General features: G+C 53.2%; 38 protein-coding genes (1 of these 38 only partly in view). 20 read left to right on the top strand and 18 right to left on the bottom strand.

What is annotated here, in order from left to right:
- From AC2FNV_RS07250 to pepN, 5 genes are all read right to left on the bottom strand, one after another.
- The coding region (locus tag AC2FNV_RS07250) for a zinc-binding metallopeptidase family protein (RefSeq protein ID WP_496772839.1) at positions 1–584 on the bottom strand (584 nt) is incomplete at its 3' end.
- Between the two features lie 95 nt (positions 585–679).
- Positions 680–2,191, bottom strand: coding sequence for an Asp-tRNA(Asn)/Glu-tRNA(Gln) amidotransferase subunit GatB (gene gatB / locus AC2FNV_RS07245; protein WP_170478874.1), 1,512 nt, complete (start codon positions 2,189–2,191; stop codon positions 680–682).
- A 113-nt stretch (positions 2,192–2,304) separates the two neighbouring features.
- On the bottom strand, positions 2,305–3,552 hold the full coding sequence (locus AC2FNV_RS07240; protein WP_170608055.1) for a hypothetical protein: 1,248 nt from the start codon (positions 3,550–3,552) through the stop codon (positions 2,305–2,307).
- A gap of 126 nt (positions 3,553–3,678) precedes the next feature.
- Complete coding sequence (locus AC2FNV_RS07235; RefSeq protein WP_170478878.1) at positions 3,679–4,119, bottom strand: hypothetical protein; 441 nt, start codon at positions 4,117–4,119, stop codon at positions 3,679–3,681.
- A complete protein-coding gene (pepN, locus tag AC2FNV_RS07230) occupies positions 4,116–6,668 on the bottom strand; it encodes an aminopeptidase N (protein ID WP_170608054.1) in 2,553 nt (850 codons plus the stop codon). Before pepN ends, AC2FNV_RS07235 begins: the two co-directional genes overlap by 4 nt.
- A 217-nt stretch (positions 6,669–6,885) precedes the next feature.
- Between pepN and AC2FNV_RS07225 the strand changes: the two genes are divergently transcribed.
- Together AC2FNV_RS07225 and AC2FNV_RS07220 are read left to right on the top strand one after the other, a co-directional pair.
- On the top strand, positions 6,886–9,021 hold the full coding sequence (locus AC2FNV_RS07225; protein ID WP_170608052.1) for a malate synthase G: 2,136 nt from the start codon (positions 6,886–6,888) through the stop codon (positions 9,019–9,021).
- A gap of 66 nt (positions 9,022–9,087) precedes the next feature.
- A complete protein-coding gene (locus AC2FNV_RS07220) occupies positions 9,088–9,513 on the top strand; it encodes a GlcG/HbpS family heme-binding protein (protein ID WP_170478884.1) in 426 nt (141 codons plus the stop codon).
- Between the two features lies 1 nt (position 9,514).
- On the opposite strand, the gene AC2FNV_RS07215 is transcribed toward AC2FNV_RS07220, so the two are convergent.
- The gene (locus AC2FNV_RS07215) at positions 9,515–10,462 is read right to left on the bottom strand and encodes a phosphatase PAP2 family protein (protein WP_170478886.1); all 948 of its coding nucleotides are present in this window, start codon (positions 10,460–10,462) and stop codon (positions 9,515–9,517) included.
- 176 nt (positions 10,463–10,638) lie between these two features.
- Between AC2FNV_RS07215 and AC2FNV_RS07210 the strand changes: the two genes are divergently transcribed.
- Complete coding sequence (locus AC2FNV_RS07210) at positions 10,639–11,418, top strand: gamma-glutamyl-gamma-aminobutyrate hydrolase family protein (protein WP_170608049.1); 780 nt, start codon at positions 10,639–10,641, stop codon at positions 11,416–11,418.
- 48 nt (positions 11,419–11,466) lie between these two features.
- Here AC2FNV_RS07210 and AC2FNV_RS07205 read toward each other — a convergent pair whose 3' ends face one another.
- Both AC2FNV_RS07205 and AC2FNV_RS07200 read right to left on the bottom strand, forming a co-directional pair.
- Complete coding sequence (locus AC2FNV_RS07205; RefSeq protein WP_496772835.1) at positions 11,467–13,707, bottom strand: xanthine dehydrogenase family protein molybdopterin-binding subunit; 2,241 nt, start codon at positions 13,705–13,707, stop codon at positions 11,467–11,469.
- Between the two features lie 3 nt (positions 13,708–13,710).
- A complete protein-coding gene (locus AC2FNV_RS07200; RefSeq protein WP_170478891.1) occupies positions 13,711–14,175 on the bottom strand; it encodes a (2Fe-2S)-binding protein in 465 nt (154 codons plus the stop codon).
- Positions 14,176–14,273: 98 nt separating this feature from the next.
- On the opposite strand from AC2FNV_RS07200, the gene AC2FNV_RS07195 reads away from it, so the two are divergent.
- A complete protein-coding gene (locus AC2FNV_RS07195) occupies positions 14,274–14,852 on the top strand; it encodes a TetR/AcrR family transcriptional regulator (RefSeq protein ID WP_170478893.1) in 579 nt (192 codons plus the stop codon).
- On the opposite strand, the gene kynU is transcribed toward AC2FNV_RS07195, so the two are convergent.
- Complete coding sequence (gene kynU, locus AC2FNV_RS07190; RefSeq protein ID WP_170608045.1) at positions 14,845–16,038, bottom strand: kynureninase; 1,194 nt, start codon at positions 16,036–16,038, stop codon at positions 14,845–14,847. The genes AC2FNV_RS07195 and kynU overlap by 8 nt on opposite strands.
- Before the next feature lie 207 nt (positions 16,039–16,245).
- Between kynU and AC2FNV_RS07185 the strand changes: the two genes are divergently transcribed.
- The 6 genes from AC2FNV_RS07185 (at position 16,246) to AC2FNV_RS07160 (ending at position 22,908) form a co-directional block, all read left to right on the top strand.
- On the top strand, positions 16,246–16,695 hold the full coding sequence (locus AC2FNV_RS07185; protein WP_170478896.1) for a methyltransferase family protein: 450 nt from the start codon (positions 16,246–16,248) through the stop codon (positions 16,693–16,695).
- 131 nt (positions 16,696–16,826) lie between these two features.
- Positions 16,827–18,398 (top strand): Re/Si-specific NAD(P)(+) transhydrogenase subunit alpha, encoded by a 1,572-nt coding sequence (locus AC2FNV_RS07180; protein ID WP_170608043.1) that lies wholly within the window; start codon positions 16,827–16,829, stop codon positions 18,396–18,398.
- 13 nt (positions 18,399–18,411) lie between these two features.
- On the top strand, positions 18,412–19,866 hold the full coding sequence (locus tag AC2FNV_RS07175) for an NAD(P)(+) transhydrogenase (Re/Si-specific) subunit beta (protein ID WP_170608041.1): 1,455 nt from the start codon (positions 18,412–18,414) through the stop codon (positions 19,864–19,866).
- A 96-nt stretch (positions 19,867–19,962) separates the two neighbouring features.
- Positions 19,963–20,319, top strand: a complete 357-nt coding sequence (locus AC2FNV_RS07170) for a VOC family protein (protein ID WP_170608039.1) — start codon at positions 19,963–19,965, stop codon at positions 20,317–20,319.
- A gap of 107 nt (positions 20,320–20,426) precedes the next feature.
- Entirely contained in the window at positions 20,427–21,704 is a 1,278-nt protein-coding gene (locus tag AC2FNV_RS07165) for a DUF3422 family protein (RefSeq protein ID WP_170608038.1), read from the top strand.
- Positions 21,670–22,908 carry an MFS transporter gene (locus AC2FNV_RS07160; RefSeq protein ID WP_254442629.1) on the top strand — a complete coding sequence of 413 codons (1,239 nt, stop codon included), beginning with the start codon at positions 21,670–21,672 and terminating at the stop codon, positions 22,906–22,908. The genes AC2FNV_RS07165 and AC2FNV_RS07160 overlap by 35 nt, the downstream gene beginning before the upstream one ends.
- Positions 22,909–22,911: 3 nt before the next feature.
- Here the strand turns inward: AC2FNV_RS07160 and AC2FNV_RS07155 are convergent, their stop codons facing one another.
- The 3 genes from AC2FNV_RS07155 to AC2FNV_RS07145 form a co-directional block, all read right to left on the bottom strand.
- The gene (locus tag AC2FNV_RS07155) at positions 22,912–23,892 is read right to left on the bottom strand and encodes an ABC transporter permease (protein ID WP_170478905.1); all 981 of its coding nucleotides are present in this window, start codon (positions 23,890–23,892) and stop codon (positions 22,912–22,914) included.
- Positions 23,885–24,892 carry an ABC transporter permease gene (locus AC2FNV_RS07150; protein ID WP_170478907.1) on the bottom strand — a complete coding sequence of 336 codons (1,008 nt, stop codon included), beginning with the start codon at positions 24,890–24,892 and terminating at the stop codon, positions 23,885–23,887. The genes AC2FNV_RS07155 and AC2FNV_RS07150 overlap by 8 nt, the downstream gene beginning before the upstream one ends.
- A 94-nt stretch (positions 24,893–24,986) precedes the next feature.
- Positions 24,987–26,693 carry a peptide ABC transporter substrate-binding protein gene (locus tag AC2FNV_RS07145; RefSeq protein WP_170608036.1) on the bottom strand — a complete coding sequence of 569 codons (1,707 nt, stop codon included), beginning with the start codon at positions 26,691–26,693 and terminating at the stop codon, positions 24,987–24,989.
- Positions 26,694–26,976: 283 nt separating this feature from the next.
- On the opposite strand from AC2FNV_RS07145, the gene AC2FNV_RS07140 reads away from it, so the two are divergent.
- The 6 genes from AC2FNV_RS07140 to AC2FNV_RS07115 are packed head-to-tail and all read left to right on the top strand — an operon-like array spanning position 26,977 to position 34,358.
- Positions 26,977–28,797 (top strand): ABC transporter ATP-binding protein, encoded by a 1,821-nt coding sequence (locus tag AC2FNV_RS07140; RefSeq protein WP_170478911.1) that lies wholly within the window; start codon positions 26,977–26,979, stop codon positions 28,795–28,797.
- Positions 28,798–28,803: 6 nt separating this feature from the next.
- On the top strand, positions 28,804–29,613 hold the full coding sequence (locus AC2FNV_RS07135) for a glycosyl transferase (protein ID WP_170608034.1): 810 nt from the start codon (positions 28,804–28,806) through the stop codon (positions 29,611–29,613).
- Positions 29,614–29,621: 8 nt separating this feature from the next.
- Positions 29,622–30,791, top strand: coding sequence for an acetylornithine deacetylase (gene argE / locus AC2FNV_RS07130; protein ID WP_170608032.1), 1,170 nt, complete (start codon positions 29,622–29,624; stop codon positions 30,789–30,791).
- 34 nt (positions 30,792–30,825) lie between these two features.
- Positions 30,826–31,992, top strand: coding sequence for a M20 aminoacylase family protein (locus AC2FNV_RS07125; protein WP_170608031.1), 1,167 nt, complete (start codon positions 30,826–30,828; stop codon positions 31,990–31,992).
- 19 nt (positions 31,993–32,011) lie between these two features.
- Complete coding sequence (locus AC2FNV_RS07120) at positions 32,012–33,175, top strand: M20 aminoacylase family protein (protein ID WP_170608029.1); 1,164 nt, start codon at positions 32,012–32,014, stop codon at positions 33,173–33,175.
- Between the two features lie 19 nt (positions 33,176–33,194).
- Positions 33,195–34,358: a M20 aminoacylase family protein gene (locus AC2FNV_RS07115; RefSeq protein WP_170608028.1), complete on the top strand. Its 1,164-nt coding sequence runs from the start codon at positions 33,195–33,197 to the stop codon at positions 34,356–34,358.
- Positions 34,359–34,377: 19 nt separating this feature from the next.
- Here AC2FNV_RS07115 and AC2FNV_RS07110 read toward each other — a convergent pair whose 3' ends face one another.
- Together AC2FNV_RS07110 and moaA are read right to left on the bottom strand one after the other, a co-directional pair.
- Positions 34,378–35,730 (bottom strand): 3-deoxy-D-manno-octulosonic acid transferase, encoded by a 1,353-nt coding sequence (locus tag AC2FNV_RS07110; RefSeq protein WP_170608026.1) that lies wholly within the window; start codon positions 35,728–35,730, stop codon positions 34,378–34,380.
- A gap of 1 nt (position 35,731) precedes the next feature.
- Positions 35,732–36,739 carry a GTP 3',8-cyclase MoaA gene (moaA, locus tag AC2FNV_RS07105; protein ID WP_170608024.1) on the bottom strand — a complete coding sequence of 336 codons (1,008 nt, stop codon included), beginning with the start codon at positions 36,737–36,739 and terminating at the stop codon, positions 35,732–35,734.
- A gap of 90 nt (positions 36,740–36,829) precedes the next feature.
- Between moaA and AC2FNV_RS07100 the strand changes: the two genes are divergently transcribed.
- Positions 36,830–37,246, top strand: a complete 417-nt coding sequence (locus tag AC2FNV_RS07100; RefSeq protein WP_170608023.1) for a hypothetical protein — start codon at positions 36,830–36,832, stop codon at positions 37,244–37,246.
- Here AC2FNV_RS07100 and AC2FNV_RS07095 read toward each other — a convergent pair.
- Genes AC2FNV_RS07095 through glmU form a run of 3 tightly spaced genes read right to left on the bottom strand, consistent with a single transcriptional unit; the run spans position 37,243 to position 41,114 of the window.
- Positions 37,243–37,935 carry a DNA alkylation repair protein gene (locus AC2FNV_RS07095; RefSeq protein ID WP_170608021.1) on the bottom strand — a complete coding sequence of 231 codons (693 nt, stop codon included), beginning with the start codon at positions 37,933–37,935 and terminating at the stop codon, positions 37,243–37,245. The two genes, AC2FNV_RS07100 and AC2FNV_RS07095, sit on opposite strands and share 4 nt — an antisense overlap.
- The gene (gene glmS / locus AC2FNV_RS07090; protein ID WP_170608019.1) at positions 37,932–39,755 is read right to left on the bottom strand and encodes a glutamine--fructose-6-phosphate transaminase (isomerizing); all 1,824 of its coding nucleotides are present in this window, start codon (positions 39,753–39,755) and stop codon (positions 37,932–37,934) included. The genes AC2FNV_RS07095 and glmS overlap by 4 nt, the downstream gene beginning before the upstream one ends.
- 3 nt (positions 39,756–39,758) lie before the next feature.
- Positions 39,759–41,114, bottom strand: a complete 1,356-nt coding sequence (gene glmU / locus AC2FNV_RS07085; protein WP_170608017.1) for a bifunctional UDP-N-acetylglucosamine diphosphorylase/glucosamine-1-phosphate N-acetyltransferase GlmU — start codon at positions 41,112–41,114, stop codon at positions 39,759–39,761.
- Between the two features lie 133 nt (positions 41,115–41,247).
- Here glmU and AC2FNV_RS07080 point away from each other — a divergent pair, with 133 nt between their 5' ends.
- The 3 genes from AC2FNV_RS07080 to AC2FNV_RS07070 all read left to right on the top strand — a co-directional run bounded on the left by AC2FNV_RS07080 (position 41,248) and on the right by AC2FNV_RS07070 (position 44,479).
- Positions 41,248–41,919 carry an HAD-IA family hydrolase gene (locus tag AC2FNV_RS07080; RefSeq protein ID WP_170608015.1) on the top strand — a complete coding sequence of 224 codons (672 nt, stop codon included), beginning with the start codon at positions 41,248–41,250 and terminating at the stop codon, positions 41,917–41,919.
- A 39-nt stretch (positions 41,920–41,958) separates the two neighbouring features.
- Positions 41,959–43,149, top strand: coding sequence for a DegT/DnrJ/EryC1/StrS family aminotransferase (locus AC2FNV_RS07075; protein ID WP_170608013.1), 1,191 nt, complete (start codon positions 41,959–41,961; stop codon positions 43,147–43,149).
- A gap of 166 nt (positions 43,150–43,315) precedes the next feature.
- Positions 43,316–44,479 carry an isovaleryl-CoA dehydrogenase gene (locus AC2FNV_RS07070; RefSeq protein ID WP_170608011.1) on the top strand — a complete coding sequence of 388 codons (1,164 nt, stop codon included), beginning with the start codon at positions 43,316–43,318 and terminating at the stop codon, positions 44,477–44,479.
- Positions 44,480–44,525: 46 nt separating this feature from the next.
- Here the strand turns inward: AC2FNV_RS07070 and AC2FNV_RS07065 are convergent, their stop codons facing one another.
- Positions 44,526–44,534, bottom strand: partial view of an OmpW/AlkL family protein gene (locus AC2FNV_RS07065; protein WP_170608145.1) — the 3' end only. 597 nt of this gene lie beyond the right edge of the window; only the last 9 of its 606 coding nucleotides appear in the window; its start codon lies beyond the right edge, outside the window; its stop codon occupies positions 44,526–44,528.

Below are 44,534 nucleotides of genomic sequence, written 5' to 3'. Positions count from 1 at the left end.
TCAGCCCCCAGATCCTTGGGCAGTCGTTCTGTCACGCCACGTCCGATTTCTTCGTCCGGAGTAAAGGCGAGGCGGATCGGGCCATGAGAGATATCTTTGTTTTCAAGCAAGTGCCGCGCCATGGTCATCAGAATCGACACTCCGGCTTTGTCGTCCGCACCAAGCAGAGTTGTGCCAGACGCGGTTATAAGATCATGCCCGATTTTCTCGGCCAAGTATGGGTGTTCATCGGGCGATAGCACTAGGTCTGGATCGTCAGGAAATGTAATGTCACCGCCGTTGTATCCTTTGATCACGCGTGGCTTAACACCTGTCGCGTTGAACTGCGGTGCGGTGTCGACATGTGCTAAAAAACCGATGGTCGGTCCCGGAGCGGTTCCCGGAATAGTTGCCACAACAACGCTGTCATCAGTTACTTCAACGTTCTGTGCACCAATTTCCGTAAGCTCTTGTTGCAACAGGTTCAGCATGTCGAGCTGAGTTTTTGTGCTTGGGGTTGAGGCAGATGTCTCGTCGCTTTGGCTGTCAACCGCCGCATAGCGCACAAGACGGGCTTGAAGTTCCTGATCAAATCTTTTTTGCATGACACCTTACCTCTCTGGCGCCAAAGAAAGGGTCCAAACAGTAAAGGAGTCAAGTCGATGACCTGACACTTAAATTGTTGCCTGAACAGAAGAAGCTACAGTCCCAGCTTTTGACTCACCAGTTCGTTTACGGCTTTAGGATTGGCCTTGCCTCCGGTGGCTTTCATGACCTGACCAACGAACCAGCCCGCCAATTTCGGGTTAATCTTGGCCTTTTCTACCTGAGCCGGATTGGCTGCGATAATCTCGACCAGAGCGGCCTCGATAGCGCCGGTGTCGGTTACCTGCTTCATACCGCGTTCTTCTACGATCTGTGCTGGGTCGCCACCTTCGGTATAGACGATTTCGAACAGGTCCTTGGCGATCTTACCGGAAATAGCATCCGAGGCGATCAGATCAATGATACCTCCCAGCTGGGCCGGAGATACGGGAGAGTCAGTGATATCGTGGTCTTCTTTCTTCAGCCGGCCAAAAAGCTCGTTGATGACCCAATTGGCGGCTAGTTTACCATTGCGGTTTTGGGCGACCTCTTCAAAATAAGCGGCTGACTCCACCTCGGCTGTTAAAACCGACGCGTCATAGTCTGTAAGGCCAAACTCTGTGACAAAGCGTGCTTTCTTGTCGTCCGGCAGTTCTGGCAACTTGGACGCGATATCATCCACCCATGTCTGTTCAATTTCCAACGGAAGCAGATCTGGGTCGGGGAAGTAACGATAATCATGCGCTTCTTCCTTTGACCTCATGGAACGGGTCTCGCCCTTGTCTGGGTCATAAAGGCGAGTTTCCTGCTCGATTTCTCCACCGCCTTCCACGATAGCAATCTGACGACGGGCTTCTACTTCTATCGCTTGCTGGATAAAGCGCATAGAGTTCATGTTCTTGATCTCGCAACGCGTTCCAAGATGCGAGAAATCCTGTGTTTCCTGGTACTTCTCGTAAGCGCCCGGTAGGCAGATGGAAACGTTCACGTCCGCGCGCAGGTTGCCGTTTTGCATATTTCCGTCGCAGGTACCCAAATAACGCATGATCTGCCGCAATTTAGCGATATATGCAGCGGCTTCTTCCGGGCCACGTATGTCTGGACGACTGACAATCTCCATCAGGCAAACACCGGTGCGGTTCAGGTCGACAAAGGACATGTTCGGGTCCATGTCATGAATTGATTTACCTGCGTCCTGTTCCATGTGGATGCGTTCGATCCGAACCACGCGGGCAGTGCCATCGCCCATTTCGACCAGCACTTCGCCTTCGCCTACGATGGGGTGATAAAGCTGAGAAATCTGGTAGCCTTGCGGTAGGTCGGGGTAGAAATAGTTCTTGCGATCAAAGGCTGACTTTAGGTTGATTTCCGCCTTTAACCCCAGTCCGGTGCGCACGGCCTGTTCGACGCAGTACTCGTTAATAACTGGAAGCATGCCAGGCATTGCCGCGTCCACAAAGGCCACATTGGCGTTCGGTTCTGCCCCGAATTTGGTGGATGCCCCTGAAAACAGCTTTGCATTTGACGAGACCTGCGCATGTACTTCCATCCCGATCACCAGTTCCCAATCGTGCTTGGCCCCGGCAATGGTCTTTGGTTTGGGCATATCATAAGTCAGGTCGAGCATGGCGCGCCTCGTATCCGAAGAAATCTAGACCAGCGTATTATGCCTGCCGTGGCTTAGGGGCAAGGGGGAATGGGTCTTATGCGGTGAATCCGGGCAATGCGCCTGGGACTTCTTCAATTGTTCTTAAATTGAAGACCACTTGGCGTGAAGGTTACGCTTGTTCCGCTAAGCAATTCGTCGCGAAACAAGTTGCCAATCGCCCGCAGTGCGTCGCGGTGCCCGCCGGCCGCGAAACGCTCAGCTGAATTGATGCGCAGGCTGTCATCGAAACCATTCGCAGCGTGCGCCCAGATCAGCGGGTGCAATTCTGTCAGATGATCTCTGATCAGCCAATCTGCTGCGTCACAAATCTGTTGGCGTACTTCATCCGCTTCTGCGTGACGTCCCATTTGGTTTTTCAGAGTGATCGCGCAATAAGCCGCTAACAGGTTTATCATGTCCTGATTTGGCCTACGCGTTACGATATCCCGCAGGCCGTCCAGAAAATATTCGACGTCGACTCGAGCGCAGGCTTCGTCATCATGTGCTATGGCGTCAAACTGCACCCAAGTATATCCGCCTGCGCCCCAGATCGCCTGAGTGCTTGCAGCCACCCGCAACGCCAAGTTTTCAAGTGTTTCGTAGCTGCCAAACCACCGAGGCAGTAGGTGTGTACCCAAAGCGCGCATGTGCCGGTGATTGTAAGGATCCAGTTCGATCAGTTTTTCAAATTTGTAGCCGGTCCTGACTTCATCGGTTCGATGACCGGCCAGCAAAGCGCAGTCTGCGGCTGCAATGGCTGGGCTGTTGCTGGCCTGCTCACGGCATTTTTTTAAGATTGCCGCCGCTCGGTCGAAATGTGCGGTACAGCGCGACAGATGCAACTTTGGCAATTTCGCTTCAGGAACGTTTCCGCGCCATGCCCATGCCAGATCAATATGTGCCCGAGCAACAACCAGACCGATCATGGGATCATCGGGATGATCATTCATTTCGCCTTCAAGTTCCGAAATTCCGCACAGCAGATCGTAGTCAGCTATTTCTGCGCCTCCGGATAGCGCGTGTTCGACAGCAAGTACCACGTCGGATCTGGCGCCAAAAGCTAGTAGTTCAGTAAGAGGATAGGTTTCGCCAGCTTTGTCCGTCGCCCGCATCTCGGACGACAATTGTGACCAAAAACCCTGACGCGCCAGATGGCGACCGCGTTCAATTGCCCGGTGACCGATTTGTTCCTCTTCATTCATATTCGCAATTGGAATATTGAGTTTGCCCGAAGCGTCATCTTCAACTCGACTGACGGACGTCGCCGCAAATGGCTGCGGTTCAGGCTGACGGTTTGAAGTTGTTAAACGGGCGAACAGAGACCCAATTGACCGGACCATGGCAAAACTCGTACTGGAACAAACGTGTAACAATAACAGTGTGTCCAGACGGTTATTTTAAATCAAGAAATGGGCAAATGATCAGGCAATTTTGAGATCAATCCCATGTTTTTTAGGGTGATCGTTTCAAAATACTCTAAAATGATGGCGCTCTACTGCAAACCCAGCGCCCTTTAACACCATTTCAAGGTCTCGATGAGGTGGCAGCGACTCATCCGGCAAGCGCACTCGCTTATCTGAGTTCAGAATTGCCGATACACGAACGGAGAAATCCCAACGGGTGTCGAACCGGAACCGATCTATCTGGGTAAGCGACAACTGTCCTTTCCGGTTGCCTGTGTGCCAATAAAGTTTTTGACCGTCCAGTTGCATTCCGGCACTTGTGTTTTTCATCACGTCCCACACAGCTGGCAGCGTCGCCAAGGCCAGAATTCCCATCAGCCACCAGACAGCGTCGAACAGGATCACCATTCCGATCAGCACGGTGTAAACAACGATGAGTATCACAACCGTTCGCTGGGAACGGTTGTGACGAACGAACGTAAAGGGCGGTGCCTTCGTGGTCATGCGTCCAAGATACGTGAGACCATTTCAGTTGTATCCCGTGACAGGTTAGGAGTTTCGGAAATTCGCGTCAGTTGCGCGCGCATCAGGGCTTGGCGCTTGTCGTCGTATCGCTTCCAAGTTTGAAAGGCGGTGCACATCCGCGCTGTTGTTTGCGGATTTACCGGGTCGAGGCGGATCAACCAATCCGCCAAAAGTTGATAACCCGAGCCGTCAGCGTGGTGGAACCCGGCGTGGTTTGTCGCCAAGGATCCCAGCAAAGCTCTGAACCGGTTGGGGTTCTTCCAGTTGAACTCGGGGTGTTGGGTCAGACCCAGAGCTACCGCAGGCGTTGCATCCGGAGAGGCCAGCGAAATCTGTAACCCAAACCACTTGTCCAGAACCAGCCGGTCATGCTGCCATTGATCGTAGAAAGAAGATAATTGTGTCTCACCCTTGCCCGCGCGCAGCAGGCACGCAAGCGAAGCAAGCTGCTGGGTCATATTGTTTGCGCGGTCATATTCAGCCGCTGCCTGCGTTCCACTGTCCAGCCGGGTCGTCAGCGCCAAAGCAGCGTTACCCAAAGCACGCTTGCCCGACTGTTCCGCATCTGGTTGATAGGGTGCGTCAACCAACGACTCGCTATGCAACCGCGGTAACAGGTCCTGCACATGCTGAGCAGTGGCCTGTTTTAAAGTTTCGATCGCAGTCCATATTGCCAAGGGGTCTGGCGTGTGACCAGAGTCATAAAGGGTTGAGGCCAATTCTGATTGCGAGGGCAATTGCAACATCAGCGCACGATAAGCTGGGTCCAGATCCCCGTCGCGCAGCACAGCCAAGAGCCCATCCAGGAATTGCCCATCAGGTGCGCTATCCTGCGTGATCATGCGAAATAAATTGTCTTCGGCCAGAGAACGACCTGCCTGCCAACGGTTAAATGGATCGGTGTCGTGCGCCAGTAGGAAAGCGCGGTCTGCATTAGAGTGACCATGGTCAAGTATAACTGGGGCCGAAAAATCCCGCAAAATCGAAGGATTAGGTTTTGCGGCAAGCCCGGTGAATTGAAAACTCTGCGTCGCTTCGGTTAGTTCCAGAACCTGAGTTCCGCGAACTTCGTCTCCGTTTGGCCCGAGCAATCCGAAAGCGACCGGAATGACTTGCGGAAGTTTTTCGGTTTGTCCCGGTGTCGGGTGCGTTTCCTGGCTTAAAGTCAGAGTATAGGTACCACTATCCCAACTTTCCGAGACAGATATGCGCGGCGTTCCCGATTGGCTGTACCACCTCTTAAACTGAGTCAGGTCCCGACCCGTAGTGTCCTCGAAAACCTTAAGCCAATCCTCGATGGTGCAGGCTTGTCCGTCGTGGCGGTCGAAATACAGGTTCAGTGCCTTGGAATAGGCTTCGTCCCCAACGAGACGTTTAAGCATGCCAATGACTTCAGCGCCTTTTTCATAGACAGTTGAAGTGTAGAAGTTGTTGATTTCCTGAAAGCTCTCGGGCCGGACTGGGTGAGACAATGGGCCGTTATCCTCAGGAAACTGCCGCGCGCGCAGGTCAATTGCATCATGGATGCGTTTGACTGGGGCGGAACGCATGTCCGAAGTGAACTGCGCATCTCGGAACACTGTCAGGCCCTCCTTCAGGCAAAGCTGAAACCAATCGCGGCAGGTAATACGATTTCCAGTCCAATTGTGGAAATATTCATGGGCGATTATCGCTTCGATCCGTTCAAAGTTGGCATCGGTCGAGGTTTCTGGGCTGGCAAGAACGGCGGAAGAGTTGAAGATGTTCAGTCCTTTGTTCTCCATCGCGCCCATGTTGAAATCGTCGACGGCCACAATGTTGAAAACGTCAAGATCGTATTCACGACCATAAACCTCTTCATCCCATTTCATCGATTTTTTTAAGGCTTCCATACCAAAGGCACATTTGCCTTCGTCTCCGGGGCGAACCCATAAATTCAGTTCGACGCCGCGACCCGATTTGGTCGTAAACTGGTCTGGATAGGCGATCAGATCACCTGCTACCAGCGCGAATAAATAGGCGGGTTTGGGCCAAGGATCAGTCCACTCAGCCCAGCCTTGGCCCGAAGCGGTTGGGTTGCCGTTCGACAGCAGTACAGGCAGATCGCCATTAATACGAACCGTAAAAGTGGACATCACATCTGGTCTGTCCGGGTAAAAGGTGATTTTGCGAAACCCTTCGGCTTCGCATTGGGTGCAATACATGCCGTTCGACATATACAGCCCTTCGAGCGCTGTGTTGTTACCCGGATCAATTTCCACCTCGGTTTCCCAAACAAAAGGCGCGTTGGGCACATTGGCAGTCAGACCCTCGTCGGTTACCTCTGGCGCGATTTCAGCACCATCAATTGCGGCGCGTATAAGCCTTAGTTGTTCTCCATGCAGAAAGAACTTGCGGTCACGGGCATCTGGGTTAGGGCGAAACGCAATGCGAGAAGTAACACGTGTGGCATGAGCAGCCAGATCGAAAGTTAAATGCACGCTGTCAATCAAATAGCCAAATGGGGTGTAATCTTTCAGATAGATCGTGGTGGGGGCGGCGTCGCTCATCTTGGCCTCGCTGGTTTGATTTTGGCGTGACGTTATGGTTATCGCGTCAATGTCGCAAGACAGTCCACAGTTCGGCGCCGGGATCATTGGGAAGTTTTTGAAACATCTGTAGACTGCTAAATTCCGCGAACTTGAAGAGGCGAGTTGCCTATCGGAAACATTCGCCCTACTTGATGGAAGTTGGACGGAAGAGAATACAAGGCGGGAGACGACGAAAATGAGTGGGAGAGTGAACCGGAGCGGGCTGCAGGTTGATCAATTTCTGGTGGATTTCATCGAAAAACGCGCGTTGCCCGGTACGGAAATTGAGCCTCAGGGCTTCTGGAACGGTCTTGCGCGACTCGTGAGTGAACTGGGACCAAAGAACCGCGATCTACTGGCAAAACGGCAAGATCTGCAAAGCCGAATAGATAGCTGGCACGCGGCTCGAAAGGGGCAGGAACACGATGCTTCTGCATATGAATCATTTTTACGCGAAATCGGTTATCTGGTCGAAGAAGGGCCCGATTTTCAGATCGAAACCACCAACGTCGATCCCGAAATAGCGTTCACTCCCGGGCCTCAGTTGGTTGTGCCCATTACTAATGCTCGTTTTGCGCTGAATGCTGCCAACGCTCGTTGGGGAAGTCTGTATGATGCCTTATACGGCACAGACGCCATGGGTGATCTGCCAGATGCCGCAGGTTACAACGCTGTGCGCGGCGCGCGAGTAATCGCTTGGGCCAAGTCTTTTTTAGATGAAGTCGCGCCGTTGTCCGACGGGTCATGGTCGAACGCTGCAGGATTGCGTGTCGCAGACGGCACCCTTGTGCCGGCCTTGTCCGACCCTGCTAAATTTGTTGGCTTTGGGGGAGCGGCAGACAGTCCCGATTTCATACTGCTCAAAAACAACGGTCTACATCTTCAGATTATGATCGACCCGTCGAGTGCGATCGGGGCGTCAGATCCTGCTGGCATTTCAGATATTCGCCTTGAGTCTGCCTTGACTACGATCATGGATTGCGAGGACTCGGTCGCTTGTGTTGATGCCGAGGATAAAGTGGTTGCCTACGGCAATTGGCTGGGCCTAATGAAAGGTGACCTCGTCGAACTGGTCACTAAAGGTGGTAAAACGTTTGCCCGTAAACTGTCGGATGATGTTACCTACACCCAAGCTGGTGGCGGATCAGCAACGCTAAAAGGTCGTTCGCTGATGCTTGTCCGCAATGTCGGGCACCTTATGACCAATCCCGCGATTCTGGACGCTGAGGGTCGCGAGATTGGCGAAGGTTTGATGGACGCGCTCTGTACTACGCTGATCGCTATGCACGACCTGAAGAGAGAGGGTGGCAACTCGGTCGAAGGTTCTGTTTATGTGGTCAAGCCCAAGATGCACGGGCCGGAAGAAGTTGCGTTTTCGGTGGAAATTTTCGACATGGTCGAAGACATCCTCGGTCTGCCCCGCAATACTGTGAAGCTTGGCATTATGGATGAAGAGCGCCGAACCTCGGCGAACCTAAAAGAATGTATTCGGGCAGCAAAATCCCGAGTAGCGTTCATTAATACCGGGTTTTTGGACCGAACCGGAGACGAAATTCATACGTCAATGGAAGCCGGCCCAATGTTGCCCAAAGGCGATATCAAGGACACGCCTTGGATTACATCGTACGAGGATCGCAACGTTGATATCGGGCTGGCATGTGGCCTAAAGGGAAAGGCTCAGATCGGTAAAGGCATGTGGGCTATGCCGGACCGGATGGGTGACATGCTTGCCGCCAAAATCGTTCATCCAATGGCAGGGGCTACTTGTGCCTGGGTGCCGTCACCAACGGCCGCAACCTTGCATGCGACGCACTATCACAAGGTGGATGTTTTGGCGCGGCAGGATGAAATCGCGGCTGGTGGAGCACGCGGCACATTGGACGATCTGCTGACTATTCCGTTGCTGGGTGGTCGCAATTTGAGCAACGAAGAAATTGCCCGCGAGATCGAAAACAATGCGCAAGGCATACTTGGGTATGTCGTGCGTTGGATCGATCAGGGCGTTGGTTGTTCAAAGGTACCTGACATTAACGACATTGGCCTGATGGAAGATCGGGCAACGTGTCGTATTTCGTCCCAAGCATTGGCCAATTGGCTGTATCACGATGTGGTAAGCCAATCAGAGACGATGTCGGCCATGCAAAAGATGGCTGCCGTTGTGGACCGTCAAAACGCGGATGACCCGGTTTACACCCCAATGGCTCCGGGTTTTGATGGCATAGCTTTTCAGGCGGCTTGTGACCTTGTGTTTAAAGGGCGTGTTCAGCCTTCAGGTTATACCGAGCCCGTCTTGCATGCTCGACGTTTGGAACTGAAAGCACAGAATAATTAGGTATTTTATGGCAAGAGTGCCTGTTCTTGCATTTTAACAAAAAGCCATCACGCGAAAGGGCTGGAAATGTCGATTTCACTACGCAAGGCACGAACGATCGTGCGCAAGACGTTGGAACATGGCCGCGAGGTCGGAATGAAGCCCTTATCGGTGGTTGTGCTGGATGCTGGTGGTCATGTGATCGCATTTGAACGTGAAGACGGAGCGGCTCCGGGTCGCTTTGCGATAGCTCAGGGCAAGGCCTACGGTTCGGTTATGTTGGGAATGGCGGGTACTGCGCAGATGCAAAGGGCCGAAGCGCAAGCCTACTTCATGGCCTGTGTGAATGGCGTCTATGGCGGACAAGTTATCCCAGTACCCGGAGGTGTATTATTACGCGACCGAAAGGGCGCTGTAATCGGTGCAGTAGGAGTTACAGGTGATACTTCGGATAATGACGCCGCCGCCGCGATTAAAGGTATCGAAGCAGCAGGTCTGATCGGAGAGGTTTGAACTAGCCTTTTGCGTGGTGCATCCATGATCGCGTTGCAAACCAAGCTGCGACTGCGAAAACTAACATTCCCCCGGCCAAGTCAACCAAGTGGTGCCCACCGTGAGACAGTATTGCGGGTATCATCATGATGTTGAGCATTAACGCTGGAATTATTAGTGGTGTGCCACGCAAATACCAAACCACTAAAAGCGACATAACGGTATGGTAGGACGGAAAGGCAATTGTTCCTACAATGTCCGACGGTCTGATCACCTCCAGCCCCTGATGGGCCAAGCTGCGTAGAATTTCGGCGTAGTTACTGTTTGTGACAAGACCTATCTGGCTTTCTAGTCCGGCGGGCAGACTGTGAAATGCCGATGGCCCGACACTTGGTGCGATCCACCAGATTAAGGTTGTCAGCAAAAGGCTGAGGGTTCCGGCCAGCAAAGCTTGGTTCAGTGTTTCGGCCCTGCCGGTCAACGCTAGGTAAGCTACCATAATGAAAAGTTGCGGCAGTGAGCTGAGATAAACAAAGCGCAGCACGTACCCATAATCCGGATTAGCTGCGACTGTCTTTATTATATTGGGCCACGAATATCCGATTGCTGCGTCGGCCTGCATCAGCCATTGGTCATACACCAACTCTGAAATTGGGAAGCGCAGGTAAATCAGCAACGTCGTGATGCCCATAAATCCTAAAAACAGGCTGTTCGCGATGGCAAGCTGTGCAATGCGCGGCTGGTTTTTAAACTGTCGAATATAAACCCCCACAGCGAACAGACCCAATGTGGGCGTCAAACCAAGCCCGAAACCAGCCCAGGCGATGGGCTGGGCCTTGATCATGGATAACGCAACGCAAAGAGCGATGATCAAAGCCAACAGGCAGGCAAGAATGAATTCAGGTCGGCATAGACATTCTGACACGGCGAGCAGCCGAGTCTTACTTTGATTGGTAACAGTTGTTGTCATCGCCAGCGACCCAGTACCATTGGTTTAGGCTTGATTGACCTAAAACTGCGGCTTATCTGTGGCAACGGCGTGTAGATGTTGAGAAATTCACAGTGCAAACTGCAACTTCGCACATTGAAAGTCCGGATATTTTTGGCATGAATGTTCGAACGGTTCTAAAATGCAGCGAGGAATGAATGGTGCGTCCGGTCGTCGGTATTATCGGCAACTCTTATCTGATGAATGATCAATATCCGACCCATGCGGGCGGGACGATGAACTCGGATGCGGTTTCAAATGTTTCGGATTGCGTACCATTGCTTATCCCCGCTGACCCACGTTTTGTCTCTGTAGAAGAATTGCTGGAAGTCTGCGACGGTTTTTTGCTGACAGGTGGGCGGCCAAATGTGCACCCAGAAGAATATGGCGAATCCGCTACTGCCGCACATGGTGATTTTGATCGGGCGAGGGACGCCATTACGCTGCCTTTAGTGCGGGCTTGTGTTGAGCGTGGGCAACCTTTCTTTGGAATTTGCCGGGGATTTCAGGAGGTCAACGTCGCACTGGGCGGAACACTCTATCCTGAAATCCGCGACCTGCCGGGGCGCCAGAACCACAGAATGCCCCCAGACGGATCGCTGGAAGAGAAATTTGCGTTACGCCATGTTGTAACGCTTGCCGAAGGCGGAGTGTTTCACGACCTCTTCGGAGCAACCGAAGTAATGACCAATACGCTGCATGGTCAGGGCATAAAAACGATCGGACGCGGTGTTGTGATCGATGGTCATGCTCCTGACGGAACACCCGAAGCGATGTATGTAAAAGATGCGCCGGGTTTCACTTTGTCCGTGCAGTGGCATCCAGAGTGGGATGCTGCAAATGATCCGGTCTCCCGCCCTTTGTTCGAGGCGTTTGGCGCAGCTGTTCGCAACTGGTCGGCGAGCCGAAAGGCGACGCATTTGAAAAAGTCCGCTTAAGTTAACTAGCTGATACAGCCCGGTGGATGACCGGGCTGAATGATTAAATTACACGAGTAAATCGAACTGCTTGTTAAGCGGAAGGCTACGTGCACGTTGCCCTGTAAGATCGAATAGAGCGTTACCTAGTGCTGGCATGGATGGCGGTGTTCCGGGCTCTCCCACACCGCCCAAATGTTTATTTGTCTCTAGAATACGAACCTCTGTTTTCGGAGCGTTGTGCATACGCAGCGCGTCATAATCTGGAAAGTTGTATTGTTCGACTTCGCCGTCAGCGAATGTAATTTCGCCCTGAACAGCCGCGGAAAGGCCATAGATCATGCCGCCAATCATTTGTGCCTGTACCGTTGCAGGATCAAGTGCGAGACCTACGTCGCAGGCGATCCATGCCTTTTTGATCCTGATCGTTCCGTCTTCGTCGACGACTTCGATCACCTGAGCGACCGGGGTGCCAAAGCTATAGGTCAGGGCAACGCCGCGCCCAACCCCCGAAGGGGTCTTTCCTGTCCAGCCAGACATTTCCTTTACGGCTTGTAGGCAACCAGCCGATGGGGCGTGTTCGGATTTGGTTAGTTCCAACCGAAACTCCAAAGGGTCTTGCCCCGCGGCGTGAGCCATTTCGTCCATAAAGGTTTCATGGAAGAATCCATTGTGACTGTTGCCTACTGACCGCCAGAAACCTACAGGAACCGCAAGATCGGCAACGTGACCGCTCATGCGGTAGTTTGGAACTGCGTATGGCTGATTGAAAAAACCTTCTACCAAAACCTTGTCAGGTCCACCCCCAGCAAAGCCTGTTACCCGTTGCACAGCTTGATGAGTACAGGACTGCGATGCAACTTTGCCGTCGATCACAACAGCTTTGCCATCCTTTACCGCGCCCCGCATCCGCGCCATTGCGGCGGGGCGGTAAAAGTCGTGGCGCATGTCCTCTTCTCGGCTCCAGGTGGTCTGGATCGGTGTGCCCGGCATCGCCATGGCAACCTTCGTGGCGATTTCGCCAAAATCCAGCTCGCCGCGTCGCCCGAAACCTCCACCCAAATAGGTTGTGTGAATTTCAACGTTTTCGGTATCAAGGCCGGCAATATTGGCCACACGCATTCGAATCAGAGTTGGGGCTTGATTCCCGCACCAAAGTTCCAGTTTGCCGCCGGAATAAAGAGCGGTGGCGTTCATTGGCTCCATAGTGGAATGAGCCAAGTAAGGCGCTGAATATTCGGCAGTAATTTCAGTGACACCTTCACGAACTGCGTCGACATCCCCATCGTCGCGCATAGTCGAATTTGGTCGATCGTCGAACGCCGCGGCAATCTGTGCGAACAACTGGTCATTTTCGGGTGGATAAGGAGCATCGCCCCAGTCCACTTCAATCGCTTCGACTGCCTGAATAGCCAACCAAGTATTGGTGGCAATAACCGCGACACCTGTGCCCAAATCGACAACCTTTTCTACGCCAGGCATAGATTTGGCTACACCGGCGTCGAAGTTGTTCATCGCACCGCCCAATTTGGGGTTCATGCGCACGGAGGCAAACATTATTCCTTCGGGCCGAACATCGATCCCGAATTCAGCCGTACCAGTGGATTTTCCCGGCGTATCCAGACGTTGCTGTGGCTGACCCAATAGGCGCCATTCAGACGGATCGCGAAGGGTAACCTTGGGCGGATCGATCTGACCCGCTGCTTCTGCGAGTTCGGTATATGGGATACGCGTCCCATCTGGTGCAACTACCGCTCCATTTTCTGTAGTCAATTGATCTCGGTCGATGTTCTGCCTTTCGGCTGCAGCCTGCTTCAGCGTCTCTCGCGCTGTTGCACCCGCCATTCGCATCCGCCCGAACCCGTCTTTCATCGAGGTTGAGCCGCCCGTGACCTGCAGGCTGAGCGTCCTGCCAAGCACACCTAGGGCTTCGCCTAGATTGTGTTGGAAGTTCGAGATGTCATAGCCTTTGTTTGGCAAGCCCTCACCAACCAGTGCTGAGTTGTAATAAGCTGCAGCCGCAGGACCGTGCAGCACACGGATTTGGTCCAATTCAACATCTAGTTCTTCGGCAATCAGCGCAGCCCAGGTGGTCATGACACTCTGGCCCATCTCAGCGCGCGGAGCGAAAAGAGTAACGCCTTCTTGGTCGATCATGACGAACGGGCTCAATACCGTTTCGCCTTCGCCTGGCTTCAGTGGATTTGCGGCGGGGCGAGAAACGTAATACGCGCCGAAAGCGACACCGCCAACTACAGCGGCAGATCCAATTAGAAAGGTACGGCGCAGGATTTTACCTATGCTTGCCATCGTCTAGGCCTCCCTCAATTTGGCTGCGGCATCGTGGATGGCCGCGCGGATACGCGGATAGGTTCCGCAACGGCACAGATTGCCCTGCATCGCATCATCGATCTCGGAGTCTGTAGGGGTCGGGTTTTCCGACAACAATGCTGCTGCCTGCATGATTTGACCTGACTGGCAATAACCGCATTGGGCAACTTGGTGATCCACCCATGATTTCTGAATCGTAGCCATCGCCTCTGGCGTTCCCAGTCCTTCGATTGTGGTCACATCTCCCCATACGTCAGAAAGGGCAACCTGACATGATCGAACTGCCTCACCATCGATATGGACAGTACACGCGCCACAAGCGGCTACACCGCATCCAAATTTGGTACCGGTCAGGCCAACTTCGTCTCGCAGAACCCACAAGAGTGGAACATCATCAGGCAAATTAACCTGATGGGGTGTACCGTTGATCTTTAAGGTGGTCGCCATTGCGTGCCTCATTTTCCGTGGCAGATTTATGACATAGTTGTCGTAAAATGTCAGGATGTCAATTGACAAAATAAACAAAAACTGTCAGGGCTTGGTTTATGATAGACGTAATCGACGATCCGAAGCAGGCGGCGATCCTAAGTTCCGCGTTTCAAGCCTTTGCAACCTACGGGTTCCGAAAAACTTCGATGGATGACATTGCAAAAGGGGCGGGAATGTCCCGACCTGCCGTTTATTTGCATTACAAAAACAAACAAGACATCGTTCGCAAACTCACCCAGTTGCATTACGAAGAAAAGATTTCTTCCGTTTTCAAGGCCTTACAATCGAAAGGGGCCGTATCGCAAATAGTAAGCCGGGCTATTCTTGCTCAGTCAGATGGAATGGCTGCAATTCTGGCTTCTCCCCATGGGGTCGAGATGTTGGACGCCACAAAATCGATGTCCACGGATATTGTCGAACAAGGCGAGGCAAAGCTGACCCAGCTGTACGCAGATTGGTTAGCGCGTGAAGATACTGCTGGGCGTGTTTGCCTGCCGGACAAAGCTGAAGAGACAGCCAGGACAATCACTGCCACCTTAAAAGGTATCAAACTGACCGCTTCAAGCGCCAGCGAATTTGAAAAAAGAATTGCACAGGTGGCAGCCTTGTTTGGAGCCGGACTCGAAGTCAAGTAACCCGCTGACGAATCTTGTATTCAGGATTGTCCCACAACATATCTTTCATGATTTTCGACATAATTTCAACGGCCTGCTCGACATCTGCAGTATCGATAAAGAGAGGGGTGAAACCGAACCGCATTATGTCAGGAGCTCGAAAGTCCCCGATCACACCACGGGCGATCAGCGCCTGCATAGCAGCATACCCTTCTTTGAAGCGGAATGAAATCTGGCTTCCTCGTTCGTTCGGATCGCGGGGGCTGGCGAGCTCTAAGTCGGGGCACGTGGCCTCGACCCGTTTAAGGAATAATTCCGTCAACTCGATAGATCTTGATCGAACATCTGTCATGTCGACTGTGTCCCAAATATCAAGAGCAGAGGCCAATGCCGCCATTTGGATGACTGGTGGCGTGCCTACCCGCATCCGCTCAATACCAGTGCCGGGGCGGTAATCCAAATTAAACGCGAATGGAGCTTCGTGCCCCAACCAGCCGGATAGCGCTGGCCGCACTTTCTCCGCCAAACGCGGTGCAACGTAGATAAAAGCCGGCGCACCAGGCCCGCCATTCAAGTATTTGTAAGTGCACCCGACGGCAAAGTCGGCATTGCACTCGGCCAAGTGTACTGGGATTGCGCCCGCGGAATGGGCAAGATCCCATACTGTCACCGTACCATTTGAATGTGCGAGTTCAGTTAGTGTCTTCATGTCATGCATACGACCGGTTCGATAATCAACTTCGGTCAGAAGCAATACGGCAACGTCGTCGGAGATGTGTTCTGCAATCACTTCTGGGTCGACCACACGCAGTTCGTAGTCTGGCCCAAGTGAACGTAGTAGGCCGTCCGCCATATAAAGATCCGAGGGGAAGTTTCCACTGTCTGAAAGCACGACCTTGCGATCTGGGCGCAACTCCAGCGCCGAAGCCACCGCTTGGTAAACTTTGATCGAAAGAGTGTCGCCGACCACAACACTGCCCGGTTCTGCCCCTATCAAGCGGCCGATCCTGTCGCCCAATCCAGTAGGCATGCCCATCCATCCGGCTTTGTTCCAGCCGGTTATCAACATCTGCCCCCATTCGTCAGTAATCATGCTGTGAACTCGCGCGTTCGCTTCCTTGGGCATTGGTCCAAGCGAATTGCCGTCCAGATAGATCATGCCGTGCGGCAGGTAAAATTTGGCTTTCGTGGCGGCAAAGTCTGTCATTGAGTTTCCGTCAGGTTTGTTTTCGGTTCAGATGCCAAGTGGCTAGATGATACGGCTGGTCGTGTCCATCGCTCATAGGTCCATGTTTGAAGGTGTATTTTAGATACCTGCGACCATCTGTGTTTTTGCCAATAGCACCGGAAAACGATACATCTTTGCTGGAAAACGACATGTATCCGGGTTTCTGGAAATACGGAATTTCAAAGCATGCGCAATATTGATGTCCCCCCGGTTTGGTTACTGGGTGTTGCAATCCTCGCTTGGTTGCAGTCGCGTTACTTCTCATTCGGTTTATCGCTTGAGGGTTGGTTTACCGACCTTATCAGTGGGTTGCTGATCGGTGGAGGCGTCATTTTGATCCTAATGGCAATTGTGGAGTTTCGGCGTTTCAAGACCACAGTGATACCGCACCAGACGCCGACATCGTTGATCCGGACAGGTATTTTCAAACGCAGCCGAAATCCAATTTACCTTGGCGATGTATTGATCCTGACCGGACTGATCATCAGGTTCGATGCGGTTTTGTCTCTGGCTTTGGTCCCATTGTTTGTATGGGTGCTGGAGCACCGCTTCATATTGGCGGAGGAAGATCGCCTGCGACGGACTTTTCGGTCGGAATTTGCCCGCTATGAGCGCCAAACACGCCGATGGATCTGAGCATTTGAGGGTTTTTATACGGCGTAAAAAATGCTGCGCTTGCGAAATAATCTTTCGCGAGATACATCAGAGCTTGACGAAGAATACCAACCACCTGCGCGAACAAATCGAAAATTAGGGGGAATTCACCGTTGAAGATAGGAACGCCAAAGGAAATTTTTGACGGTGAGAACCGGGTTGCAATGACCCCGGACTCGGCCCGTCAATTGCAGAAGCTTGGGTATGAATGCCTGATCGAAAAAGGTGCTGGCGCGGCGGCGGGCTTTTCCGATGCCTTGTACAAAGAGGCTGGTGTCGAAGTTGTTAAAACTGCAGCTTCCTTATGGAAGGCTGCTGATATTGTCGCCAAGGTACGCCAGCCAACCGAGACAGAGCTGAAGCGTTTGACTAAAGGTAAGACCCTGATTTCCTTTTTTAATCCGGCTGGGAACGAAGAAGGTATGGAGTTGGCCAAATCCAAAGGCGCAAATGTGATTGCTATGGAGATGGTGCCACGGATTTCGCGCGCACAGAAGATGGACGCGTTGAGTTCAATGGCGAACATCGCCGGTTACCGCGCGGTGATCGAAGCAGGCAACAACTTTGGCCGTTTCTTTACCGGTCAGGTGACCGCCGCAGGTAAAGTTCCACCTGCGAAGGTGCTGATCGTCGGTGCCGGTGTGGCGGGACTGGCGGCTATCGGTACCTCAACCTCTTTGGGCGCTATCACATATGCATTCGATGTACGGCCCGAGGTCGCCGAGCAGGTCGAATCCATGGGTGCAGAATTCGTATATCTGGACTTCGAAGAAGAACAACAGGATGGCGCTGCAACGGGCGGATATGCCTCGGTTCAGTCTGAGGAATTCCGGAATGCTCAACTGGCCAAATTCCGGGAGCTGGCTCCGGAGATGGACATTGTCATCACGACTGCGTTGATCCCCAACCGACCTGCACCAAAGCTGTGGTTGGAGGATATGGTAAAGGCGATGAAACCGGGTTCGGTCATTGTTGATCTTGCAGCAGAACGCGGCGGCAACGTCGAAGGCACGGTACCGGACGAGAAGGTTATTACAAGCAATGGCGTAACAATCATTGGCTATACCGACTTCCCAAGCCGGATGGCGGCGCAGTCTTCGTCACTCTACGCAACCAATATTCGCCATATGATGACGGACTTAACGCCCGATAAGGACGGTAAGGTCAATCACGACATGGAAGACGATGTGATCCGTGGCGCGACTGTGACTTACGAAGGTGAGATAACCTTCCCACCGCCGCCCCCCAAGGTGCAGGCGATCGCTGCTCAAACGAAACCCGAAGTCAAAGAATTGACGCCGGAAGAAAAAAAGGCGCAGGAACTGGCAGCCTTCAAGGCCCAGACCAAGCAGCAGTTTACCCTGCTTGGCGTGGGTGGCGCGCTGATGCTGCTGGTAGGGTTGGTCGCTCCGGCCAGCTTCATGCAGCATTTTATTGTTTTCGTGCTGGCCATTTTTGTGGGCTTTCAGGTGATCTGGAATGTCTCACACAGCCTGCACACACCACTGATGGCGATTACAAATGCCATCTCGTCGATCATCATTGTTGGGGCGTTGATGCAGATTGGATCAGGATCATTTATGGTTATTATGCTGGCGGCACTCTCGGTATTCATGGCCGGGATCAACATCTTCGGTGGCTTCCTCGTAACCCGGCGCATGCTCGCCATGTTCCAGAAATCTTAAGGAGGCCGGGTAGATGGAATTTGGTTTCACCACTGCCGCCTATGTTGTCGCGGCTGTTCTTTTCATCCTTTCGCTGGGTGGTCTTTCGAACCAGGAGAGTGCCAAGCGCGCGGTATGGTACGGTATCGTGGGCATGGCATTGGCTGTATTCGCAACGCTTGTTGGCCCAGGGTCCGGCCTGTGGCTGCTGTCGATACTGTTGATCGTTGGCGGTGGTTTAATCGGTCAATACGTCGCTCAGCGCGTTCAAATGACCGAGATGCCGCAGCTTGTGGCCGCTATGCACTCGCTAGTTGGCCTGGCGGCGGTATTCGTTGGCTTTAACGCGCATTTTGAGATCGGCAACGTAGCGCAAGTTATGGCCATAGCGGATACGGCGAAGGAAGCAGATCTTTCCGATCTGGGCGCATTTGCCAAGTTAATTGCAAAGAAAACCTCGGCGGAATTGGCGATCCTGCACGTTGAACTGTTCCTGGGCATTTTTATCGGTGCAATTACCTTCACCGGTTCGGTTGTGGCCTACGGCAAGCTGGCGGGCAAAGTGACGTCAGCTGCGACAAAACTACCGGGTGGCCATGCATTGAACGCGGGTGCTGCGGCATTGTCGTTCATATGCCTGATCTGGTACACAAACTCGGGTGGCTTCTTCCCACTGTTTCTGATGACACTGGCAGCTCTGTTCATCGGTTATCACTTGATTATGGGTATTGGTGGCGCCGACATGCCAGTCGTGGTTTCCATGCTGAACTCGTATTCGGGATGGGCGGCAGCGGCGATTGGATTCTCGTTGGGCAACGACTTGCTGATCGTGGTTGGTGCGCTTGTTGGCTCGTCAGGTGCGATCCTGTCCTACATCATGTGTAAGGCGATGAATCGGCATTTTGTCAGCGTGATACTTGGTGGTTTTGGCGGTCCGCAAGGCGCTCAGATGGAAGTAGAAGGTGAACAGGTGGCCATTGACGCTGATGGGGTAGCTGCAGCCTTGAACGATGCGGACAGCATCATAATTATCCCCGGTTACGGCATGGCCGTGGCGCAAGCACAGCAGTCGGTTTCAGAGCTGGTCCGCAAGCTGCGCGCAAAGGGCAAAGAGGTGCGTTTTGCTATCCACCCCGTTGCCGGTCGCCTGCCGGGCCACATGAACGTGTTGCTGGCCGAGGCGAAGGTACCGTATGACATTGTTCTGGAAATGGACGAGATTAACGAGGATTTCCCGGATACTGATGTGGCCATTGTTATCGGCTCGAATGACATCGTGAACCCTGCCGCTCAGGAAGATCCCAACAGCCCCATCGCGGGGATGCCGGTTCTTGAATGCTGGAAGGCCAAGCAGGTGTTCGTGTCGAAGCGTGGTCAGGGAACGGGGTATTCGGGTATCGAGAACCCGCTGTTCTTCAAAGAGAACACCCGCATGTTTTACGGTGACGCCAAAGCCTCGCTCGATAAACTGTTGCCGATGGTAGATTGATAGTCGGCTCAGCCAAATCCCGAAAGGCGCCCCGTCAAGGGCGCCTTTTTTTGTTTTGGCGGGTCCGTAGTACCCTTGCGAAACAGGAGGTGACCAATGCAAACAGTCAACGGAATCGGAGGCATTTTCTTTAAGGCCCGCGACCCAAAAGCACTAAGCGCTTGGTACGAAGAACATCTTGGCGTAAATCACTACGACCCCGAGCCTTGGAAACAGCGCGAGGGATACACAGTCTTTGCCCCATTCGCCGAGAATACCGAGTATTTTGGCAACGCCGACCAGCAATGGATGATCAATTTCCGCGTCGATGATTTGAAGGCGATGATTGATCAACTGAAAGCTGCAGGAATCGCAGTTGAGACCCGCGCCGAATGGAATAGCGAGGTTGGAAAATTCGCGCGTATCCATGACCCTGAAGGCAATCCAATCGAGCTCTGGGAGCCAAATCAATGAGATAGCCGTATGTATGCCGTGGTATTCATGTAAGTATATGAAAATAAATAGAGAATTGATGAATTCAAAAGGATGCGTATAGTTTGCTAAGTTCCACGGAGTAACACATGACACCGATCCAGGACCATCCTTTGCGCTATGCGCTGGCCAACGAGTTGCACGCAAGACCTTTCCCCGTGGCTCAAGCGCCGTGCACTGTGGTGTTTTTGGCAATCAAAAAGCCCGTTGAAGCCGTAGCCAGGGATCAGGGTGAAGACCTGGCTCATCTGAGCGATTTACTTGACCGACACGGCGCACCGCACCCGCAGCCCGGCGCCACCCATTATGCAGGCCAGATTGGGCGGCATTGGCTTAAATGGGAACAACACACAGAATTCGTGACATATACTGCAATTACCCAAAATGTCAGCGAACGCGCTTTCAATCCCGCAGACTTCGAAGTGTTCCCTTCGGATTGGCTGGCCGCCAGCCCTGGTCAACGAGTGACTTCGGCCATGGTCCGGGTTGTTGAGCGCCCGCAGGACGAAACGGTCAAAGCCGAACTGAGCGACTGGTTCGAACCGGAAAGCCTAGCTGTGGCGTGCGTTTTGGATAATTCTGCAATTTGCGCAAGCGATTTTCGCATCGACCCAGCCGGACACATGCGGTTCGCACTGTTCGTCGCGCCCGAAGCTGGTCAGCGCAGAACAGGCCGCATCATTCAACGATTGTGCGAGATCGAAACCTACAAGGCGATGTCGATGCTGGGTTTTGCCAGGGTCAAACAGATGATGCCTCGCATAGGCGAGTTGGATAAACGGCTGACCGAGCTGATGATTGAAATGACGGATGACGATATTCATCCAGACAAATTGTTGCCGCAGCTTTTGTCAACTTCGACCGAACTTGAAACTGTCTCGGCTCGGTGTGCTTTTCGCTTTGGCGCAACGGGCGCCTATGAAGCCATAGTCAATCAACGGATCGAGGTTCTGCGCGAGGATCGGTTTTATGGCGGGCAGAGCTTTGCCGATTTTATGATGCGTCGGTACGAACCCGCGATCCGGACTGTAAAATCAACGGAACGGCGACTGCAAACCTTGTCAGACCGGGCGATCCGGGCAGGAGAATTATTGCGAACGCGGGTGGATGTGGAACGCAGTGCCCAGAACCAGGCCTTGCTGACCAGCATGGACAGGCGTGCTGATCTGGCTTTGCGATTACAGCATACGGTCGAAGGCCTATCGGTTGTGGCGATCAGTTATTATGCGGTTTCGCTCGTAAGCTACCTTCTGTACCCTCTGACGCGGGCTGGGATCAGTAAAGAGATGCTCACCGCCGCGGTAACCGTACCGGTTGTTTTGGTGGTCTGGTATGCGGTTCGTAGAATTCGCCGTCGGCTGGAATAAAGCCCATTTACCAACCCTTACATGTGCTGCAATAACTTTTGACAGGCGTGTAACGCGAGGTAAAAAATTGATCAGTGTATTTACTGCGTGGCGCGCCGTGTCGGCCATGTTCATATTGAACGGTGCATTGTTCGGCATTTGGGCTTCACGCATTCCGGCGGTTCGCGATCATCTGAACCTAAGCCATGAAGAATTGGGTTATGGCCTGCTTTTCATGGCAGCTGGCGCAGTTTGTTCATTCCCCGTCACTGGACGGCTGACCGATCGGTTCGGCGCGGTTGCAATTACTCGGGTGATTGCCGTCCTTTACACATTATCTTTGATTCTTCTTGCCTATGCCGACAGTTTCTGGGCGCTGGCAATTTTTCTTTTCGTGTTTGGCGCTTTTCACGGATCAATGGATGTAGCCATGAACGCTTGGGCTGCAGAAACAGAGCAAGCCTATGATAAGCCGCTAATGTCTTCGTTTCACGCAATGTGGAGCCTTGGGGCCGGACTTGGGGCGCTTAGCGGCTACGCCGCGGTTCAAGTACAACTAACTGTATTGCAGCACTTTCTTTTCGCCGGAGGAATTGTCGTGGCATTTGCTCTAACCATGTCTTGGGTGCATTGGGAATCCAAGAGATCTGAACAGGCAGACGGTAGGGTGTTCGCTCTCCCATCCGGGGCGTTGGTGCTTGTCGGTGTTGCTGCGCTATGCGGGGCGCTTGGTGAGGGCGCCGTTGCCGACTGGGGTGCGATATTTATGCGTGATGTTACCGGAGCGACCGAAAGCGTGGCCACATTGGGTTACGCGGTATTCTCGGTCACCATGGTGGCATTCCGACTGGCCGGTGGCTTTTTGATAGCTCGGTTCGGCCCTGTAGCATCTGCCAGATTCGGGGGCTTTAGCGCGGCTGTCGGCGTATCCGCCGTAGTTTCGTCTTCTAGTGCAGAGTTGGCGCTGGTTGGGTTCGCATTGATGGGCGTAGGTTATGCAGTGATCATGCCTTTGGCATTTAGTCGCGCAGCCAACGATCCTTATGTACCCCCGGGTCAAGCTATCGCAAGCGTTGCGACGTTGGGATACGGAGGTCTTTTGATTGGGCCGCCATTGATCGGGTTTTTGGCCGAGCTTTTGACCCTGCGGTTGGCATTCGCGGTGCTGATCCCATTGGCAGTTCTGATCATTTTGTGCGCCGGCGCGCTAAGGCGCGCCGACTAATTATCAGCGTCCCCGAATGCGTGGATCAAGGGCGTCGCGCAGACCGTCCCCAAGATAATTTACGCTCAGCACTGTAAGTGAGATCGCCAGTCCCGGCCAGAAAACGCGCTCGGGGTATTGCTGGAGATAGTCAACTCCGTCGAACAACAGCCGTCCCCATGTTGGGAAATCTGGTGGAAACCCAAGGCCAAGGAAAGACAGGGCGCTTTCGGTGATGATCGCTGTAGCAATGCCAAGTGTCGCTGAAACCATAATAGGCGACAATACATTGGGTAGGATGTGCCGTGTGATAATCTGAGAATTGCTTGTCCCGATGGATCTTGCGGCTAGGACGAATTCGCGCTCTTTGATGGCCAAAACGTCACCACGCACGATGCGAGCCGTGGGCATCCAAGAGGTTATGCCGATGGCACAAACTATTAGGATAAATATTCCACGTTCCAGCCCGAAAGCAGCGGACAAGGGCTCGCGAAATAACAACATCATCACCAGAAGCAGGGGCAGCAGAGGTAACGCAAGAAAAAGGTCCGTCAGACGCATGAGAGGTCCGTCCAGGCGTCTGAAGAACCCTGCCAATACGCCGATAAATGAGCCCAGAAACAGTGCCAGCAGCATTGCGGTGATCCCCACAGAAACTGACGTTTGCCCACCCGACATCATGCGCGCCATGATATCGCGGCCCAGCTGATCCGTTCCGAAAGGATGCGCCAGGCTTGGACCCTGATTGCGCGCGCGGATGTCGATCTGTGTGGGATCGATTGTCCAAAGGTAAGGTCCCAGATAAACAGCGGCGACGATGAAAATAAAGAGGATTGCGCCGATCATCGCCCCTTTGTGGGTTTTGAACTGGTCCCAAACATCGCGCCATTGGCTGCGCGGTGGGGTAGTTAACTCCTCCATTACATCTGTTGTTGGAAGGGCGGTCGAGGCTGGGGCAAGCCCTTCGTCCGGGACGAGCGTATCGGTACGATCATGATCAGTCATAGCGAATCCTCGGGTCCAGGATGCCATAGAGCACATCCGCGATCAGATTGAACAACACGATTAGCACTGCAAAGATGAAGGTCAGTGTTTGCACCATGGGCAAGTCGTTGGCCTGAATCGCCCCAATCAGCAACTGACCAATTCCATTCACTTTGAAGACCTGTTCGGTGATAATCGCACCGCCAAAGATGGCGGGAATACCAAGTGCGATTACAGTTACAACAGGTATCATCGAGTTGCGCAGGACGTGAACCATTACAACGGTGTATTCACTCAAACCCTTGGCACGGGCTGTGCGCACGTAATCTTGGTTAAGGTTGTCCAGCATCGAAGCGCGCATGAATCTGCTGAGCTGAGCGGTGATCTGAAGTGCCAGCACCATCACCGGCATGATCATCTGCTTCAATTGAACGACGAAACTGTCCCAGTCGTTTACAACGTGGGTCGTGTCATAGATCGACGGAAACCAGCCAAGTTGGACGGAAAAGATAACAATCACTAGGACGCCCGAAAAGAACGGCGGAACCGAAAATCCGACCATGGAAACAAATGTACCCATTTGGTCGAACCAGGAATACTGGCGATATGCGGAATAGATGCCGATTGGCAGGGCTATCAGGATGGCAACGACGTAAGCGGTGCCGACTACCCACAGGGTTTGCGGGATACGCTGAACGACGATGTCCATAACAGGTGAACGGGTCTGCCACGAAATCACGCGTAGATCGCCTTCGGAAAACGTTGTGCCGAATATCGAGTCAATCAGCACCTGTGGCTCTATCCAGAAGAACTGTACGATCCATTTCCAGAAACGAATATGCATCGGCTGGCCGAGACCTAACGCCTCGCGCATCTTCTCTTTAACTTCGGGTGGAACAGTAAGTGGAACCTGCGCCATCGGGTCGCCGGGGGCAAGCTCCAGCAGCAGGAAAATGACGAGACTGATAAATAGCAGCGTGGGAACTGCAAGAACCAAACGTCTGATTGTAAAGTTGAGCATTAAGAGGCGCCTTTATATGCGTCTTCTTGTTGGAGTGGTGTGCAAATGACCGCGCCCCGATATGAGTCGGGGCGCGGCTTCGCAAGATTAACGCTTATGAACCAGTCTTGCGGTACCAGTCCGCAATGTTCCACAGTTCACTGTCCCAAACGTTCAGGACAACGCCACCCAGCGTGTTTGCGTGCGCCGAAAGACGACCACGATGCACAAGCGGAATCATGCCGCCATTTTGAACCATGATGTCGTTCAACTGCTTCGCGATCTCAGCACGGGCTTCCAGACCAGCGGTTTCGGCCAGTTGGCCGTGCAGTTTGTCGAACTCTTCGTTACAGAAACGGCTGATGTTCTCACCCTGCCATTGTGTATCAGGGCGAGGAGCCTTGTCACACAGGCCGTTGCCCAAATAGGACTGCGGGTCTGTTCCGTTAAAGGTGTTCGCATACATCTCAACGTCAGCATAGAACTTCTGGAATGTATCAGGCGAACCGGGGTCACCGCCAAAGAAGACGGACGCGTTGATGTTACGTAGCTCAGTTTCGATACCGATCTGGCTCCACCACTCTTTTATCAATGCCTGGAAGTCCTGACGGACGGCATTGGTAGAGGTCTGATATACGATCTTCAAAGGAACGCCGTCCTTTTCGCGAACGCCATCGCCATCAGAGTCAACAATACCTGCATCGTCTAACAGTTTCTTGGCGCCTTCGATGTCCTGCGTATCGCAAGTCATAGACTCCGAATTGAACGCCGCAGGAGCAGGAACCCAGTTACAGGTGACCCTGCCAGCCTGGCCATAGCCAATCTCGACGAGCAGTGGCCGGTCGATTGCAAGCGACATGGCTTTATATACAGCAGGGTCCGATAGGAACGGATGCGGATGCACTGCTGTCGAACGCTCGCCTTCCGGCAGGTCAGGTGAGGGGTTTGTCTGGTTCAGCATGATGCGCTCGACCAATGGACCGAAGCCAGCGACCGGAGTACCTTTGCCGCCCTCTTGCATCTGCGCGATCACTTCAGGGGCGAGCTGCAGGTTCCATGCATAGTCAAACTCACCGGTTTCCATAACCGCACGACCAGCTGCTGTTGCATCGCCGCCACCTTTGAAAGTAACGCTCGCAAACGCGGGTTTAGCCGGATCGCGATAATTGTCGTTTGCCGCAAAGGTGATCACGTCGTTTGGTTTGAACTCGGTGACCACGAACGGACCAGTGCCAATTGGGTTAAAGTTCTGGTCAGTGCATTCGGGCGCTTTTGCACCAAGACAATCGGCGAATTGTGCCGCCTGAATGATGGGGCTTTCACCGCCCACGAACGGGCCGTAAGGGAAGGGGGTCGGCGCGTCGAAGGTAACTTTGACGGTCAGATCATCCACAGCTTCGACCGCGGTTACGCCTTCGAATTTGGTTACCTGAGCACAGCCACCTTCGGGATGCATGCAGTAATCAGCCGTGAATTTAACGTCCGCTGAGGTAAACGGTGTGCCATCAGACCAAGTGATTCCCGGCGCAATCTTCCAAGTGATCGAGGTCAGATCTTCGCTAACACCGCCGTTTTCCACGGTAGGAATTTCTGCGGCCAGATACGGCACCATATTGCCATCTTGGTCATAACGAGCGAGCGGCTCGATTACCAGAGAAGCCGATTCTACATCCTTGGTGCCGCCGGAAAGAAACGGGTTCAGGATCGATGGCGCCTGCCAATAAATAATGCTGACATTGCCGTCCGATCCGCGCTCGGCAAAGGCCATCGGGGCCATCGCCGTGCTTGCAATCGCACCAAGCAGAAGGGTTTTGATCTTCATAATACACTCCATGTTGGACACTTACGTGTCTCGATTATCTCCGCAAAGCCTGCGGATTTGGCGTTGCCGTAATCGGGTTAAGATGCTGATTATGAATCGCAAAATCAGCGCGCATTTCTTTGATGGCTTGTTTTCCCCAAACGGTTACGCGAGTTATCGAAACAGAGTTTCGGAAAAAAGCAAGTGTTGCCGTAGGGAAAATTAGCTACGGGTTTGACTTTGCCTACGTTGCGGCCTTAGCGTCGGGCATTCGAGTAAAAAGCTTGCCTAGGGGAGCGGGTACGTGCTGGACCAGCCTATTGCACAGATCAGAAAACTTCGGGTCGAGTTCCAGACCAAAGACGGCCCCGTGGTTGGCGTCGAAGACGTTTCATTCGAGGTCAAACCGGGTGAAACCGTTTGTATCGTTGGCGAATCGGGATCCGGCAAATCAGTATCTTCGCTGTCCTTGATGCGGCTTGTGGAGTTCGGTGGTGGCGAGATTGCAGGCGGTGAATTGCTGTTTGATCGCCGTGACGGAGAGGAAATGGATCTGTCCAAAGCTGACCAGGATCTGATGAAACAGATTCGTGGCAACGAGATTGGAATGATCTTTCAGGAACCGATGACGGCCCTGAACCCGGTTTTCACTGTAGGTCGACAATTGACCGAAGGCTTGCGCATTCACAAGAATCTGTCGAAATCGCAGGCCGAAGATCGCGCGTTGGAGTTGCTTCGCCAGGTTCGCATTCCTGAACCAGAGCGTCGGCTCAAACAATATCCCCATGAGTTATCAGGCGGAATGCGCCAGCGCGTCGTAATTGCCATGGCCATGGCATGTGAGCCGCGCCTTCTGATCGCAGACGAGCCGACTACGGCCTTGGATGTAACCATTCAGGCTGAGATTCTTGCGCTGATGGACAGGTTGAAGCGCGAAACCGGCACTGCAGTAATGTTTATTACCCACGACATGGCGGTTGTTGCCCAGATGGCGGACCGGGTCGTCGTTATGTTCCGCGGCAACAAAGTTGAAGAAGGACCGGTAAAAGAAATCTTCGAAAACCCGCAGCATGATTACACCAAAGCTTTGTTGGCCGCCGTGCCCAAGCTTGGCGAAATGCAAGGCAAAGCTGCGCCGGAACCGATGAAACTTCTTGGCGTCGAGGGGCAGAAAATCGCTCCAATACCCGGCACTGAGGATGTCTTGCTGACCGTTAGAAATCTAACAACGCGCTTTCCAGTCAAAGGTGGTCTTTTACGACGCACGATTTCGAACGTGCATGCGGTCGAGGACGTGTCATTTACTCTGAACAGGGGACAAACACTTAGCCTTGTTGGAGAGTCCGGTTGCGGCAAATCTTCGGCTGGCCGGTCGATCCTGCGATTGGTTGAACCGATGTCAGGCGAGGTCGAATTGGATGGTGTCGACATCATGAAGTTGGATCATAGAGGTCTGCGCAAGGCACGTCTGGACATGCAGATGATATTCCAGGATCCATTTGCGTCACTGAACCCGCAGATGCAGTTGGTCGACCAAGTTGCCGAGCCTATGCGCAACTATGGTGTTGCATCTGGGTCTGAATTACAGGATCGGGTTGCCGAATTATTCGACAAAGTACAACTGCCGCGCAGTTTTATGCGCCGTTTTCCGCACGAGATGTCAGGCGGTCAGCGACAGCGTATCGCCATTGCCCGCGCTTTAGCCCTTAATCCCAAGTTGATTGTAGCCGATGAGGCTGTGTCCGCGTTGGATGTATCGGTTCAGGCTCAGGTGTTGAACCTGATGATGGAGCTACAATCCGAACTTGGCCTCAGCTATCTGTTCATCAGCCATGATATGGCTGTGGTTGAACGGGTCAGCCATCAGGTCGGTGTCATGTATCTTGGCAGGATCGTCGAGCTAGGGCCTCGTGCGCGTGTCTTCGAAAATCCGCAGCACGCCTATACTCAGGCGCTGATGAAAGCCGTTCCTATCGCCGATCCGAACAAGCGCAAATCTGAGAAAGATTTGAACTTTAAGCCAATACCGTCGCCAATACACCCCATCGGTCACACGCCCGAGCCGTCGAAATATCGCGAGGTTGAACCTGGACACTTTGTGCTGGAAACCGATAGCGGTTACTAGGGCACCATGAAGAAGCAAATAATTTGTATTAATTGGGGCACCAAATACGGTCCGAATTATATCAATCGGCTGTATGGGATGGTGGCGCGCAATATAACACCTCCTTTCAGCTTTACTTGCTTCACAGATTCCCGGGAAGGAGTGCGATCCGAAGTCTTGTGCGAAGACTTGCCAGAGGTTGATTACGATATGCCGGTTGGCGTCATTGGAAAATGGCCAAAATCCCGTTTGTGGGGCAAGAACCTCGGCTCATTGAGTGGACCTGTATTGTTTCTCGACCTCGACATCGTTATTACCGGATCGTTGGACATCTTTTTCGAAATTGGCGACGAAGACGATGTTGTGATGTCCAGAAATCCGACGACTCCGTTTGAGCGTTTGGGCCAAACTTCGCTTTTTCGGTTTCCAGTTGGGAAGCTTGCGCCAATGCAGCAGGCGTTTCGAAAGGATCCTCAGAAAATCGCCGAGAAGTTTCGATTCGAACAACGCTATGTGACGCAAAATGCGCCAGGTGGCGTCAAGTTCTTTCCACGATGGGCCGTGCAACAGTTCAGCCATGATTGCGTATGGGCCTTTCCACTGAACCTCGTGATGACTCCAAGGCGGCCGAAGAAAGCCAGGGTCGTAATCTTTGCCGGGGCCAACGATCCTGAAAACGCGATTGAGGGCCGATGGACCCGACGGCACACTGCCGGATCGATCCGCACCTATTGGGCCGCTCGGCATGATCGAAAATCTACGGAAAGTAACAGCTTACGATATATGCGCCATTTCATCAAACCAGCGAAATGGATCGAAGAGCATTGGGTAGCTTAGAAAAGAGTATGAGTGCTATGAAACTATCGCCCAAAGATCTGCTGGACAGGCTTGTGTCTTTTCCAACGGTCAGCCGCGATAGCAATCTGCCTCTTGTAAACTGGGTCGCGGATTACCTGAAATCAAATGGTATCGAACCACATATCTGGCCGGATCCAGAGCAGCCGCATAAGGCTGCGATCTTTGCGCATGTAGGCCCTGATGAAGAAGGCGCCGTGGTTTTGTCGGGGCATACTGACGTTGTTCCAATCGATGGACAGCCTTGGGATACCGATCCATTTGTGGTTACGGAACGCGACGGTAAGTACTTTGGGCGCGGAACTTGTGATATGAAGGGGTTTGACGCACTCGCCATTTGGGCACTTGTCGAGGCGCAACATTTGGGAGTTTCGCGACCGCTCCAATTGGCGTTGAGCTTCGATGAAGAGGTCGGCTGCACGGGGGCTCCTCCGATGATTGAGGCTATGCAAAAAGTATTGCCCAAAGGTTCGGCGGTGATCGTGGGCGAGCCTTCGATGATGCAGGCCGTTACCGGCCACAAAGGTGGCTTTGGTTTCGATACGCACTTGATCGGGTACGAAGTTCACAGCTCGATCATGCATACGGGCGTAAACGCGATCATGGCAGCGGCTCCCTTGATCGATTGGGCCAACCACCGAAATTCGGAAAACATGTCCGCTCCTCCCAGCGATTTGGCGGCAGTCTTCAACCCACCTTGGACAACATGTCATGTTGGCATGATCGAGGGCGGAACTGCGCACAACATCACTGCCAAGGATTGCCGTTTCATGATGGATTTCAGGGTGGTTCCGGGTGAAAAGGTCAGCCAGTGGAAAGACGCTTACATGGAACAGGTACGTCTCGCAGAAACTAGAATGCAAGCCGTGCATCCTGACGCTCGGATCGAAGTTTCAAACAGTTTTTCCGTGCCTGCGCTGGTGCCCGAAGGCGGCGGCGAGGCGGAAACTTTAGTGCGTGCTTTGACCGGCGATAACGCAACCCATGTTGTCAGCTATGGAACCGAAGCAGGGCAATTTCAGGAAGCGGGGTACTCGGCAGTAATTTGCGGTCCCGGTGATATTGCACAAGCGCATCAGCCAAATGAATTCATTACGGTCGACCAATTCGACGCGGGCCACGTGTTTATGCAAAAGCTGGTGGACCGTTTGAGAATTTGATCCGCTTTTGGATCGTTGTAGAGGGAGATTACAGATGCCCGTAAAAAACCGGCTTGCTGAAATGCATGATCAGATAACCGAGTGGCGCCATCATCTGCATGCCCATCCCGAGCTTTCCTACGACGTTCATGAGACTGCCGCGTTTGTCGTTGAACGCCTCAAGGACTTCGGCGTGGACGATATCACTCCGGGTATCGGAAAAACTGGCGTTGTTGCGGTTATAAAGGGCCGGATGGATACAAAGGATCGCGTTATTGGGCTGCGTGCCGACATGGACGCGTTGCCGATCGAAGAGGCGACCGGGCTCGATTATGCCTCAACCGTGCCAGGAAAGATGCACGCCTGTGGTCACGATGGCCACACGTCCATGTTGTTGGGGGCGGCCCAGTATCTTGCGGAAACACGGAATTTCGATGGTACCGTGGTGTTGATCTTTCAACCCGCTGAAGAAGGCGGTGCGGGCGGTCTTGCCATGTGCAAGGATGGTTTGATGGATCGATGGGGAATTCAAGAGGTTTATGGCATGCACAACGCGCCAGGCGTTCCGGTCGGTGAGTTTGCAATTCGGCCCGGCGCACTGATGGCGTCTTCCGACGAGTTTGACATTACGGTTACTGGTAAAGGCGGTCATGCGGCTGCGCCCCATGAGGCGATCGACACAACTCTGGTTGCATCGCATATCGTAGTGGCCCTTCAGTCAGTAGTGTCCCGCACAGTCGATCCGATCAAACGGGTTGTACTGACGGTCGGAACGTTTGAAACCGACAGCGTCGCCTCAAACATCATTGCGCATAGCGTTCGACTGCAGGGCACAGTGCGAACGTTGGACCACGAGTATCGAGCGATTGCCAAAGAGCGCGTGTTCCGAATTGCGGAAGACACTGCTTCGGCTTTCGGCGCCGCAGCTAAGGTAACGTGGACGCCGGGTTATCCGGTAACCGTGAATTCTGAGGCTGAAACGACTTACGCAGCGGAAGCAGCTATGGCAGTTGCAGGCAAAGTAAACGACAATGCGGAGCCGATCATGCCGTCAGAAGATTTTGCCTACATGCTTGAAGAAAGGCCCGGAGCCTACATCTTTATCGGAAATGGAGACACAGCAATGTGTCACCACCCAAAATACAATTTCGACGATGGCGCTATTCCCGCCGGTTGCAGCTGGTTTGCTGAACTGGTGGAACGACGAATGCCAGTCGTTTGAACAACAGTTGAGGACCCAAATGCCGATCAAAAACCGCCTTGCCGAAATGCATCAGGAAATCACTGGTTGGCGACAGGATTTCCACCAAAACCCTGAAATTCTTTATGAAACTCATCGCACCAGCGGATTGGTCGCTGAGAGGCTGAAAGAGTTTGGCTGCGATGAAGTTGTGACCGGAATTGGTCGAACCGGAGTGGTGGGTGTCATCAAAGGCAAGACTGACACAAAAGGTTCTGTTATTGGGTTGCGCGCCGACATGGATGCTTTGCCGATGCAGGAACAAACTGGTTTGGAATACGCATCGAAAGTCGACGGCGCGATGCACGCCTGCGGTCACGACGGCCACACGGCAATGGTTTTGGGCGCGGCGAAATATCTGTCTGAGACGCGGAACTTCGATGGCACCGCAGTTGTTATTTTCCAACCCGCCGAAGAAGGCGGCAAAGGTGCTGAGGCTATGTGCCAAGACGGTCTGATGGACCGCTTTGGGATTCAGGAAGTTTATGCCATGCACAACGTACCAGGGCTACCGGTGGGGCAATTCGCCATTCGATCCGGCCCATTGCTGGCTGCTGCAGATGAGTTCGAAATCAATTTGGAAGGGCAGGGTGGACATGCCGCAGAACCGAATGAAACCATTGATACAACGGTTATGCTCTCCCAACTGATTGTAGCGTTGCAGACTATTGTGTCGCGAAACGTGGATCCGACTTTACAGGCAGTTGTGTCGGTGACATCGGTCGAAACGTCCTCAAATGCATTCAATGTCATCCCCCAATCTGCGCGTGTGGGGGGGACTGTTAGAACTCATTCCAATGAAACGCGCGATCTGATCGAGAAACGTCTAGGCGAGGTCGCTCAGTCCGTCGCGAAGACTTTTGGAGGGTCCGCCAAAGCGACCTACACACACGGTGTTCCAGTCACAATAAATGCGGAAGAACAGACAGGTTATGCTGCTCAGGCCGCGATCTCGGTTGGCGGCAGCTGTGGTGAGGCACCGATGGTCATGGGCGGCGAGGACTTTTCTTTCATGCTCGAGGAGAGGCCCGGAGCTTTTATCGTTTTGGGCAATGGCGATAGCGCCGGGCTGCACCACCCCGAATACAACTTTAACGACGAGATCATCCCGATAGGATGCTCTTGGTTTGCTGAAATGGTCGAACGCCGCATGCCGGCCGCTTGAAAAATCGCAGGAGAAAAAAATGCCAGTCAAGAACCGTTTTGCTGAACTGCAAGATGAAATTACCGCGTGGCGACGCGATATTCATGAAAATCCGGAAATTTTGTTCGAAACGCACCGTACCAGCGCGCTGGTCGCGGATAAGTTGAAAGATTTCGGATGCGATGAAGTTGTGACCGGTATCGGCCGAACAGGTGTTGTAGGGGTCATCAAAGGCAAAGCAGACACTAAAGGCAAAGTCATTGGACTGCGCGCTGACATGGACGCGCTGCCGATCCACGAAGCGACTGGTCTGGACTATGCTTCAAAAACTGATGGGGCAATGCATGCCTGCGGCCACGATGGACACACGGCCATGTTGTTGGGGGCTGCGAAATACCTTTCTGAAACTCGTAACTTTGACGGTACGGTTGTGGTCATCTTCCAACCCGCCGAAGAAGGTGGCGGAGGCGGCCGAGAGATGTGTGAAGACGGAATGATGGACCGTTGGAACATTCAAGAGGTCTATGGCATGCACAACTGGCCAGGCAAACCAACTGGCAGTTTTTCGATCAGGCCCGGATCATTCTTTGCTGCGACCGATCAGTTTGACGTCACTTTTGAGGGTCGCGGCGGCCACGCGGCCAAACCGCAAGAGACGATAGACACCACTGTGATGACTGCACAGGCTGTGCTTGCTCTGCAGACAATAGCATCGCGAAATGCCGATCCGATTGATCAGGTTGTGGTGTCGGTAACCTCTTTTGAAACCTCGTCCAAAGCGTTCAACGTGATCCCGCAGACGGTTCAGATCAAAGGAACCGTACGCACCATGAGCAAAGAAATGCGAGACCTGGCGGAGCAGCGTATCAACGAAATCTGCAATGGCGTTGCTGCGACTTTCGGTGGCAAGGCCAACGTTACCTACATTCGCGGTTACCCCGTTATGGTGAACAGTGACGAGCAAACAGAATTCGCTGCTGAGGTGGCTCGCTCGGTTTCGGGCGCTTGCGAAGAAGCACCGCTTGTTATGGGTGGCGAAGACTTTGCCTTTATGCTCGAAGAGCGACCGGGCGCCTATATCCTGGTTGGAAATGGCGACACGGCGATGGTGCACCATCCAGAGTATAATTTTAACGACGAGGCCATACCTGCAGGATGCAGTTGGTGGGCCGAGATTGTTGAACAGAGGATGCCTGCAGCTTAAGATATCTGGAGCGCGGGGTTCAGTCCCCGCGCTTCCCAGAAAACTCTGAATTAGAAACGACGGCCGGTCCAGAGCTTTCGAGGTTTAGGGCTTTGCAAAGACTGTCCAAAATCGAATTTAACTGCGATTTCTGAGTATTTACGCAAGACTGGGCAGCTGCTTGCGCATCCGCCAGTGCAGACGGGTCACCCAGCCATTTTGCTACTGCATGTGACAGATCGAGGCTTGTCTTAACTTCCAAAGCGCCACCAAACGAAATAAGCGACGCAAATGTTTCTGCGAAATTGAAAAAACCCGGCCCGGTAATTATAGCTGCCCCGGCTTGTGCCGGTTCAAATGGGTTATGACCACCTATTTCTTTCAATGAGCCACCAAGAAACACAATCGGACATAGGGCGTACCATGTTCCGGTTTCCCCTAAAGTATCTGCAACATACACTTGGGTATCCGTGCTGATGGCTTCTTTTGCAGTACGCAGCGAATAGGAAAACCCCAATTTCCTGATCAACTCGGAAATTTCATCGCGTCGCTCAGGGTGACGTGGGATCAGCAGTAAAAGCAAATCCGGCCAGCGTTTCAAAAGCTCTTTGTGTGCGTCCAGAACATATTCCTCTTCACCGGCATGGGTCGAACTTGTGATCCACACCGGGCGATCTGAAATCTGTCTTCGAATGTCGGTGAGACTCGCCTGATCCACAGGCAATGGATCAGACAATGATTTCAGGTTTGTACCAGACTGCACGCGGTCCGTAGCGGCCCCAATGGAAATCAAATTTGCTGCAGTATTGCTGTTCTGCGTCAGAAACAGTCGAAATTGGGCCAATATGAAACTTGAGGTCTGGGGGTGTTTTTTCCAGCCATTTACCGATTTCTTTGACATGCGCGCATTCAAAAGGGCCAGGGCAATGCCCCGCTTTGAACTTTCGACGATAAGGCGTGGCCAGATTTCGCTTTCTACAAAAATCCCGGCATCCGGTCTCCAATGGTTCAGAAATCGCCGAACGGAGTCGGCGGAGTCCAGCGGAGGATATTGGTGGCGAGTACGCGGCGGCATTCTTTTTTCGATCAGCAACGCAGAGGTCGGTGTGCCAGACGTGATCAGAAACTCAGCGTCAGGCAATCGCTCTCCCATTTTTGTTATCAAACTGAGAACGGAAAGACTTTCCCCCACGCTCGCGGCGTGAAACCAGATCAAGCGTCCGTTAGGCCGCGGTAAGCTGGCGTGACCCAGTCGCTCTCTTTGTCTTTCAGCTGGTACCTTTGCGGCTTCCAGCTTTTTGCGGACAACTCGCCATGCAAACGGGGCAACGATCGATGTGACCCCGCAATACAAGTGGTAGAGCAGCGTAGGCTGGCTGTGTTGGCCCGGCATTTTAGCCGCCTGTGTGGCTCATGTGTCGGCTCATCTGACCGTCGACAGCCTGACGGGAGTAATCAAAGTCGTGGCCTTTGGGCTTTAGGTCGATTGCCGCACGGATCGCCGCTTCAAGCGGTTGTTCGGAATCTGGGTTGTCGCGCAGGACACCGCGCAGATCTGCCATATCTTCCTGTCCGAGGCACATGTAAAGCTGGCCTGTGCACGTTAGGCGTACTCGGTTGCAGCTTTCGCAGAAGTTATGAGAAAGCGGAGTAATAAAGCCAATTCTCTGACCGGTTTCTTCGAGCCGGACATAGCGGGCAGGTCCGCCAGTCCTTTCGGCTAGATCAGTGACTGTGTAGTGGTTTTCGTATTCCCGACGAACATCTTTCAAAGACCAGTATTGATCCAGGCGATCTTCATTACCGATATCTCCCATCGGCATGACTTCGATCCAGGTCAGGTCCATGCCTCGTTGGGCACACCATTTTGTGATCGAAGGCAGTTCCTCTTCGTTGAACCCTTTGAGAGCCACGGCGTTAATCTTTATCCGTAAGCCAGCCTTCTGAGCGGCATCAATACCGTTCAAGACTTGCCTAAGGCGACCCCACCGGGTCACTTTGCTGAACTTGTCTTCGTCCAGCGTATCCAGCGAAATATTTACTCTGCGGACACCAGCGGCATACAGGTCGTCAGCAAATCTATGTAGTTGGGAACCATTTGTTGTTAGAGTTAATTCCTTCAACGCACCGCTTTCCAAGTGGCGGGTCATGCTGTTGAAAAAGCTCATAATGTTCCGGCGCACCAAAGGTTCGCCACCGGTGATCCGCAGTTTTTCCACGCCCATGCTGACGAACGTAGAGCACATGCGGTCCAGTTCCTCTAGCGTCAGTAAGTCTTTCTTAGGCAGAAAGGTCATATTTTCCGCCATGCAATAGACACAGCGGAAGTCGCAGCGGTCCGTAACAGAAACGCGGAGATAAGTGATGGCGCGGGCAAACGGGTCGATGAGCGGAGCAGTCATAGGCCATAGGTAAAGCGGCAATTGCTTACCGGCAAGGGCGAACTGCGCTTTAGGCTGGAACAGATTGGCGAGGGCGGATAAGTTTCCAGCATGAGATATACGCTGTTGATAGCATGTATTCTGGTCACTGGGTGCGATGCTGTGAGGTCCACATCCGATCGAATTTTTGGTGGCTCAAGCCCTGAGCCCGAGCTACAACCTGCTACAGTTGAAGCCGTGGCCGAAACACCGCCTCCGGCCACTGCCGATGCGGGTTGGAATGGACCCAGAAAGACTGTTGCGGGTCTTGGCGATCCGAATACCCCTGGTCGGTGGCTGGAAACGCCGTTGGTCGAAGTGGAAATGACAGGCCGGGTGGTCGTTCCAAGGACCGGAGCACAGGCTTACATTACACTGGTTCCGGTGTCTGCTTCTGGGGGGGGCGGTAGCCGACTATCCTTGGACGCGATGCGGGCGTTACTTGTGCCCTATGACGAATTGGTTGAATTGGAAGTATATTCCAACTAGCCGCGCAAGTATTTTCCTGCTTCTTTTCGGGCAAAGGGCTTCATTTCATCACCATGCCGGTCAAGGAATGCGATTACGCGCTCGGGATCATGTTTTGACAGTTCACGTAGCCACCAGGCTATCGCCTTTTGGATAAACCAGTCTCGGTCCGGGACATAACCAGCAGCCCACTGCAAAATTCGATCACGCCGTTCTAAGTCATCGGGTTTTGGATGGTTCTGCTTGGTCCACGGAAGGGTTGAGACCAAAGCGGCACGTTTCGTCCACATGTGATCTGAAACAGTCCATTCAGCGACCTGATCCAGCCGGTTCGGGTCTGCGATCAAGCGTTTCTGGACTGCCGTGCAAGCATGATCTGCGATGGCCCATGCGTCAAATTCGGGCAGCCAACTTTGCAATAGGCTCCAGACCGCTTCGTCTGGTCGGATGCGCGCCTGCGTCAAAAGTTTTGACGCAGCGACACGGCTTTCGTGGATATTGGTTCGCCACAATGCGTCCGCGAGAGCGACCCTGCCCGATACATCCAATTCCTTGCGCCAAGCTTTTGTTAGGTCGTTCAGAATCGGATTAGGCACACCCAGATATGGTCGCTGAGCTTTGTGATAGGCCGCCACCTGTTTTGCACGATGGGCGTCTGCATGGAATTTTATCTGATCCAAATAATATTCCAAAGGAACCGGGTTAGTCATTCCACAGTCACAGACTTCGCCAGATTACGCGGTTGGTCCACATCCGTCCCCTTGGCCAAGGCCGTATGGTAGGCCAGCAATTGTGCAGGAACGGAATACAGGATCGGTGTCAGATTTGGATGAACATGGGGCATCCGTATAGTGCTCCATACCCCGTCTTGAGCATCGGCAATTCCTTCGTCATCGGATACCAAAATGACCTTGCCTTTGCGCGCCATGACTTCCTGCATATTTGACACAGTCTTGTCAAAAACTGCGTCTTTAGGAGCCATTACGACCACTGGCATATCCTTATCGATCAGGGCGATAGGCCCGTGCTTCAATTCCCCCGACGCGTAACCTTCCGCGTGGATATAACTGATTTCCTTCAGTTTAAGCGCCCCTTCCATTGCCAGCGGGTACATCAGCCCACGGCCCAGAAATAGAACGTCGCGCGCTTCGGACAGGCGTTGGGCCGATTTGCGAATAGTGTTAAATTCATCCAGCGCTGTGTTCAAAACCGAGGGCAACCCACGCAAGGCTGCTGCATGGTCGGAGATCTGTTCCGGACTCAATGTGCCACGATCAACAGCGGCCTTTAGAGCCAACATAAGCAAAACGCTCAATTGGCATGTAAACGCCTTGGTCGAGGCAACGCCGATTTCCACGCCGGCGTGAATTGGTAGCGCTACGTCACTTTCTCTAGCGATCGAGCTCTCAGGAACATTGATGACGGAAACGATTTTATCTGCTTTGCCCTCGCAGTATCGAAGCGCAGCCAGAGTATCAGCGGTTTCACCAGATTGGCTTACGAATAACGCCAGGGTGCGATCAGGGACCGGAGGTTCCCGATACCGGAATTCGCTTGCGATATCGACCTCGACCGGCATTTTGGCCAGCTTTTCAAACCAATACTTCGCTGTAAGGCAGGCATAAAATGCGGTGCCGCAGGCGACCATTGTCATGCGGTCCAGCTTGGTGAAATCGATGTCATCGCCCGGCAGAACCACGTGATCGCCACCTGATGGTAGATAGGATCTAATCGCTTCCGCCACCACAATCGGTTGTTCAGCGATTTCCTTTGCCATGAAGTGCTTATGCTCACCCTTGTCTGCCCGGGCATTGTCCAGTTTGATCTGACGCATTTGGCGGTTGGCCAGCTCGCCTGCTTCGTTGCGGACTTCAAGCGAGGTGCGGGTCAGCACTGCGCGGTCACCTTCTTCAAGATACGTGATGCGATCCGTCAATGGTGCCAGAGCGATGGCATCCGAACCCACGTACATTTCACCCGCCCCATGCCCTATGGCCAACGGGGAGCCTTTGCGCGCGGCGACAATCAGGTCTTCTTCACCATCGAACAGAAATGCCAACGCAAACGCTCCCTCAAGCCTGTCGATGGTTTGGAAGGCGGCCTCGGCTGGAGACAGTCCGGTACCCATATAATATTCCGTCAAAAGGGCGACGGTCTCTGTGTCAGTTTCGGTTTCAAACCCGACCCCATGCTCCGCCAATTCGGTGCGCAACTCGCGATAGTTTTCAACAATGCCATTATGAACAACAGCCACAGGGCCCGCCTTATGCGGATGCGCATTAGTGATCGAAGGTACACCATGTGTGGCCCAGCGAGTGTGACCAATGCCCGATTTTCCCGGCAGAGGTTCATGCACCAACAGATCGCTCAAATTGACAAGTTTACCGACCGCGCGCCTGCGCCCCAATGTGCCACCGTTCACTGTGGCAATCCCAGCGCTGTCGTACCCGCGGTATTCGAGGCGTTTCAGCGCCTCAACCAGAATAGGGGCAGCCTCGTGATTGCCTAAAACGCCAACAATTCCACACATTACTCAGGCTCCTTTGTCGCGGCGAGCCTTCTTCGCCCTTAACATATCAAAAAACTTGCGTGCATAACCCGGTTTGTTTTGTTGTTTGGCGCGAGCGACGGCAAGCGCGTCTGGCTCAACATCTTTGGTTACCACGGTCCCTGTAGCTGTCATTGCTCCATCCCCAAGCGTGACGGGGGCAACAAGCATGGTGTTCGAACCGACAAATACATTTTCGCCAACTGTCGTCTTATGTTTCATCATCCCGTCGTAATTGCAGGTGATCGTACCCGCGCCAATATTCGACGCGGCCCCGATAGAAGCGTCGCCGATATAGCTGAGATGATTTACTTTTGCGCCCTCGGCTATCACAGCGTTCTTGATTTCTACAAAATTGCCAATCCGCGCATTTTCTGCCAACTCCGTGCCAGGTCGAATACGTGCATATGGGCCAACGATTGCTCCTCGGCTTACGTGACAACCTTCAAGATGGGAAAAGGCTCGGATGGTCGCACCACTTTCGACAGTGACATCCGGCCCAAAAACCACGTTAGGTTCGATGACGGTGTCGCGTCCTATTACGGTGTCGGCGGACAGATAGACTGTATTCGGCGCCATTAGCGTAACCCCCTGCTGCAACAAAGCGTTGCGTGCCCGGGTTTGAAAAGCGGCATCGGCAGCTGCAAGATCAGCGCGGGAATCCACACCCAGAGTTTCAGCCTCGTCGCACTTGATCGCCGTTGCCGTCAACCCACGCGCGTTGGCTAACGCAACAAGTTCGGTCAGATAGAACTCACCAGATGCGTTTTCATTGCTGACCTGATCAATAAGATCGAAAAGCAGATCGGAATTGCAGGCCAAAAGACCGCTGTTTGTAAAGCGAATGGCGCGTTGTTCTTCGGTTGCGTCCTTGTATTCAACGATTTTCTGCAACCTGTCACCGTCCATGATCATCCTGCCATAGCGCGGTTGAACCTCGGCAATATCAAAGCCCAACATAACCAAGTCAAAGGACTTACGGGCAGCAATCATTCGCTCCAGTGTCGTTGGCTCAATGAAAGGAGTATCACCGAACAGGACAACAACATCGCCCTTGAAGCCTGTCAGCGCGTCCCGCGCTTGTGCAACAGCGTGCGCGGTGCCAAGCTGTTTCTCTTGTACCGCCACGCTTACAGATTCGTCCTCGACCTTTGCAACCCTGGCCACTTCTTCAGCACCGTGCCCGGCTACGATAACGGTGCGTTCTGGCGAAAGAACCGCTCCTGCTCGCATCGCATGAACCAGCATAGGAGTTTGAGCGATAGGTTGAAGAACTTTTGGCAAATCGGAATTCATCCTCGTGCCTTTTCCGGCGGCAAGGATGACAAGGGCGGTATTCATAAAATCGTTTTCTCTTTTGTTTTGTCGCCGTCCGTTTTATCCGCTGACGCTAAAGGCGCAAGCGCTGCGGCCATCAAAGAAGATTGCCGATTGCAACACGTATTGGCGGAAACCTGCCGAACAAGGAGAATACATGCGGACAGTCATCTTTGATCTGGATGGGACTTTGGCCGATACATCTGGCGATTTGTTGGCTGCGGCCAACCACTGTTTTCGCGAAATGGGACATGGTGACGTTCTGGTACACGGCCAGGACGCAGCGATTGCTTTGCGGGGCGGTCGAATGATGCTGACGCACGGGCTAAAACGGGTAGGAGCCTACGCGGACGAAACGGTCAATAAGTATTATCCGGTACTGCTGGAGGCTTATTCTCAGGCCATAGACACGCACACACAATTCTACCCCGGTGCGATTGAAGCTGTGGGCACACTTAAGGCTGCAGGTTATGGCGTTGGCATTTGCACCAATAAACCAGAGGCACTTGCAGATTTGCTATTGACGCGAATGGGCGTACGTGACCAGTTTGCTTCGTTGGTCGGGGCTGACACGCTGCCAGTTCGTAAACCCGACCCCGAACCCCTGCGGGAGGCGGCGCGGAGGGCAGGCGGCAATCCCGACCTTTGCATTCTGATCGGAGACTCGGATACGGACAGAAACACAGCCCGTGCGGCCGGTGTGCCGTCTGTATTGGTCACTTTCGGACCCTCCGGCGCAGATATGGCAGCTTTGGAACCAGAAGCTCTTCTGGAACACTTTAGAGACTTGCCTGAATTGGTGGCCGGTCTGATCGGCGCGGCAGCATAATCCCTTGACGCAATCCCTCAAGACCCTAAGAACGAGCCTATGAAAGAGACTTTTTCTGGCAGCTTTACGCAGCAGCAACCCATCCCGGAAGACGCTATTGAAGCCGCCATTGCGGTTCTTCGCCATGGTCGTTTGCATCGTTACAATACCGCACCAGGTGAATTGGGGGAAACCGCACTGCTGGAACAGGAGTTCGCGGCCCAAATGGGTGCGAAGTACTGTTTGGCGGTTTCATCCGGTGGGTACGCTTTGGCGACGGCCTTGCGCGCGGTGGACGTTCGGCCGGGTGACTCGGTTCTGACAAATGCCTTTACGCTGGCTCCGGTTCCGGGATCGATTGCTTCAGTCGGTGCTAAACCAGTATTCGTTGGCGTTACGGAAAATCTGACAATCGATTTGGATGACTTGCAAAACAAGCTCGATCAGGCGCGAGTACTGATGTTGAGCCATATGCGCGGACATTTGTGCGATATGAATCGATTGATGCAAATGTGCGACGATGCTGGCGTCATAGTTATCGAGGATTGCGCGCACACAATGGGAGCCGCATGGCAAGGCCAGCTTTCTGGTCGCCAAGGGGCAATTGGTTGTTATTCCTGTCAAACATACAAGCATGTGAATTCAGGCGAAGGTGGTCTGCTAGTTACTGACGACGCAGAACTGGCAGCCAAAGCCACGATGCTGTCCGGGTCTTACATGCTTTATGAACGTCATCTTGCTGCACCTGATCCGGAGGTCTTCGAGCGGATCAAATATACGACGCCCAATGTATCTGGTCGGATGGACAACTTGCGCGCAGCGATTCTGCGCCCGCAATTACGCGATCTCGATCGACAGGTTGACCGTTGGAATGAGCGTTACGCGGCAATAGAAGAAGGATTGAGAGGCACTCCGGGCCTGACGATCGTTGAACGACCTGAGACTGAAAAATATGTGGGCTCGTCCATTCAGTTTCTTCTTCTCGACTGGCTTCCCGAACGTATTTCCGAAGTCATAAGGCGTTGTGCGGCGCGCGGGGTCGAGTTGAAATGGTTCGGAGGTGCGGAGCCAACTGGTTTCACTTCGCGCTATGACAGTTGGCGGTATGCAGAAAGTGAGCGGATGCCGGCGAGCGATCGTATTCTGACCGGGATCATGGACATGCGGGTTCCTCTGACTTTTTCTTTGGAGGATTGCGATTTGATTGCTCGGATCATTCGCGCTGAAGTGGGGTCAGTGTACCAGTCATGATCTATCGGTGCGCGCCTGCACTGCACGCACTTTCCTTTTGACCGCCGCCCCCAAGGGCGGCGTTTTGCATTCGGGTCTATTGCAAGGCAGAGAGATTGACCGGCTGAGGTTTGGCTGTTATTCAGTTATTGAACAGTTGTTCATTAACGCGAAAGAGGAGAGTCGAATGTTCACGGCCACGATGGAATTCGATTTGGGGGAGGACGTGAATGCCCTGCGCGAGATGGTGCACCGCTGGGCGCAGGAGCGTGTTAAGCCGTTGGCAGCTGAAATCGATAAGACCAACGCCTTTCCAAACGAACTGTGGCGCGAGATGGGCGATCTGGGCCTTTTAGGTGTAACCGTGCCAGAGGAATATGGTGGTGCAGGTATGTCCTATCTTGCGCATACGATCGCCGTTGAAGAAGTGGCGCGCGCCTCTGCCTCAGTTTCGTTGTCTTACGGAGCGCATTCGAATTTGTGTGTTAACCAGATCAAGCTAAACGGAAACGAAGAGCAAAAGCAGAAATATTTACCGCGTTTGATCTCTGGTGATCACGTTGGCGCTCTGGCAATGTCTGAAGCCTCGGCGGGATCAGACGTTGTGTCAATGAAGCTGCGTGCTGAAAAGCGTAATGACCATTACAGGTTGAATGGGAATAAGTATTGGATCACGAACGGTCCGGATGCAGACACTTTGGTCGTATATGCCAAAACCGACCCCGAGGCCGGATCGAGAGGGATAACAGCCTTTCTCATTGAGAAAGAAATGACCGGATTTTCGACTTCACCACACTTCGACAAGCTGGGTATGCGTGGATCGAACACCGCTGAATTGATCTTTGAAGACGTTGAGGTGCCGTTTGATAACGTTCTTGGCGAAGAGGGTAAGGGTGTTGCCGTCCTAATGTCTGGACTCGATTATGAGCGCGTGGTTCTGGCTGGGATTGGCACTGGCATAATGGCGGCCTGTTTGGATGAGATCATGCCCTATCTGGCTGAACGCAAGCAATTCGGCCAACCAATCGGCAGCTTCCAACTGATGCAGGGAAAAATCGCCGATATGTACACAGCTATGAATTCGGCGCGCGCTTATGTTTATGAGGTCGCAAAGGCCTGTGACCGGGGCGATGTGACCCGTCAGGATGCCGCGGCCTGCTGCCTTTATGCGTCAGAGCAGGCAATGGCTCAGGCGCATCAGGCGGTGCAGGCAATGGGCGGAGCAGGATTTTTGTCGGACACTCCTGTCAGCCGCATTTTTCGCGACGCCAAACTGATGGAAATTGGTGCGGGTACTAGCGAAATCCGCCGAATGCTGATCGGACGCGAGTTAATGGCCGATATGCTCTAAAGAAACCGCCCCAGGCCGAAGTCCCTAGGGGCGCCTCTAACAAGGATCAGAACTT

Source organism: Ruegeria sp. BHSA163 (assembly GCF_059613365.1).
The sequence above is the reverse complement of the archived record's forward strand: the minus strand, read 5'-3'. Positions and strand labels throughout refer to the sequence as shown.

What these genes read in the sequence shown, in the direction of transcription:
- AC2FNV_RS07145 (WP_170608036.1), bottom strand. Translation starts at nt 26,693, where the DNA reads ATGAAGATCAAAACCCTTCTGCTTGGTGCGATTGCAAGCACGGCGATG.
- AC2FNV_RS07220 (WP_170478884.1), top strand. Translation starts at nt 9,088, where the DNA reads ATGTCGATTTCACTACGCAAGGCACGAACGATCGTGCGCAAGACGTTG.
- AC2FNV_RS07210 (WP_170608049.1), top strand. Translation starts at nt 10,639, where the DNA reads ATGGTGCGTCCGGTCGTCGGTATTATCGGCAACTCTTATCTGATGAAT.
- AC2FNV_RS07225 (WP_170608052.1), top strand. Translation starts at nt 6,886, where the DNA reads ATGAGTGGGAGAGTGAACCGGAGCGGGCTGCAGGTTGATCAATTTCTG.
- AC2FNV_RS07155 (WP_170478905.1), bottom strand. Translation starts at nt 23,892, where the DNA reads ATGACTGATCATGATCGTACCGATACGCTCGTCCCGGACGAAGGGCTT.
- kynU (WP_170608045.1), bottom strand. Translation starts at nt 16,038, where the DNA reads ATGACAGACTTTGCCGCCACGAAAGCCAAATTTTACCTGCCGCACGGC.
- AC2FNV_RS07240 (WP_170608055.1), bottom strand. Translation starts at nt 3,552, where the DNA reads ATGGTCCGGTCAATTGGGTCTCTGTTCGCCCGTTTAACAACTTCAAAC.
- AC2FNV_RS07070 (WP_170608011.1), top strand. Translation starts at nt 43,316, where the DNA reads ATGTTCACGGCCACGATGGAATTCGATTTGGGGGAGGACGTGAATGCC.
- glmS (WP_170608019.1), bottom strand. Translation starts at nt 39,755, where the DNA reads ATGTGTGGAATTGTTGGCGTTTTAGGCAATCACGAGGCTGCCCCTATT.
- AC2FNV_RS07080 (WP_170608015.1), top strand. Translation starts at nt 41,248, where the DNA reads ATGCGGACAGTCATCTTTGATCTGGATGGGACTTTGGCCGATACATCT.
- AC2FNV_RS07170 (WP_170608039.1), top strand. Translation starts at nt 19,963, where the DNA reads ATGCAAACAGTCAACGGAATCGGAGGCATTTTCTTTAAGGCCCGCGAC.
- gatB (WP_170478874.1), bottom strand. Translation starts at nt 2,191, where the DNA reads ATGCTCGACCTGACTTATGATATGCCCAAACCAAAGACCATTGCCGGG.
- AC2FNV_RS07115 (WP_170608028.1), top strand. Translation starts at nt 33,195, where the DNA reads ATGCCAGTCAAGAACCGTTTTGCTGAACTGCAAGATGAAATTACCGCG.
- pepN (WP_170608054.1), bottom strand. Translation starts at nt 6,668, where the DNA reads ATGAGCGACGCCGCCCCCACCACGATCTATCTGAAAGATTACACCCCA.
- AC2FNV_RS07165 (WP_170608038.1), top strand. Translation starts at nt 20,427, where the DNA reads ATGACACCGATCCAGGACCATCCTTTGCGCTATGCGCTGGCCAACGAG.
- AC2FNV_RS07095 (WP_170608021.1), bottom strand. Translation starts at nt 37,935, where the DNA reads ATGACTAACCCGGTTCCTTTGGAATATTATTTGGATCAGATAAAATTC.
- AC2FNV_RS07135 (WP_170608034.1), top strand. Translation starts at nt 28,804, where the DNA reads ATGAAGAAGCAAATAATTTGTATTAATTGGGGCACCAAATACGGTCCG.
- AC2FNV_RS07185 (WP_170478896.1), top strand. Translation starts at nt 16,246, where the DNA reads ATGCGCAATATTGATGTCCCCCCGGTTTGGTTACTGGGTGTTGCAATC.
- argE (WP_170608032.1), top strand. Translation starts at nt 29,622, where the DNA reads ATGAGTGCTATGAAACTATCGCCCAAAGATCTGCTGGACAGGCTTGTG.
- AC2FNV_RS07075 (WP_170608013.1), top strand. Translation starts at nt 41,959, where the DNA reads ATGAAAGAGACTTTTTCTGGCAGCTTTACGCAGCAGCAACCCATCCCG.
- AC2FNV_RS07205 (WP_496772835.1), bottom strand. Translation starts at nt 13,707, where the DNA reads ATGGCAAGCATAGGTAAAATCCTGCGCCGTACCTTTCTAATTGGATCT.
- AC2FNV_RS07120 (WP_170608029.1), top strand. Translation starts at nt 32,012, where the DNA reads ATGCCGATCAAAAACCGCCTTGCCGAAATGCATCAGGAAATCACTGGT.
- AC2FNV_RS07160 (WP_254442629.1), top strand. Translation starts at nt 21,670, where the DNA reads ATGCGGTTCGTAGAATTCGCCGTCGGCTGGAATAAAGCCCATTTACCA.
- AC2FNV_RS07215 (WP_170478886.1), bottom strand. Translation starts at nt 10,462, where the DNA reads ATGACAACAACTGTTACCAATCAAAGTAAGACTCGGCTGCTCGCCGTG.
- AC2FNV_RS07150 (WP_170478907.1), bottom strand. Translation starts at nt 24,892, where the DNA reads ATGCTCAACTTTACAATCAGACGTTTGGTTCTTGCAGTTCCCACGCTG.
- AC2FNV_RS07200 (WP_170478891.1), bottom strand. Translation starts at nt 14,175, where the DNA reads ATGGCGACCACCTTAAAGATCAACGGTACACCCCATCAGGTTAATTTG.
- AC2FNV_RS07235 (WP_170478878.1), bottom strand. Translation starts at nt 4,119, where the DNA reads ATGACCACGAAGGCACCGCCCTTTACGTTCGTTCGTCACAACCGTTCC.
- glmU (WP_170608017.1), bottom strand. Translation starts at nt 41,114, where the DNA reads ATGAATACCGCCCTTGTCATCCTTGCCGCCGGAAAAGGCACGAGGATG.
- moaA (WP_170608024.1), bottom strand. Translation starts at nt 36,739, where the DNA reads ATGACTGCTCCGCTCATCGACCCGTTTGCCCGCGCCATCACTTATCTC.
- AC2FNV_RS07100 (WP_170608023.1), top strand. Translation starts at nt 36,830, where the DNA reads ATGAGATATACGCTGTTGATAGCATGTATTCTGGTCACTGGGTGCGAT.
- AC2FNV_RS07195 (WP_170478893.1), top strand. Translation starts at nt 14,274, where the DNA reads ATGATAGACGTAATCGACGATCCGAAGCAGGCGGCGATCCTAAGTTCC.
- AC2FNV_RS07125 (WP_170608031.1), top strand. Translation starts at nt 30,826, where the DNA reads ATGCCCGTAAAAAACCGGCTTGCTGAAATGCATGATCAGATAACCGAG.
- AC2FNV_RS07110 (WP_170608026.1), bottom strand. Translation starts at nt 35,730, where the DNA reads ATGCCGGGCCAACACAGCCAGCCTACGCTGCTCTACCACTTGTATTGC.
- AC2FNV_RS07175 (WP_170608041.1), top strand. Translation starts at nt 18,412, where the DNA reads ATGGAATTTGGTTTCACCACTGCCGCCTATGTTGTCGCGGCTGTTCTT.